The sequence below is a fragment of the Nocardia sp. CA-084685 genome (assembly GCF_050955785.1).
Classification (GTDB): domain Bacteria; phylum Actinomycetota; class Actinomycetes; order Mycobacteriales; family Mycobacteriaceae; genus Nocardia.
This window is the reverse complement of sequence record NZ_CP192094.1, coordinates 3,495,377-3,551,989: the sequence shown is the minus strand read 5'-3', so window position 1 is coordinate 3,551,989 and position 56,613 is coordinate 3,495,377. Positions and strand designations below refer to the sequence as shown.

The 56,613-nt window shown below is 65.7% G+C and carries 55 protein-coding genes (2 of these 55 only partly in view); 33 read left to right on the top strand and 22 right to left on the bottom strand.

The window, feature by feature from the left end; genetic code table 11:
• From ACQP2U_RS16235 to ACQP2U_RS16215, 5 genes are all read left to right on the top strand, one after another.
• Positions 1–199, top strand: the end of a protein-coding gene (locus tag ACQP2U_RS16235) for a zinc-binding dehydrogenase (protein ID WP_433715430.1). Its footprint begins 665 nt before the window's first position; the window shows 199 of its 864 coding nt (coding positions 666–864); its start codon lies beyond the left edge, outside the window; it ends in the stop codon at positions 197–199.
• A 189-nt stretch (positions 200–388) separates the two neighbouring features.
• Entirely contained in the window at positions 389–2,587 is a 2,199-nt protein-coding gene (locus ACQP2U_RS16230) for a pyruvate, phosphate dikinase (RefSeq protein ID WP_433715429.1), read from the top strand.
• Positions 2,588–2,591: 4 nt separating this feature from the next.
• Positions 2,592–3,356 carry a tyrosine-protein phosphatase gene (locus tag ACQP2U_RS16225; RefSeq protein ID WP_433715428.1) on the top strand — a complete coding sequence of 255 codons (765 nt, stop codon included), beginning with the start codon at positions 2,592–2,594 and terminating at the stop codon, positions 3,354–3,356.
• Between the two features lie 61 nt (positions 3,357–3,417).
• Positions 3,418–4,248 (top strand): hypothetical protein, encoded by an 831-nt coding sequence (locus tag ACQP2U_RS16220; protein ID WP_433715427.1) that lies wholly within the window; start codon positions 3,418–3,420, stop codon positions 4,246–4,248.
• Between the two features lie 255 nt (positions 4,249–4,503).
• On the top strand, positions 4,504–5,385 hold the full coding sequence (locus ACQP2U_RS16215; protein WP_433715426.1) for a glycosyl hydrolase family 32: 882 nt from the start codon (positions 4,504–4,506) through the stop codon (positions 5,383–5,385).
• On the opposite strand, the gene ACQP2U_RS16210 is transcribed toward ACQP2U_RS16215, so the two are convergent.
• Entirely contained in the window at positions 5,363–5,953 is a 591-nt protein-coding gene (locus ACQP2U_RS16210) for a TetR family transcriptional regulator (protein WP_433715425.1), read from the bottom strand. The genes ACQP2U_RS16215 and ACQP2U_RS16210 overlap by 23 nt on opposite strands.
• A 107-nt stretch (positions 5,954–6,060) precedes the next feature.
• On the opposite strand from ACQP2U_RS16210, the gene ACQP2U_RS16205 reads away from it, so the two are divergent.
• The 4 genes from ACQP2U_RS16205 to ACQP2U_RS16190 all read left to right on the top strand — a co-directional run bounded on the left by ACQP2U_RS16205 (position 6,061) and on the right by ACQP2U_RS16190 (position 11,046).
• On the top strand, positions 6,061–6,903 hold the full coding sequence (locus ACQP2U_RS16205) for an SDR family NAD(P)-dependent oxidoreductase (protein WP_433715424.1): 843 nt from the start codon (positions 6,061–6,063) through the stop codon (positions 6,901–6,903).
• A gap of 93 nt (positions 6,904–6,996) precedes the next feature.
• Positions 6,997–8,409: an L-fucose/L-arabinose isomerase family protein gene (locus tag ACQP2U_RS16200; protein WP_433715423.1), complete on the top strand. Its 1,413-nt coding sequence runs from the start codon at positions 6,997–6,999 to the stop codon at positions 8,407–8,409.
• Positions 8,406–9,890, top strand: coding sequence for an FGGY-family carbohydrate kinase (locus ACQP2U_RS16195; protein WP_433715422.1), 1,485 nt, complete (start codon positions 8,406–8,408; stop codon positions 9,888–9,890). The genes ACQP2U_RS16200 and ACQP2U_RS16195 overlap by 4 nt, the downstream gene beginning before the upstream one ends.
• 121 nt (positions 9,891–10,011) lie before the next feature.
• Complete coding sequence (locus ACQP2U_RS16190) at positions 10,012–11,046, top strand: glycoside hydrolase family 172 protein (protein WP_433715420.1); 1,035 nt, start codon at positions 10,012–10,014, stop codon at positions 11,044–11,046.
• Here ACQP2U_RS16190 and ACQP2U_RS16185 read toward each other — a convergent pair.
• Positions 11,032–11,526: a hypothetical protein gene (locus tag ACQP2U_RS16185; RefSeq protein ID WP_433715418.1), complete on the bottom strand. Its 495-nt coding sequence runs from the start codon at positions 11,524–11,526 to the stop codon at positions 11,032–11,034. The genes ACQP2U_RS16190 and ACQP2U_RS16185 overlap by 15 nt on opposite strands.
• An 85-nt stretch (positions 11,527–11,611) precedes the next feature.
• Between ACQP2U_RS16185 and ACQP2U_RS16180 the strand changes: the two genes are divergently transcribed.
• Together ACQP2U_RS16180 and xylB are read left to right on the top strand one after the other, a co-directional pair.
• Positions 11,612–12,610, top strand: a complete 999-nt coding sequence (locus tag ACQP2U_RS16180) for a zinc-dependent alcohol dehydrogenase family protein (protein ID WP_433715417.1) — start codon at positions 11,612–11,614, stop codon at positions 12,608–12,610.
• The gene (gene xylB, locus ACQP2U_RS16175; RefSeq protein ID WP_433715416.1) at positions 12,610–14,019 is read left to right on the top strand and encodes a xylulokinase; all 1,410 of its coding nucleotides are present in this window, start codon (positions 12,610–12,612) and stop codon (positions 14,017–14,019) included. The genes ACQP2U_RS16180 and xylB overlap by 1 nt, the downstream gene beginning before the upstream one ends.
• 270 nt (positions 14,020–14,289) lie before the next feature.
• Here xylB and ACQP2U_RS16170 read toward each other — a convergent pair whose 3' ends face one another.
• Positions 14,290–15,765 (bottom strand): FAD-dependent oxidoreductase, encoded by a 1,476-nt coding sequence (locus ACQP2U_RS16170; protein WP_433715415.1) that lies wholly within the window; start codon positions 15,763–15,765, stop codon positions 14,290–14,292.
• A gap of 170 nt (positions 15,766–15,935) precedes the next feature.
• On the opposite strand from ACQP2U_RS16170, the gene ACQP2U_RS16165 reads away from it, so the two are divergent.
• Positions 15,936–18,353 carry a PEP-utilizing enzyme gene (locus ACQP2U_RS16165; RefSeq protein ID WP_433715414.1) on the top strand — a complete coding sequence of 806 codons (2,418 nt, stop codon included), beginning with the start codon at positions 15,936–15,938 and terminating at the stop codon, positions 18,351–18,353.
• 58 nt (positions 18,354–18,411) lie between these two features.
• Positions 18,412–19,347 carry a tyrosine-protein phosphatase gene (locus ACQP2U_RS16160; RefSeq protein ID WP_433715413.1) on the top strand — a complete coding sequence of 312 codons (936 nt, stop codon included), beginning with the start codon at positions 18,412–18,414 and terminating at the stop codon, positions 19,345–19,347.
• 13 nt (positions 19,348–19,360) lie between these two features.
• Here ACQP2U_RS16160 and ACQP2U_RS16155 read toward each other — a convergent pair whose 3' ends face one another.
• Complete coding sequence (locus tag ACQP2U_RS16155; protein WP_433715412.1) at positions 19,361–20,002, bottom strand: maleylpyruvate isomerase family mycothiol-dependent enzyme; 642 nt, start codon at positions 20,000–20,002, stop codon at positions 19,361–19,363.
• A gap of 280 nt (positions 20,003–20,282) precedes the next feature.
• On the opposite strand from ACQP2U_RS16155, the gene ACQP2U_RS16150 reads away from it, so the two are divergent.
• From ACQP2U_RS16150 to ACQP2U_RS16135, 4 genes are all read left to right on the top strand, one after another.
• Positions 20,283–20,987 carry a response regulator transcription factor gene (locus tag ACQP2U_RS16150; RefSeq protein ID WP_433715411.1) on the top strand — a complete coding sequence of 235 codons (705 nt, stop codon included), beginning with the start codon at positions 20,283–20,285 and terminating at the stop codon, positions 20,985–20,987.
• A 126-nt stretch (positions 20,988–21,113) separates the two neighbouring features.
• Positions 21,114–22,334: a 3-hydroxy-9,10-secoandrosta-1,3,5(10)-triene-9,17-dione monooxygenase oxygenase subunit gene (gene hsaA / locus ACQP2U_RS16145; protein ID WP_433715409.1), complete on the top strand. Its 1,221-nt coding sequence runs from the start codon at positions 21,114–21,116 to the stop codon at positions 22,332–22,334.
• Positions 22,334–23,182, top strand: a complete 849-nt coding sequence (locus ACQP2U_RS16140) for an alpha/beta fold hydrolase (protein ID WP_433715408.1) — start codon at positions 22,334–22,336, stop codon at positions 23,180–23,182. Before hsaA ends, ACQP2U_RS16140 begins: the two co-directional genes overlap by 1 nt.
• Positions 23,183–23,276: 94 nt before the next feature.
• Positions 23,277–23,792, top strand: a complete 516-nt coding sequence (locus ACQP2U_RS16135; RefSeq protein WP_433715407.1) for a DinB family protein — start codon at positions 23,277–23,279, stop codon at positions 23,790–23,792.
• 4 nt (positions 23,793–23,796) lie between these two features.
• On the opposite strand, the gene ACQP2U_RS16130 is transcribed toward ACQP2U_RS16135, so the two are convergent.
• On the bottom strand, positions 23,797–26,070 hold the full coding sequence (locus tag ACQP2U_RS16130) for an ATP-binding protein (protein ID WP_433715405.1): 2,274 nt from the start codon (positions 26,068–26,070) through the stop codon (positions 23,797–23,799).
• 79 nt (positions 26,071–26,149) lie between these two features.
• Positions 26,150–27,817 (bottom strand): 2-isopropylmalate synthase, encoded by a 1,668-nt coding sequence (locus tag ACQP2U_RS16125; protein ID WP_433716484.1) that lies wholly within the window; start codon positions 27,815–27,817, stop codon positions 26,150–26,152.
• Between the two features lie 240 nt (positions 27,818–28,057).
• Here ACQP2U_RS16125 and ACQP2U_RS16120 point away from each other — a divergent pair, with 240 nt between their 5' ends.
• The 4 genes from ACQP2U_RS16120 (at position 28,058) to ACQP2U_RS16105 (ending at position 31,276) form a co-directional block, all read left to right on the top strand.
• Complete coding sequence (locus ACQP2U_RS16120) at positions 28,058–28,729, top strand: FadR/GntR family transcriptional regulator (protein ID WP_433715404.1); 672 nt, start codon at positions 28,058–28,060, stop codon at positions 28,727–28,729.
• A gap of 20 nt (positions 28,730–28,749) precedes the next feature.
• A complete protein-coding gene (locus tag ACQP2U_RS16115; protein WP_433715403.1) occupies positions 28,750–29,553 on the top strand; it encodes an ABC transporter ATP-binding protein in 804 nt (267 codons plus the stop codon).
• Between the two features lie 110 nt (positions 29,554–29,663).
• Positions 29,664–30,011: a YciI family protein gene (locus tag ACQP2U_RS16110; RefSeq protein WP_433715402.1), complete on the top strand. Its 348-nt coding sequence runs from the start codon at positions 29,664–29,666 to the stop codon at positions 30,009–30,011.
• An 8-nt stretch (positions 30,012–30,019) separates the two neighbouring features.
• Positions 30,020–31,276 carry an RNA polymerase sigma factor gene (locus ACQP2U_RS16105; RefSeq protein ID WP_433715401.1) on the top strand — a complete coding sequence of 419 codons (1,257 nt, stop codon included), beginning with the start codon at positions 30,020–30,022 and terminating at the stop codon, positions 31,274–31,276.
• A 162-nt stretch (positions 31,277–31,438) separates the two neighbouring features.
• Here ACQP2U_RS16105 and ACQP2U_RS16100 read toward each other — a convergent pair whose 3' ends face one another.
• Positions 31,439–31,927 (bottom strand): hypothetical protein, encoded by a 489-nt coding sequence (locus ACQP2U_RS16100; RefSeq protein WP_433715400.1) that lies wholly within the window; start codon positions 31,925–31,927, stop codon positions 31,439–31,441.
• Positions 31,924–32,292: a hypothetical protein gene (locus ACQP2U_RS16095; RefSeq protein ID WP_433715399.1), complete on the bottom strand. Its 369-nt coding sequence runs from the start codon at positions 32,290–32,292 to the stop codon at positions 31,924–31,926. Before ACQP2U_RS16095 ends, ACQP2U_RS16100 begins: the two co-directional genes overlap by 4 nt.
• 21 nt (positions 32,293–32,313) lie before the next feature.
• Here ACQP2U_RS16095 and ACQP2U_RS16090 point away from each other — a divergent pair, with 21 nt between their 5' ends.
• Positions 32,314–32,907 carry a TetR/AcrR family transcriptional regulator gene (locus tag ACQP2U_RS16090; RefSeq protein WP_433715398.1) on the top strand — a complete coding sequence of 198 codons (594 nt, stop codon included), beginning with the start codon at positions 32,314–32,316 and terminating at the stop codon, positions 32,905–32,907.
• 341 nt (positions 32,908–33,248) lie between these two features.
• Here ACQP2U_RS16090 and ACQP2U_RS16085 read toward each other — a convergent pair whose 3' ends face one another.
• Both ACQP2U_RS16085 and ACQP2U_RS16080 read right to left on the bottom strand, forming a co-directional pair.
• Positions 33,249–33,902, bottom strand: a complete 654-nt coding sequence (locus ACQP2U_RS16085; RefSeq protein WP_397034701.1) for an HAD family hydrolase — start codon at positions 33,900–33,902, stop codon at positions 33,249–33,251.
• Positions 33,903–34,051: 149 nt separating this feature from the next.
• Positions 34,052–34,447, bottom strand: a complete 396-nt coding sequence (locus ACQP2U_RS16080) for a helix-turn-helix domain-containing protein (protein ID WP_433715397.1) — start codon at positions 34,445–34,447, stop codon at positions 34,052–34,054.
• Between the two features lie 85 nt (positions 34,448–34,532).
• Between ACQP2U_RS16080 and ACQP2U_RS16075 the strand changes: the two genes are divergently transcribed.
• A complete protein-coding gene (locus tag ACQP2U_RS16075; protein WP_397034699.1) occupies positions 34,533–35,204 on the top strand; it encodes a PaaI family thioesterase in 672 nt (223 codons plus the stop codon).
• Positions 35,205–35,386: 182 nt separating this feature from the next.
• Here the strand turns inward: ACQP2U_RS16075 and ACQP2U_RS16070 are convergent, their stop codons facing one another.
• Genes ACQP2U_RS16070 through ACQP2U_RS16060 form a run of 3 tightly spaced genes read right to left on the bottom strand, consistent with a single transcriptional unit; the run spans position 35,387 to position 38,499 of the window.
• Entirely contained in the window at positions 35,387–36,550 is a 1,164-nt protein-coding gene (locus ACQP2U_RS16070; protein ID WP_433715395.1) for a sulfotransferase family protein, read from the bottom strand.
• A 9-nt stretch (positions 36,551–36,559) separates the two neighbouring features.
• Positions 36,560–37,336, bottom strand: coding sequence for an SDR family oxidoreductase (locus ACQP2U_RS16065; RefSeq protein WP_433715394.1), 777 nt, complete (start codon positions 37,334–37,336; stop codon positions 36,560–36,562).
• The gene (locus ACQP2U_RS16060; RefSeq protein ID WP_433715393.1) at positions 37,336–38,499 is read right to left on the bottom strand and encodes a hypothetical protein; all 1,164 of its coding nucleotides are present in this window, start codon (positions 38,497–38,499) and stop codon (positions 37,336–37,338) included. Before ACQP2U_RS16060 ends, ACQP2U_RS16065 begins: the two co-directional genes overlap by 1 nt.
• 89 nt (positions 38,500–38,588) lie before the next feature.
• Here ACQP2U_RS16060 and ACQP2U_RS16055 point away from each other — a divergent pair, with 89 nt between their 5' ends.
• From ACQP2U_RS16055 to cysC, 3 genes are read left to right on the top strand one after another with little or no spacing between them, the layout of a single operon-like run.
• On the top strand, positions 38,589–39,476 hold the full coding sequence (locus ACQP2U_RS16055) for a helix-turn-helix domain-containing protein (RefSeq protein WP_433715392.1): 888 nt from the start codon (positions 38,589–38,591) through the stop codon (positions 39,474–39,476).
• Between the two features lie 32 nt (positions 39,477–39,508).
• On the top strand, positions 39,509–40,441 hold the full coding sequence (gene cysD, locus ACQP2U_RS16050; protein ID WP_433715391.1) for a sulfate adenylyltransferase subunit CysD: 933 nt from the start codon (positions 39,509–39,511) through the stop codon (positions 40,439–40,441).
• Complete coding sequence (gene cysC, locus ACQP2U_RS16045; protein ID WP_433715390.1) at positions 40,441–42,279, top strand: adenylyl-sulfate kinase; 1,839 nt, start codon at positions 40,441–40,443, stop codon at positions 42,277–42,279. Before cysD ends, cysC begins: the two co-directional genes overlap by 1 nt.
• Here the strand turns inward: cysC and ACQP2U_RS16040 are convergent.
• Positions 42,276–43,205, bottom strand: coding sequence for a MerR family transcriptional regulator (locus ACQP2U_RS16040; protein ID WP_433715389.1), 930 nt, complete (start codon positions 43,203–43,205; stop codon positions 42,276–42,278). The two genes, cysC and ACQP2U_RS16040, sit on opposite strands and share 4 nt — an antisense overlap.
• Before the next feature lie 58 nt (positions 43,206–43,263).
• Complete coding sequence (locus tag ACQP2U_RS16035) at positions 43,264–44,421, bottom strand: epoxide hydrolase family protein (protein WP_433715388.1); 1,158 nt, start codon at positions 44,419–44,421, stop codon at positions 43,264–43,266.
• Between the two features lie 111 nt (positions 44,422–44,532).
• Between ACQP2U_RS16035 and ACQP2U_RS16030 the strand changes: the two genes are divergently transcribed.
• Positions 44,533–47,361, top strand: a complete 2,829-nt coding sequence (locus ACQP2U_RS16030; RefSeq protein ID WP_433715387.1) for an ATP-binding protein — start codon at positions 44,533–44,535, stop codon at positions 47,359–47,361.
• A 71-nt stretch (positions 47,362–47,432) separates the two neighbouring features.
• Here ACQP2U_RS16030 and ACQP2U_RS16025 read toward each other — a convergent pair whose 3' ends face one another.
• The 3 genes from ACQP2U_RS16025 to ACQP2U_RS16015 are packed head-to-tail and all read right to left on the bottom strand — an operon-like array spanning position 47,433 to position 48,423.
• Complete coding sequence (locus tag ACQP2U_RS16025; RefSeq protein ID WP_433715386.1) at positions 47,433–47,831, bottom strand: hypothetical protein; 399 nt, start codon at positions 47,829–47,831, stop codon at positions 47,433–47,435.
• A complete protein-coding gene (locus ACQP2U_RS16020) occupies positions 47,828–48,100 on the bottom strand; it encodes a hypothetical protein (protein WP_433715385.1) in 273 nt (90 codons plus the stop codon). The genes ACQP2U_RS16025 and ACQP2U_RS16020 overlap by 4 nt, the downstream gene beginning before the upstream one ends.
• Positions 48,097–48,423 (bottom strand): hypothetical protein, encoded by a 327-nt coding sequence (locus ACQP2U_RS16015; RefSeq protein WP_433715384.1) that lies wholly within the window; start codon positions 48,421–48,423, stop codon positions 48,097–48,099. Before ACQP2U_RS16015 ends, ACQP2U_RS16020 begins: the two co-directional genes overlap by 4 nt.
• A 197-nt stretch (positions 48,424–48,620) precedes the next feature.
• On the opposite strand from ACQP2U_RS16015, the gene ACQP2U_RS16010 reads away from it, so the two are divergent.
• A complete protein-coding gene (locus ACQP2U_RS16010) occupies positions 48,621–49,850 on the top strand; it encodes a helix-turn-helix domain-containing protein (protein WP_433715383.1) in 1,230 nt (409 codons plus the stop codon).
• A 208-nt stretch (positions 49,851–50,058) separates the two neighbouring features.
• Here ACQP2U_RS16010 and ACQP2U_RS16005 read toward each other — a convergent pair whose 3' ends face one another.
• Positions 50,059–50,658, bottom strand: a complete 600-nt coding sequence (locus tag ACQP2U_RS16005) for a GNAT family N-acetyltransferase (protein WP_433715382.1) — start codon at positions 50,656–50,658, stop codon at positions 50,059–50,061.
• Positions 50,659–50,756: 98 nt separating this feature from the next.
• Here ACQP2U_RS16005 and ACQP2U_RS16000 point away from each other — a divergent pair, with 98 nt between their 5' ends.
• The 4 genes from ACQP2U_RS16000 to ACQP2U_RS15985 all read left to right on the top strand — a co-directional run bounded on the left by ACQP2U_RS16000 (position 50,757) and on the right by ACQP2U_RS15985 (position 53,244).
• The gene (locus ACQP2U_RS16000) at positions 50,757–50,951 is read left to right on the top strand and encodes a hypothetical protein (protein WP_433715381.1); all 195 of its coding nucleotides are present in this window, start codon (positions 50,757–50,759) and stop codon (positions 50,949–50,951) included.
• Between the two features lie 22 nt (positions 50,952–50,973).
• On the top strand, positions 50,974–51,438 hold the full coding sequence (locus tag ACQP2U_RS15995) for an NUDIX hydrolase (protein WP_433715380.1): 465 nt from the start codon (positions 50,974–50,976) through the stop codon (positions 51,436–51,438).
• Between the two features lie 207 nt (positions 51,439–51,645).
• Positions 51,646–52,125, top strand: coding sequence for a hypothetical protein (locus ACQP2U_RS15990; protein WP_433715379.1), 480 nt, complete (start codon positions 51,646–51,648; stop codon positions 52,123–52,125).
• A gap of 126 nt (positions 52,126–52,251) precedes the next feature.
• Positions 52,252–53,244 carry a 1-aminocyclopropane-1-carboxylate deaminase/D-cysteine desulfhydrase gene (locus ACQP2U_RS15985; protein WP_433715378.1) on the top strand — a complete coding sequence of 331 codons (993 nt, stop codon included), beginning with the start codon at positions 52,252–52,254 and terminating at the stop codon, positions 53,242–53,244.
• Here ACQP2U_RS15985 and ACQP2U_RS15980 read toward each other — a convergent pair.
• Positions 53,229–53,837, bottom strand: coding sequence for a QsdR family transcriptional regulator (locus ACQP2U_RS15980; protein WP_433715377.1), 609 nt, complete (start codon positions 53,835–53,837; stop codon positions 53,229–53,231). The genes ACQP2U_RS15985 and ACQP2U_RS15980 overlap by 16 nt on opposite strands.
• Positions 53,838–53,947: 110 nt before the next feature.
• Between ACQP2U_RS15980 and ACQP2U_RS15975 the strand changes: the two genes are divergently transcribed.
• On the top strand, positions 53,948–55,744 hold the full coding sequence (locus ACQP2U_RS15975; RefSeq protein WP_433715376.1) for an acyl-CoA dehydrogenase: 1,797 nt from the start codon (positions 53,948–53,950) through the stop codon (positions 55,742–55,744).
• Between the two features lie 4 nt (positions 55,745–55,748).
• Here the strand turns inward: ACQP2U_RS15975 and ACQP2U_RS15970 are convergent, their stop codons facing one another.
• Positions 55,749–56,294, bottom strand: a complete 546-nt coding sequence (locus ACQP2U_RS15970) for a hypothetical protein (RefSeq protein WP_433715375.1) — start codon at positions 56,292–56,294, stop codon at positions 55,749–55,751.
• Positions 56,294–56,613 carry the 3' portion of a hypothetical protein gene (locus ACQP2U_RS15965; RefSeq protein WP_433715373.1) on the bottom strand. The gene runs 799 nt beyond the window's last position, so only the last 320 of its 1,119 coding nucleotides appear in the window; its start codon lies beyond the right edge, outside the window; the stop codon is at positions 56,294–56,296. The genes ACQP2U_RS15970 and ACQP2U_RS15965 overlap by 1 nt, the downstream gene beginning before the upstream one ends.

Genomic DNA, 56,613 nt, shown 5'->3' with positions numbered 1-56,613 from the left:
CGTCAAGCTCACGGCTTTCCACAGCGACAACTTCAAGGGCAGCGCGGGCACGAGCGTATTGCAGCGTGTCATCGACCAGGTCGAGGCGGGCGTCTATCGACCCAATATCGACCGTGTCTTCAGCCTGGACAACATCGTCGCGGCCCACCGCTACATGGAGAACAACCAAGCCAGCGGGAAGGTTGTCGTGGTGCCCTAGCATCCTGCTGACCGAGACGGCCAGTACACCGATCCTGGGGCGAGGCGGCAGGCTGAAATCGGGCTTCCCGCGGTGTGCGCACTGCGGGGTTGCGCCATTTGCCTGGGCGTTCGGGCTGTACCAGCGACCGGTGAGCCGTCCTTGTCATGCGCTGGTTGCGCGGTGGCTGTCGATGACCGAAGGAGTGTTATGACGATCGGAGTGGAGCCTGTGCGACGACCGGAGGCCGCCTTCGGAAGGGCCGGCGCAGATGGTTCGGTCGTGGTGGAACTCGATGGGGCGTGCGGACTTTCGCGGGAGCGAATCGGGGGGAAGGCGTGGAGCGTTGATCATATGCGGGGGTTGGGATTGCCGGTGCCACCCGCGTTCGTGCTGACGACCGAGGCCTGGGCGGAGTTCGGGGCCAACGGTGGGCTGCTGGATGCGCAGATCTGGGCGGGTGCGCAAGACGGTATCGCCGCGTTGGAGCGCGGGACGGGGCGGGGCTTCGGTGCCACGAACCATCCGTTGCTGGTGTCGGTGCGGTCCGGGGCGGCGGTGAGTATGCCGGGGATGATGGATACCGTTCTGAACCTGGGGATGAACGATTCGGTCGAGGCAGCGCTGACTGCCGAGACTCGAAATCCGGGATATGCCAGCGATACTCGGCGGCGGTTCCGCACCCAGTATCGGGAGATCGTGCTCGGTGACCCGAATGGCATCGTGCCGGAAGATCCGTGGGAGCAGTTGCGTGGCGCGATCACCGCGGTTTTCCGTTCGTGGGATTCCGCGCGGGCCAAGACCTATCGCCGCACCCGGGGTGTTTCCGATGCACTCGGCACGGCGGTCACCGTGCAGGCCATGGTTTTCGGGAATCTCGACGCGCTATCGGGGACCGGCGTGCTGTTCAGCCGGAATCCGAATACCGGTGCGCGTGCGGCCTTCGGCGAATGGTTGGTGGGTGGGCAGGGCGAGGATGTCGTCTCGGGGCGCACCACCCCGCGCCCACTCGACGAACTCGCGGTGGTGCTACCGGAGGTGCACGGCCAATTGCTCACCGCCGCTGAACTGCTCGAACGCGACGGTCGCGATATCCAGGACATCGAGTTCACCGTCGAATCCGGACGCTTATGGCTACTGCAGTCTCGCCCGGCGAAACGTTCGGCGCGTGCGGCGGTTCGCGCCGCCGTCGCCATGGTCGACGAGGGGCTCATCGATGCGGATGAGGCACTGCGCCGGGTCGAGGCCGACCAGGTGCGTGCCGTCCTACGGCCCGCATCGGGCGAAGACACCGGGCTGACCCCGCTGGCCCAGGGCGAATCCGCATGTCCCGGACTCGCCTCCGGCGTTGTGGTCACCGATTCCGACGAAGCCGAAACCCGTTCGGCCGCAGGCGAGCAGGTGATCTTGGCACGTCCGACCACCAGTCCGGACGATCTGCACGGGATGATCGCGGCGCAGGCCATCGTCACCGAACTCGGCGGAGCTACCTCGCATGCCGCGCTGGTCAGCCGGGAGCTGGGCCGGCCGTGCGTAGTCGGCTGCGGCGCCGGGGTTGTCGCGGCATTGGCCGGTCGCATCGTCACGGTCGATGGTGGGGCCGGTACCGTGTGGCCGGGCCGAGTGAGCGGTAAGGCGGTGGATGCCTCGGTAATCGAGGATGTCGAGCGACTCGCACAATGGGCACAGGTCGATTCGGCCGAGCTGCCCGCGTTCCTGTCGAAACGGAACGAAGAACGTTCAGCGGCAACCGGTTTCGACGCAGCGCGGGTTCCGCAAGATGGCAACGGCAACAAGGTCTCCGAACTCGCTGTCCTGCGCCTGATCGGCATCAAGGGTCGAGTCGAGCCGGATGCCATCGCCGCAAGCCTCACAATTTCAGTGACCGAAGCCGCGTCGCACACTGCAGATTTCGTGACGCGCGGGCTATGCGCCAGCACGCCTGTCGGCGTTCGCCTGACCCCGCAGGGCCGCGAACAACTCGCCCAACTTCTCGCACACGAGCGCGCCGATCTCGCCCCCAGCGACCTCGCCGCGGCCTACGATGAATTCTGCGAGTTCAATGCCGAGCTGAAGGCCGTCATCACGGCCTGGCAGATGAAGGACGCGAGCACGGTGAACGATCATTCCGACAACACCTATGACGCAGCGGTTTTGGCGCGCTTGACCACACTGCACCACGGCGTCGCACCCCTCGTCCGACGCATCGGCACCATCGCGCCGCGCCTGGCGCCCTACAGTGGTCGCCTGACCCGCGCCGTGGAGCGGATGAACGGCGGCGACCACAGCTGGGTGGCACGGCCGATCATGGACAGCTATCACACGGTGTGGTTCGAGTTGCACGAGGACCTCATCGGTCTGTGCGGCCTGAACCGCGCCGATGAGGCCGCCGCGGGCCGAGCCCACTAGCGCGATGTTCATCGATAGCGTCCAGCGGCGATGGGTGGAATTCGCCCAGATCGACAATGTCCGCGACCTCGGCGGACTTCCGGTGATCGGCGGCGGCACAACCAGATTCGGCGTCGTCTACCGCTCCAGCACACCCCAGCATCTCACCCGGGACGATCTGGCCCTGCTGACCGGCCCGGTCGGCTTGCGCACACTGATCGACCTGCGCAATCCGGACGAGGTACTACGCGAGGGCTATGGCCTGCTAACCGGCAGCGCGACGGTGCGGATGGTCAATCTTCCGGTGCGCAAGGCGACCGACGTCGTCGCGACCCCCGCGGATCTGGTCCCCGACGGCAGACAATACGACCTGGTCGCGCTCTATCGCGAACTCCTCTCCGGCAGTGGTGAATCCATTGTGTCGGCGGCCCGACTGATCGCCGATGCCGAGCGGCACTCGGTTGTCTTCCATTGCGCCGCAGGCAAAGACCGCACCGGCATCCTCGCGGCCGTGGTGCTGGACGCGGTAGGTGTCCCCGCGGAGGCCATCGCCGCCGATTACGCGCTCACCGGTGAACGCCTGGAACGCATCCGTGAACGCTTGGACGCGCTGCCCTCCTATCACGGGCTGCCACCAGTCCGCACCGGCATCCTCGCGGTCGATCCGGATGTCATCATCCGGTTCCTCGACGAATTGCACCGCGACCAAGGCGGATCGGCCGAATGGCTGCGCACCAATGGACTATCCGGCGCTGAGCTGGCCCAGCTCCGCGCGGTGCTCGTCGGCTAGTCCCCCGCAGTGGCGACTGTTCACCCGGAATTACCGCCGAAGGTCCAGTATGGTCACCAGCGTGCACGACGATGTCGACTACACCAAGCTGGCCAGCCCAGCCGAGAAGAAGAAATTCGCCAAGCAGAACAGCTTGATGTACGGCGGACTGATCGCCATCGGCGTCGTCATCCTCCAGGGCTTCCTCACGGCCTCGCCGCTGGGCACATCCGGCCGGATCTCCATGATCGCCTTCGCGATCTCGCTGCCACTGCTCGCGGTGCTGCTGATGCTCGACGAATGGCAGTCGGGCGAACAAGCGCCGAGCCCGAGCATGACCGATGAGGCGGCCAAGGCCATCGCCTTGCTCAGCTCGCTCGTCGGCGTCGTCGCGGCATTCTGGCATATCGACTGGAGCGCGGGTGTCGCGGTGATCGCGGCCGGAGTGGTCGCGCTCGGCGTCTACGGAACGCATTTCAGCAGTACGAGTTTCAGCCAGGCAGTACTGCGCCGTAACCAGCAGCGGGCGGCCGCGGCCCAGGCGACACCACCCGCGACGGAAACGTCGCCGACCGCACCCCAATCTCCGGCCTCGCAGCCGCCAACGCCCCAACGATTGGCATCTCAGCCGTCGACTCCCCAGTCCCCAGCAGCTCAGTCCACTGCTCCTCGCCCGACTGCGGACCAGCTCGAGTCGCCCCAGACCGCAACACCCGAGCCAACGGCACCTGCACCACCGAATCCCCAGTCAGCAGCTACGGAGCCAACGGCACCGGAGCCGACAGCCCCGGAGGGGGCGACAACCCCGTCCACAACGCACGAGGCGACGACACCCGCGACCACAGCGCACGAGCCGACAACGTCCGAGTCGATCACTCCCGAACCAACGACGGCCGAGCTGAAAAAGCCCTGAACAGCGGCGCCCCAGTCACCATCCACCGGACCAACGGCGCCCGAGTCGACGACGTCGGGTGGGACGACAACCCGTCCACAACGCCGAGGCGACGACATCCGCGTCCACGTCTCCCGAGCCAACTCGGAGCAGCCGACGACACCATCATCCGGATCCTCCGAAAAGACCCAGAAGCGGCCGCCAACCCCGCACCCGCGACATCTCAATGTCTCAGACCTGACCTCAACGAGGTCAGCGCACGTCATCATGAGCCTTATGGCGACGCGCGAGGTAGTGAGAGCAGGCGCGTTCACGAGGATCTACGACCCGGGCGACGGGGAAACGCACCCCTGGTACATCAACGACCACACCATCGTCCGCGATGAATTCAGCCGCTGGCATCTGTTCGGCATCACCCATCCGGAACCGGCAGACCCGTTCCACGAAACGGAATTCGCCCACGCCACCGCACACCGACTCCAGGGACCGTGGACCAAGCGAGCTCCAGCCCTGACCGTCGATCCGGATTACGGCGAAACCCATCTCTGGGCACCGCATGTCATCGGCGTCGATGGCCGCTACTACATGTTCTACGCGGGCGGCGGCCCCGATCGCACCGCCGCCACTATCAACCTCGCCACCTCGACCGATCTGTTCCGCTGGACCCGCGGTCGAGCCGGACCGTTGTTCCGTGACGGCTACGACGCGAGAGATCCGATGGTCCTACGCATCGGCGAAAAATGGGTCATGTACTACTGCGCCACCAGCACACCGAGCGGCGGACACCATGTCGTCGTCTATCGAACCAGCGGCGATCTCCGGCACTGGGGCGACCGCCACATCGCATATACCGACCCCACCATCGGCACCGGAGCGGGCAATACCGAATCACCCTTCGTGGCGCAGCACGGCGGCTGGTGGTATCTGTTCGTCGGTCCGCGCCCGTACTACGTCGGCACCGACGTATTCCGCAGCGACAACCCCTTTCGGTTCCGCATCGGCGACAAGATCGGCCATATCGCCGCCCACGCCGCCGAACTCGTGTGGGACGACGACCGCTGGTGGATCACCAGCGCGGGCTGGGCCCAGGGCGGCGTACACCTCGCACCACTCACCTTCCCCACCCAGCGTTCCGTCACCGCGGACGTTCCCCGCTGAGCGCTCGCACCATACCGGCCACCAGCACCCTGGTCTGCTCGAATGACGCTTCGGATACCGCCGGTGCGTTGACCACCGTGCGCATGACCCCCAGCCCGAGCAGCAGCGCACCGATCAGTTCCGCACGCAAGTCACCGTCCGCACCGCCCAGGCGCGTGGCCATCTCGCGCAGATAACCATCGCAGAGTTGCGCGCGCAACTGGTCGCGCACGACGTCATGACCGGCCGATCGCAGCCCCGCGACCAGGGGATGTTCACCGCCGAATTCGGGCCACTCATCGAACACGACATCGCGCAGAAGGGCATCCGCGATCGAGACAACGGGTCGATGCCGGTCGGCCGCAACGCCTTTCGGAATCTCGATATGCATCGCCTCGGCATAGAGCTTTTCCTTGGAACCGAAATACCGGAACACCAGCGCCGGATCGACGCCCACATCACCGGCGATATCGCGGACTCCGGTGCGGTCGAATCCGGTCGTGGCGAACCGCATCCGGGCGGCATCCAAGAGTGCGGATCGGGTGGCGGCACGGTCGCGCCGACGGCCCGGCGTTGCGGTTTCGGTCATCTAGTCAGCATAAGTCACCAAATGTTGACTTGCGTCTCGCAACCCTCTTAGCCTCGATGTCATCGGCCGATGATTCATCCGAAAACGATTCCAGGAGAAGCGATTCGATGCGCACCTATGTGATAACCGGCGGTACCGACGGCATGGGCAAGGGTCTCGGCCTGCACTTCCTCGGCCGCGGCGACCGTGTGCTCGCGGTGGCCAGCGGCGCGGTGAAGGGCGCCCGATTCCTGCGCGAGGCCGCCGACCTCGGCGCCGCCGACCGGGCCAGCTTCATCCAGGCCGACCTGAGCACGCTCGCGGGAATGCACAAGGTCATCGCGGAAGTCGCGGCGGTCACCGATACCGTCGATGGTGTGGTCTTCGGCGCGCAGAACTTCCGGTCCGAACGTCAGGAGACCGCCGATGGCTTCGAATACACCTTCGCCCTGGCCTACCTGAGCCGCTATGTCATCGGACACGGACTCTTCGACGCACTCGAACGTGCCGAAGCCCCGGTCATCATGAATATCGCGGGTCCGGGCGGACTGCCGGGCACCATCGAATGGGACGATCTACAGCTACGAACCGGATTTCGCGGCATGCGCGCGGCCATGCAGTCCTCGCGCTGCATCGACCTGCTCGGCGTGGCATTCGCGCAACGTCATCCGGGAGCCCGCACACGATATGTGCTGTACAACCCGCTCGTGGTGCGTACCGCCATGGCCGACCCACTACCGACCCCGCACCGCATCCTCACCAAGACGTGGCTCCTGCTCGCCGGTCAACCGGTGCGCAAGGCCATCGTCCCCATCGCCGAACTGATCGACCATCCACCGACCGAACCGGTCGCCGCTTTCCGGCGCCGCACGCGACTCGCCTTGGCGGGCAAGGACTTCGATCCCGAGCGTGCCCGGCGGCTCGACGCGATCACCGCCGAGTTGGTCGACAGCCGGGTCACCGGCGGGTAACGACATCGAACCCGCTCGCCCGAAGCCCACCACCGGCGGCCCCCTTCGGATAGATAATCCTGGAGGGGGCCAGCGCGTTGGGAGGCGGTCGGGATGGCGCGGATCGGGGTCATGAGCGTGTCCGATGGGCGTGATTATGTGCACGCCGGGATCGCCGAGTTCATCGGGTCGGCCGAGGATCGGCTGGTCACCGCATTGCGGGCGGCCGGGCACGAGGTTATCCGCGGCTCGGCCCAGATCAGTACCAACGCACTGGCCGGATCGGTGGCACGTGAAGTGGCGGCCGCCGGTGTCGATCTCACGGTGCTGCATTATGCGGTCTGGGCGTTCCCGCACTTCACCATGCTGGCCGCGGGTGCGACGCCGGGGCCGCTGCTGTTGCTGTCCAATATCGATCCGGTGCAACCCGGCATGGTAGGCATGCTGGCCGCGGGCGGTGCGCTGGACCAGATCGGCCGCGCGCACACTCGATTGTGGGGCGATCCGGCCGATACCGAGTTGATCGAGGCGATCGGTACCCGGGCGAGCGCGGCGGCCGCGGTATCGAGCTTGCGCGGCAGCACTTTCGGGCGCTTCGGCGGACGGCCGATGGGGATGAATACGGCCGTCGCCAATACCGATCAGTGGCAGCGCCTGTTCGGCATCGACGTCGAGGAGATCGACCAGTGGGAGATCGTCCGCCGCGCTGAACAGGCCGACGCCGGTGAGGCTAAGGGTGCGCGAGAGTGGTTGGAGCGCAATACCGCCGGTGTGCACTACGACGGTGTGAAGCTCACTCCAGAATTGCTGGAACGCCAGATTCGCTCATATCTTGCCGTGCGTGAGCTGATCGAGGAATGGCGGCTGGACTTCTCGGGTATCAAGGGCCAGCCCGAGCTCACCCAGTATTTCGCCACCATGGATATCACCGAGGCGTTCCTCAATGACCCCTACGATTGGAACGGCCCCAAACGACCCCATGTGTGTGCGACCGAAGCCGATATGGACGGCGCACTCACCATGCGGCTGCTGCACCAGATCGCCGATACCCCGGTGCTTTTCGCCGATGTCCGGCACTATCACGCGGACCGCGATATCTGGGATCTGTGCAATTCGGGCCAGCACGCCACCTGGTTCGCGGCCCGCAGCGACGAGCCGACTGAGAATCTCGCCAACGTACATCTCTATCCGGAGGTGTTCTTCTTCCCGGCGGGTGGTGCGTCGGTGCATCATCTCGCCGCACCCGGCCGTATGACCCTGGCCCGTCTCACCCGCAAGGGCGGTGACTACCGAATGCAGTTGATGCTTGGCGATTTCGAGACCTATGACCAGGCGACCAACGAGGCGCTGATGAAACAGTCCACTTGGGAATGGCCGCATGCCTTTGCCCGGTTGGACGCACATGCCGACGATTTCCTGTCCCGCTTCGGCGCCAACCATATTCACGCCGTCCCGGGTGACCATCGGGCCACCGTCCGGGCCGCCTGCGATCTGCTCGATATCACTCTCGACGAGTTCACCCGATGACGAGCGCATTTCTCGGTGTCGATATCGGGACCTCCAGCTCCAAGGGAGTGCTGGTCCGGTCGGACGGTACTGTTATCGCTAGATCCGAACGGACGCATGGTGTTTCGTCTCCGCGACCGGGCTGGTTCGAACACGATGCCGAACAGATCTGGTGGGCGGAGTTCCGCGCGATCATCGGCGAACTCCTCGCTGCGGCCGACGGCACGACTCTCGACGCACTCGCGGTATCCGGCATCGGCCCGTGTCTGCTGCCCGCCGATGCCGCCGGAAAACCGCTGCGTCCGGCCATCCTCTACGGCGTCGACACCAGGGCTACCACCGAAATCGCCGAATTGAACCACGAATTCGGTGCCGCAGCGGTACTCCAGCGCGGCGGTTCACCGTTGACCAGCCAAGCCGTCGGCCCGAAGTTGCGCTGGCTGGCCCGGCACGAGCCGCAGATCGCGGCGGGTACCCAGATGCTGTTGATGGCGAGTTCATTTCTCGTGCACCGACTCACCGGGCGCTATGTGCTCGATCATCAATCGGCCAGCCAGTGCGTCCCGATGTACGACCTGCGACACTCCGATTGGGCGTACGACTGGGCCGCAGCGGTTGCTCCGGGTCTGCCGCTGCCCGAATTGGCCTGGCCCACCGAAGTTGTCGGCAAAGTGAGTGCGACGGCCGCCTCGGCGACCGGGCTCCCCGCGGGACTACCGGTCACCACCGGAACCATCGACGCCTGGGCCGAGGCCGCCAGCGTCGGCGTCCGAGCACCCGGCGACGCAATGATCATGTACGGCACAACCATGTTCCTCGTCAACGTGCTGACCGAGCCACGGCCGCATCCCGGCCTCTGGCTCACCTGCGGTGCCTGGCCCGGCACCTATACATCGGCAGCGGGCATGGCAACCTCCGGCGCGGTCACCGATTGGCTGCGCAACATCGTCGGCGGCGACTTCGCCGACCTGGTGGCCGAGGCCGCCGAAGTCCCGGCGGGCAGTCGCGGCCTGCTCGCGCTCCCGTACTTCGCGGGCGAGCGCACGCCACTGTTCGATCCGGATGCCAGGGGCATTATCGCGGGTCTGACCCTCGGACACGGGCGTGCCGAGCTGTACCGCGCGGTGCTGGAGGGCATCGCCTACGGGGTGCGGCACAACCTCGAAGCGATGGCGGGCGGACAGACCCCACGGCTGGTCGCGGTCGGCGGTGGGACGAAGGGCGGGCTGTGGACCCAGATCGTCAGCGATGTGACCGGACTTCCGCAGCAGCTACCGGCCGACACCATCGGCGCCTGCCTCGGTGACGCGCTGCTCGCGGCGGAGACCGTGGGTGTCGATACCGCAGGCTGGAACCCGGTCATCGGAGTGGTGCAGCCCGATGCGGATCGCAGCGCGATCTACGCGTCGTATTACCGCCGCTACCGCGAGTTGTACGAATCCACCCTGGATATTGCGCATTTTCTCGCAGCGGAGCAACACCGATCCGCTCATCTGCAGTAGAGCCGCCGCCTATGCCATGCAGGGCAGTTATCACGAGGACCTCGATGCCGACAATCACCATCTCCTACCTGAAGCGCGCGGGACATGCCGCCGTCACCGACCGATACGGCTGGCCGGGCCTGTGAACGTCCCCGGTTCGGCATCAGAACTCTGGCGGCTCGACGCCGCACGGACCCGCTCGATCAGCGCGGAGAATCCGACCGGCTCCCCCGGTGCCGGAGCTCGCGCCATCGAGGGCACCGGCGCACATGCGGCGCGACTGCTGGGCGCGGGGTGGAAAATCTCCCCGTCAATTCACCTCGATGCGGGCGAAACCGCCACGCTGGCAGACATTTCCGGCTCCGGTGTGCTGACCCACTGCTGGCTCACCACCGACCGCACGGCGCTGCGACAGCTCACGCTCCGCATGCACTGGGATAACGAACCCGAGGCGTCGATCGACCTGCCACTCGGCGATTTCTTCTGCAACGGCTGGGACGAGTTGGCATTGGTGCAATCCGAGATGGTGGTCGTCGCTCCCGCCGGTGGACTGAACAGCTTCTGGCCCATGCCTTTTCGTGCGCACGCCAGGATCACACTGCACAACGGCAGTGACCGCGCGGTGCCGGTCTACTACCAATTCACCTATACCGAGCAGGATGTCCCCGACTCCGCCGGGTATCTGCACGCGCTACGCCGCCACAGCACGCCACTCGGTGCGCCCGCCGTCCACACAATTCTCGACGCGGTACCGGGTCCAGGCCGATACGTCGGCACCTACCTGGCGATTCGCCCCGGCGCACCGGGCTGGTGGGGCGAGGGCGAGCTGAAGTTCTACCTCGACGGCGACACCACCCATCCAACGCTGTGCGGCACCGGCACCGAGGATTACTTCGGTGGCGCATGGAATTTCGATCTCGACGGCGCTTACCGCACGTATTCCACGCCCTATCTCGGCCTGCATCAGGTCGTGCCGCCCGATGAGATCTACCAGCCGCATCAGCGATTCGGGATGTATCGCTGGCATATTCGCGATCCGATCTGCTTCCAGCAGGAGTTGCGCGTGACGATTCAGGCCCTCGGCTGGCATCACGACGGCACCACCTATCTACCGCTGACCGAAGCCGATATCGCGACGACGGCGCTGTGGTACCAGAGCCACCTAATCGCGGCCTAACTCGTCATCCGGGAATTCCATGGCGAGTAGCTCATCCGCGCGGTGCAACGCATCGTCCATCGCCGACTCGATGCCGTCTATGACCGACAGTCCGTCCAGCAGACCGGACAACTCGCGACGGGCGGCTTCCAATTCCGCGACCGCCGGATCGATCCGATACCACCCGACACTCTCATGCCACCAAGCGTTTTCGTCGATCCACGCCCACATGACATCGCGCACCAGCAGGGCATCGGGGGTGTATATCTGGAAGCACTCATCCGATCCGGCGGCGCGGTGCTCGAGTTCGTACACGCCGTCGGGAAGCAGGCGAGCCTGGATGTAAGCGTGCTCGCCGCGTTCGACCACGATCGCCGGATATTCCGGGTCGGGTGGTTCGCGCAGCAGATCGTCCAGCAGCGGATCGGTCAGGGCGGGCAGTGTGGTTCCGTCGCCCGTGCGGACGTGCACATCGGCGTGCCGTTCCGGGTCGTCGCTCACCGCGCCAGTCTGCCGCATCCGGAAATCCGCCATGCGGCGGGGCGAAATGCAGCGGGGCGGCGGGGTTCGGGTGCAAGGTAGTGCTATGCGCGCGGTCGTGATCGAGACGCCTGGGAAATTCGCCGTCCAGTACGTGCTGGATCCGACGCCGGGGCCCGGTGAGGTCGTGGTGCGGGTGGATGCGGTCGGGATATGCGGCACCGATGTGCATATTGCCGACGGCGAGTTCCCGCCGACGCCCTATCCGATCGTGCCCGGTCACGAGTTCGCCGGTTCGGTGGTGGCACTGGGCATCGGGGTCGATGGTGTGCGGGTCGACGATACCGTCGCGGTGGACCCCTCGTTGTTCTGCGGCGCGTGTCATTACTGCGCGATCGGACGCGGGAATCTGTGCGAACGGTGGGGCGCGATCGGCGATACCGTCGACGGCGCGATGGCCGAATACGTCGCGGTGCCCGCCGCGAATTGCTATCGGCTGCCCGAGACGCTGTCGACTACGCATGGTGCGCTTGTCGAGCCGTTGTCGTGCGCAGTCCATGCGTTCGATGTACTGCCACGTGCGCTCGGCGCGCACTATCTGCTGTACGGCGCGGGCACCATGGGTCTGCTGATGTTGCAGCTGGCGCGAGTCGCCGGGGCCGCGTCGGTGTCGGTGGTCGATATCAATACCGCCCGACTCGCCGTGGCCGTCGAGCTCGGCGCGGATGCGGCCGCGACCACTGCCGAGGAGTTCGATCGCCCGCAGGGGTGGGAGGCGGTCATCGACTGTACGGGCGCGATCGCCGCCATCGAGGACGGACTCGGTCGGGTACGCCGGGGCGGGGTGTTCCAGCAGTTCGGGGTGGCGCCGGGTGCGGCGACCGCGTCGATCTCACCGTTCCGTATCTACAACGACGAGATCACCATCGTGGGTTCGATGGCGGTGCTGCACAGCTTCGGCCGCGCGGTGGAACTGATGGGCAAGGGCGTGATCGATGCGGAAACGATGATCACCCATAGTTTCGGACTGGACGAATTCACTGACGCACTGCAGACCTTCCGCGCTGGCACCGGCCGCAAGATCCAGCTCAGGCCGGAAGCCTGATGGCCACCGTCGCGGGAGTGGACAGCTCCACTCAGTCGTGCAAGGTCGTGCTGTGCGATGCCGATACGGGCGAAATTCTGGATGAAGCGCGCGCCCCGCATCCGGCGGGCACCGCGGTGCCCGCGGAATCCTGGTGGCGGGCACTGTGTGCGGCGGGTGACGGGTTGTTGGATCGGGCCGATGCGGTGGCGATCGCGGGCCAACAGCACGGGTTGGTCGCACTCGACGCCGATGGTCGGCCGGTCCGGGATGCGTTGCTGTGGAACGATATCCGATCGGCAGCAGCGGCCGAAGAGTTGATCGCCGAACTCGGCGGCCCGCAAGTATGGGCCGATGCGGTCGGCAGTGTGCCCCTGGCCGCGTTCACCGTCGCGAAGCTGCGGTGGCTGGCCGATCACGAACCCGAGCATGCCGACCGCACACACCAGGTGCTGCTTCCGCACGACTATCTGACCTGGCGGTTACGAGGTGGTCCATCCGATCCCGCGGTCGAACCGACCACTGATCGCGGCGACGCCTCGGGTACTGGCTATTGGTCGCCAACGACCGGTCTGTATCGCGGAGACATACTCGCCCATGCCTTCCGGGGTCGGACACCCGAACTCCCCCGCGTCGCAGGACCCGCCGAAGTGGTCGGACGCACACCCGCGGGCGCGATTGTCGCGGCTGGTACCGGCGATAATGCTGGTGCCGCAATGGGTTTGGGCATTACGAACGGTGATGTCGTCATCTCGCTCGGCACCAGCGGCACTGCCTACACGCGCGCCGCCGTCCCCAGTGCCGATGCCACCGGGGCCATTGCCGGATTCGCCGACGCGACCGGTGCGTTCCTGCCACTGGCCTGCACACTCAATGCCGCCCGCGTACTGGACGCCACCGCCGAACTGCTCGGCGTCGACAGCGCGGGCATGGAAACCCTTGCGCGCCAGGCCCCGCCGGGATCCGAAGGCGTCGTCATGCTTCCCTACCTCTCCGGCGAACGCACCCCGAACCTGCCACATGCCACCGGCAGTCTGCATGGTCTGCGACCGGAAACCTTGCGCCCCAGCCATATTGCGCGCGCCGCCGTCGAGGGCATGCTCTGCAATATGGCCGACGCACTCGACCACCTACGCACCGCTGGAATCCCGATCCAGCGTGTCCTGCTGATCGGCGGTGCGGCCCGCTCCGCCCTGGTCGCCGAGGTCGCCGCCCAGATCTTCGGGCTCACGGTCGCGGTCCCGGAGCCGAACGAATACGTCGCGCTCGGCGCCGCCCGGCAGGCGGCTTGGGCCCTCAGCGGCACCGCACAGCCACCGAGTTGGCCCACGCGCACCGTCGCCGAGGTCCGCGCTCCGAATGACAGTGCGATCGGCAAGCGGATCCGGGCGGCGTACGAGAGCGCCCGACAGGCCCTCTACGCTCGATGAATAGGGTGTCGAGTGGCGATGCTCGGCCTCGGCATCATGGCCGGAATCCTCGTGGCGACCTACACGGCAGTCGAGGTCGCATGACCATTTTCGAACGCCCATACATGGGATTGCCCCGAGTACCGGTACTTCCAACCACATCCACGCGCGCACCTCAGTCCCACTCCCCCACCCACATTCGCGCCCCAGTCTGGACCTCTGATCACGTGGAAACCATGGCGGCAAACGCCGAGAAGCCCCCGCCACGATTGCCACCTGATCTTGATTGCGCTAGTGCGCCGCGTTGGTGCCGGCTTTGCGGCCGAAGAAGGTGGCGTCGCCTAGGGAGGTGCCGCTGATGTAGCCCTCGCCGTGGAGGCCGGAGGTGGCGCGGCCCGCGGCGAAGAGGCCGGCGATGGGGAGGCCGTCGAGGTCGAGGACTTGGCCGTCCAGGGTGGTGTGGAGGCCGCCGAGGGTGAAGACGGAAGCGCCGGTGCCGCGGCGGTCGCCGGATTCCGCGGGCGGACGAACGCCCGCTTTCACGTCGATGGCGGCCAGCGGGGGTGTCAGTGGGCGCAGCCAGCGCGGCGCCTTGTGGAAGTCGGGATCGATTCCGCGCGAGGCGAATTCGTTATAGCGCGTGATGGTGGCGGCGAGCGCGCCGGGTGGCAGGGCGAGTAGTTCGTCGAGTTCGTCGATGGATTCCGCGACGTGGGTCGGGCGCACACCCCAGCGTTCGCGTTCTGGCACCTCCTCGTAGCCCTGTTCGTCGAGCACCACCCACACATTCATATCCTGACCGAACAGCGCGGCTTGGCCGATGCGGCCGGGATAGGTGTCCTCGTTGACGAACCGTTGGCCGCGATGGTTGACGATCATGCCGCGCGCGGCGAAACCCGGAATCAGGGAAGCGCCGACCTGACCGGCCGACATATGCCGTACCGCGGCCCCGACGGCCTGTGCGATGCGGATACCGCTGCCGTCGTCGGTGCCCGCGCTCACCTTGGTGTGGCCCAGTAGTCGCGGCGCGTTGGCGGCGAGCATCTCGTCGTTGTCGACGAAACCACCGGTGGTGAGTACGCATCCGCGTCGTGCCCGAATGGTGAGCTCCGTGCCGTACCGTCGGGCCACCGCACCGACCACCGCACCACCCTCGCCCAAGATCAGATTCGTCGCATAGGTGTCGTATTGTGCTGTGACACCCGCGGATTCGGCCGCCGCCACCAGACAGTCCAGCAGCAACCTACCGCCGAAGTCGTTGGCGGTGGGCCGATGCCCGCGCGGGGCCGCAAGCGCGATTTCGGTGAACGGCCAACTGTTTTCGCCGAGCCACATGAGCCCGTCATCGGTCGGCGGCACCCAGGCGGGAGCATCCCAGAGACTGGGTTTGAACGGCACACCGCGCTCGACGAGCCAGTGGAAATGCGCCACGCTGTGCTCGCTGTAGTGCACGATCTTCGCCACATCCGCGCCCGGCCCGAGCGCCGCCACCAGAAATGCCGCCATCTGCTCGGGGCTGTCGTCGAACCCGCACGCCCGCTGAATCGGTGTACCGCCGCCGAGGTAGATCTCCCCACCCGACAACGCCGACGCACCACCAGGACCACCCGCCCGATCCAGCACCAAAACCTCGGCACCCGCCGTGGCGGCCTCGAATGCGGCACAAGCCCCCGCACTGCCGTACCCGACAACCAGCACGTCGGTCTCGATGTCATAGGACTTCACCTCGGCGGCCGCACGCGGCGCGACCGATTTGCGGACCGTCATGGCATCGAGGTTGCCGCGGGTCCACCGGATTAAGGGAGCGATCATCTCGGTGGTCGAGCCGAGTGCTCCCGTTCAGTGGGACTGGGGCCGATCGCCGCGTCCCGCAGTCGCGATGGTGTGTGAACGGCGTCACGTTTGCCTATCCCGGCGCCACTGAGGAGAGGAAATCGATGCGGGTCCTTGTCACCGGAATCACCGAGCCGAGCGGTCGCGCGGTGGCGCGCATGCTGTTGGCCGCCGGGCACGACGTGGCCGGACTGGACCAGCGGTGGCATCGCTATATCGATCCGCGGGTGCGGTTCACGACCGACCGCACCGCCGCTGTCGAGGGCTGCGCGAGCATCATTCATCTGGCCGCACACGGACTTGCCGAAATCGCCGCCGAGGCGCGCGAAATCGGTGCGCGCGTGGTGGTTCCGGTCGGTCCCCGCTCGGCGCGACTTTCCGATGCCGAGGCCGTGGCGGTGCTGCGAGTCTCGGGGGCAGACAGCGTGCTGGTGCGCACCGCGCCGATTGCCGGTCGCCGGATCGGACACGAAACCCGCCGTGCACTGGATCCGATTCTCGGCTCGAAGTCCGGCGATGGATTCCAACTTCTGCACAGCGACGACCTGGACCGCTTCCTGGTGTCGGCTGCCACCGCACTACCGTCCGGTCATAGCGACGATGGGCTCGAGATCGTCGAACTCGCGGCCCCCGGCGTGGTCACCACCGCCCAGGTGCGCCGCATGATGCGCGAAGCGGGCGTCCACTATTCGGCCTGGGTGCCCGGCTGGTCCGGCCGCCGGCCGCTCCTGGATCCCACTGTCGCACAGCAGAAGTGGGGCTTCCACTGTGGTTGGACCGCACGCGAGGTGGTAGCCGATCTGGTGCGTGGCATGATCGGCCGCAAGCCCGCCAGCGGCGGCTTCCGCAGCCGTCGGGGCGCAATCCCGCTGCCGTCACACGTGATTCCATCGCGTGCCGCGACCTCGGACAACCACCCGCTCACCGATATCGCCCCCGAGGGTCTCGAGGGGGAATTCGATGATCGAGTCGATCAGCGCTACCCGGTCCACACCGCGACCAACACCTCCGAAGCGCTCCCCGGCCCGATGACACCCCTGACCATCGATCTGCAGGCCGGTGCCATCCGCCTCAGTAACGAAGCCATGGGCGAGATGATCGCACTCGACGGAATCGCCTTGGAACATTGGACGAGTCGGGTCACCACCGTGCTCGGCCACCATATCTACATCAATGCCTCGATCGGCGTGCTCGCCGCCGAGAATATGCCGGGCTGGGATGAGGAGAGCATCCGACGCGATGCCTACGGCAATATCCCGGCCGACATCGCCCTGCAGCCGCACGGCAAGCCGCCGATGCCGAGCGGATTGGCCAGCACGCTGGCAACGGCGCGTGCGACGTCGCGAGTCATCGCAACCGCCCGCCGTTTCGGCAAGACGGCCGAACTGATCAACGCCGCATCGCATGCGGAAGCATTGAACGCGAAGGAAATTCGCGCACTCTCCGATGAGCAGTTGCACGTTCGTGCCCTACTGTGGCGCGACCGCCTGCACCAGGCGTGGCAGGCCGCGGCGATCGGTGTGATGATGACCGGCGCCGCCACCGCCATCCACGCACGCGGCAAGGACGCGGGCGAGGTCGCGATCGACCTGACTCGGTTGGAGTCGGCGAAACCCATGCTCGCGGTGGAACGGCTGGCCGAATTCTGCCGCGCCGATGCCGATCTCGCCGACCTTGCACGTGCCGGTGATACCGATGCGGCCCGGGCAATACCCCCCGCCTTCGCCGCCGCGCTCGATGATGAGCTGGCGAAGGTGGGGCACCGAGGTCCCGGTGAATGCGAGCTGATCAACCCGACATTCGGTGATCGCCCAGCCCTCTTGGTGAGCGCCGCCGCCCGCGCCGCGCAAATGCCGGCGCCCAAGCGCGAATCCGTGGACCCGTCGGCGAGTCGCACCGCCCGAATGGCCGCGGGAGCCACCGTGGCCAGGGAACGCGCGCGAGACGGCGTCGTCCGGATCACGAACTGCCTGCGGCTTGCCGTGCGCGAGCGGGCCGATCGGCTCGTACGCGCCGGTCGACTGCGCGAACTCGACGACGCCTGCTACCTCACGCTGGACGAAATCTTCTGTCTCCCAGCGGATGCGGCCGACAAGGTGGGCCGTAGGCGCGCGGAACGCACTCGATTGCAAACCATCAGAATGCCCGATGTCATTGCCGGACAATGGGAACCGGTCCCCGGTGCGCCGGCCCTCACCGCCGACGAGAGTCTGACCGGTATCGGCGTCTGCGCCGGTGTGGTCGAGGGCCGGGTGAAGCTGGTGCTGTCGCTCGATGACGATATCGAGCCCGGCGACATCCTGGTCGCCGCGGTGACCGACACCGGCCACACCGCCATGTTCGCCTACGCCGCCGCCGTGATCACCGATATCGGCGGGTCCGCATCCCATGCCGCGATCGTCGCCCGCGAATTCGGCATTCCCTGCGTGGTCGACACCAAGACCGCGACGACCAGCCTCGCCGACGGTCAGCGCGTGCGCGTGGACGGCGCGGCCGGGACGGTCACGTTGCTGGCCGACTGAGCACGGCTCCAACTTGGGCCGCCGACCATATGCGGCCCTTGATGAAAGGAACACCCTCGTGAAGACTTCGCGCGCTTTCCGCGGCACGATCGCGGCCGCGGCCGTGGTGCTGGTCGGCGTTTTCCCGGCGCTGGCCGGACCGGCATCGGCACGTCCGGCGCTTTCCGGGCCGACACCGGTGCTGCGGTCTCCGGGCCAGGCCGATCGGCCGCTGGGTCTGGCGCATGCGCCGAATGCCCGTGATATCGGCGGCTATCCGGCCAAGGGCGGTAGTTCGGTCGCGACCGGTGTCGTGTACCGCTCCGACGCGCTGGCCAAACTCGATGCGAGCGAACAGCAGAAGCTGGTGTCGCTCAACATCACTCAGGTCATCGACTTCCGCAGCCCCATCGAAACCGGACGCGATCCCGATCGACTCCCGGCATCGATTCGCCGCACCGAACAGCCGGTCTACGATCCGGCCAATGACTTCTACCTCATGGTGGCGCGCCTGATCCAGGCCGGACCGGCCGCGCAACAGGAGGCGCTCGGCGACGGCAAGGCCGCCGAGATCATGCGCGACTACTACGCCTGGTTCGTTTCGAATCCCACCGCGCGCGCCCAGTTCGCCAAGGCCGTCACCGACATCGCGACCGCGCACGGTGCGGTGCTGTACCACTGCACGGCCGGTAAGGACCGCACCGGTTGGATGACCGCGATCCTGATGAGTGCGCTGGATGTGCCGAAGGGCCAGATCTACAACGACTTCCTGGACTCCAACGACAACTTGGCGGCCGGGAACAAGGCGCTGTTGGACGGACTCGTCGCCCAGGGCTTGGTGACCGATCGTGCGCTGTGGGAGCCGATCCTCGGTGTACAGCGCGAATTCCTGGACGCTGCCTTCGACCAGGTCCATACTTCCTACGGCTCGTTCGACCGCTTCCTCAGCGATGGTCTCGGGATCGACGGCGCGACACTCGACGCGCTGAAAGCGAAGTTGCTGACCAAGCACTGAGCTCGTGCCGGTGTCACCGCGAAGGTGGCACCGGCTCGGTGAATCTCTCGGCCGCCTCGCCCCGCAGACTCCCCGCGGGCAGCGTCCGGCCGCACAACACCAGCAGCAGATGCTGAGCCGAGCCCGCGAGTACCGATCCCGAACCGTAAACGAAGTCGAGATCGTCGGCCCGCAGCTCGATCCCGTCCAGATCGACGCCGAAGAAGTTGACGCTCCGCGGCGAGAGCGCGCCGAGCACGATTCGCATGCGCTCGGCCGGGACGACACGGTCGAGCCCGAGCGCGACGGTGATATCCAAACCGTGGATGACATCGTGACTCAGCGCACCCGCGTACCCGCCGCCCGGCGGCTTCCACGGATGATTCACATTGTCGCGCACCGCGGCAACCAGTTCCTCAGCGGTCAGCGCTGCCGCATCCGCCCGCGCACCCTTATCCGCCATCTTGTTGAAATTTCCACGCGCCTTGAGCATTTCGATCGCAAATCGCGGCGTGGACATCCGAAACGGCATGGTGATATGCGCGACCACCTCCCGCACCCGCCATCCGGCACACAACGTCGGCTCATCCCACTGCTCGTCCTCCAGCCCGGCCAGCAGTTCCGCCAACTCACCCCGCTCCGCCTCGATCGCCGCCCGCACTTCGGTCTCGGTCATCGCATCTCCTCCAACCCATAGCCAGCCCCTCACCTCCTACGACGAACCCCACCTCCGAAACTCATCGGTCGCCGAGAGAATCGATCAAGATCAGGCGGCACTGATGGTGGGGCCTTCTCGCGTTTTGCCGCCACGGTCTTCCACCGTGATCACTTGCCCAACCGGGGGGCGGAGCCCGGTTTCCCAAGGGTGGCAAGGGAATAACTTTGCGCGGTGGGGCGTCGGCGGCAACCATGCTTGTTCGCTGCTGTTGGGCGGATCGTGCGGGAAGGTGAGACGGATGCGGCTGGTCATGATCGATGATGATGCCGATGGCGGCGACGCCCTGGCGCAGGGACTCGAATTGCACGGGCATCAGGTGGAGCGTAAGCATCGGGGGGCGGATCTGCTCCTGGCGCATCATGGCTATCACGCCGTTATCCTCGATATGGGTCTGCCGGATATGGACGGGTTGCAAGTTTTGCGCAAATTGCGCGAGGTGAGCTCGGTGCCGGTGGTAATTCTCGGCGAACATGCCGATGAGCGTTCGATTGTGCTCGGGCTACACAGCGGCGCCGACGATTATTTGGTCAAACCCGCGCGCATCGGTGAGTTGGCCGCGCGGCTGGAGGCGGTCACGCGCCGGGTCGGCGTTGCCAGTATCGCCCGGGGTAAGACCGTGACCAGTGAGGACGTTCGCGTGGATCTCGCGGCCCGGCGGGTCGAGGTGGCCGGGGAACTGGTTCCACTCACCCGGCTGGAGTTCGAGTTGCTGCGCGTGTTGGTCGAGCGGCCCGGAATCGCCGTCAGCCGAGAGCAACTGATGGACTGCGTCTGGGGCGACTCGATGCTGGCGGTATCGCGGAAACTGTATGTGCATATGGCCTCTTTGCGCGCGAAGTTGGACCGCCCCGGGCTGATCACGAATATTCGCGGTTATGGCTATCGCTGGGGTCCGGATCCTTACGAAAACACCGCCGAATCGAATTTGCTGCACGCGGTATAGACGCCCCCTCCGAGCGTTCCGATCACCGGGACTTGTTCCCGACGCGCGGTCACGGCCGCCATAGCGTCACAACTATGGCGTCGTCCGGCACACCGGTCGCGGAATCAGAACATAGGAGGAGACCCCATGGGGCCAGCATCGCCCAGCGATTCGATGAGGGGTAGTGGCCGGGTGAGTGGTGGGCCCAATAAGGTGCTCGATCGGGTTCGGGATCTGCTCCCGGCGATCCGGGAGCGAGCCGCGGACACCGATCTGCAGCGTCGGGTTCCGGTGGCGAGCATCGGGGAACTGACCGAGGCGGGGGTGTTCCGCATGCTGCAGCCGTCGCGTTTCGGCGGCGACGAAGCCTCCCCGGTGGCGTTCTACGAAGTCATTCGAACAATCGCCTCGGCGTGCCCGTCCACCGGCTGGGTTTCCTCGGTGCTCGGCGTGCACCCCTGGCAGTTGGCACTTTTCCCATTGCTGGCGCAGGAAGAGGTATGGGGCGAGGATTCCGACACGCTCATTTCCTCGTCGTACGCGCCGACGGGTCGACTCACGCCGGTCGAAGGCGGTTACGAGGTCAGCGGACGGTGGAGTTTCTCCTCCGGCTGCGACCATGCCCAGTGGGCATTCCTGGGCGCACTGGCTCCGGACGAGCACGGCAACCCCAAGGACTATCTGACAATCCTGGTGCCGCGCAACGACTATCGCATCGACGACGTCTGGCATGTGGTCGGCCTGTCCGGCACCGGCAGCAACGATATCGTCATCGAGAAAGCTTTCGTTCCCCATCACCGCGCCTATAGCGCCACCGAGCAGTCGCAGTTGCGCGGCCCGGGCCAGGAGGCCAATCCTGCTGCGCTGTATCGGATTCCGTTCGCGGGCGTCTTCTCCAACACCATTACCGCACCCATCATCGGAGCCGCACAGGGCGCGTACGAGGCGCATATCGAGCGGATGCGCGAGCGAGTCCGGCTGTCCTACGGCGGCCAGAAGGTGGCCGAGGACGCGTTCGCGCACGTACGGGTCGCCCGCGCGGGCTCCGAAATCGACGCGGCCATCCTGCAAATGGAACACAACATCGGCGAGCAACTGCGTTATGCCGAAGCGGGCGAAGAGATTCCGTACGAAATCCGGCTGCGCACCCGCCGCGACCAAGTGCGCGGAACCGAGCGCGCGATCCAGGCGATCGAGCTGCTGTTCGACAACTCCGGTGGCCACTCGATCCGCAAACCCAATCCGATCGAACGGCACTGGCGCGACGCACACGCGGGCAGTGTGCACGTCATCAACGATGTCGAGCGTGCCCTGGCCATGTTCGGCCGCGGTGAATTCGGCCTTCCGGTCGAAGATCGGATGGTCTGATGGACGCGGCGGATACCAGTCGCCATATCACCGTCGACGGCCTGAAACTTCGCTACCACGAGGCGGGTTCGGGTCCGCCGCTCGTACTACTGCACGGCTCCGGCCCCGGTGTATCGGGCTGGGCCAACTTCGGCGCGAACCTGCCGGTGCTCGCCGAACACTTCCGCTGCCTGATCCTGGACCAGCCGGGCTTCGGCGCGAGCGAACGCCCGGAGGTATACCAGCGCAACTATCTGCGCATCGCCGCCGACGCGGTGCTCGGATTGCTGGATCAACTCGAACTACCGACGGTGCATCTGCTCGGCAACTCGATGGGTGGTGCGGTGGCGACGCTCGTGGCGCTGGAACACGGCCAGCGCATCGCTCGACTGGTGCTCATGGCTCCGGGTGGTGTGGGCGTCAACGTACTCGGACCCGAACCGTCCGAAGGGATTCGACGGCTGCTCGACTTCACCGGCGAGCCGACCCGCGACCGCGTACTCACCTGGCTGCGGACGATGGTCTTCGACGAGGCGATACTCACCGACGAACTCATCGAGAACCGTTGGGCCGCGGCGGCGGATCCGGCCGCCATCGCGGCGATCCGCGATGCCTACGCGACCTTCGCGAATCCCGCCTTCGCGGAACCGATTCCGCTGTGGGCGCGCCTGCGCACACTGCGCAATGAGGTGTTGCTGCTGTGGGGCCGCGATGATCGGGTCACCCCGGTCGAGGGTGCGCTGCTGCCGTCACGTCAGCTGCCGAATGCCGATCTGCGGCTGTTCGGGCGCTGCGGACACTGGGTGCAGATCGAGCGCAAGGATGCCTTCGAGCGCGCGGTCATCGACTTCCTCAACTCCGGTATCTAGCGCCGATGCCGAGGCGACATAGGCATCACTATGTCCGGACGATGTCGCATCAATTCGTGAGATCCGGCTGCGGCTTCGGAGTTACAGTCGGCCGGTGACGTGGACCGCACCCGAGATCACCAGAACCAAGCCGCCACTGGTCGCCGATGAGCGGACCATGCTGCAGACCTGGCTGGACCTGCACCGCCGCACCTTACTGTGGAAATGCGCGGGGCTCGAGGCCGAACAGCTGAAGCGGCGCTGCGTCGCACCCTCGACGCTGTCGCTGCTCGGGCTGGTCCGCCACCTCGCCGAATGCGAACGCGGCTGGTTCCGCATCGCCACCTGCGGCGAACCGCTGGATTATCTGTACTGCAGCGAAGACAATCCGGACGGCGATTTCGACGATATCGCCAATGCCGACGCCGCCGCGGATCTGGCGACGCTGCACGCGGAGATCAAGTCGGCCGACGCCGCCGTCGCGGACCTACCCCTGGACCACGTTTTCACTCATCGCGGTACCGAATTCAGCTTGCGCTGGGTCTATGTGCACATGATCGAGGAATACGCGCGACACAACGGTCACGCCGACTTCCTGCGCGAACGCATCGACGGCACGACCGGCGACTGAGGCGTCAGATCTGATTCCGGCTGACCCACGCGGCGATCTGCGTCCGCGAGGTGAAACCCAATTTGGTGAGAATGTGGTCGACGTGACTCTCGACGGTGCGAATCGAAATCACCAACTCACTCGCGATGCTCTTATTGGTGTAACCCGCCCCGATCAACCGCGCGACTTCTCGTTCGCGGCGAGTAAGCTCGTCTGCCGCAATAGTTTTCACCGGCGCGGCAGCCGGCGCGGTGCCGAGCGCGAAAGCTACTGCCGACTCCAACCCCAAGGCCGCACCCGCATCGAATGCCGCCTGGAACTCCTTCTCGCCCATCGCATCACGCACCTGTAGACGCACCTTGTCCCCCACGAATTCGGTCATCTCGTGCGCGAGCCGCTGGGTACTGCCGCGCCGCACCGTCGATGCCGCGCCCATCAGGCGTGCCGCACGGTTCAGATCGCCATCGGCCGTCGCCACCCACGCCAGTCCGTCGAAACCGGACGCCGTCCACACGCACCGGTCGAACAGGCTGAACAGCTCGACCGCCTTGCGCAGTTCCGCGATCGCCTCGTCCTGTTCGTCTTTACGCCAGCGATCGGTCCCCACCGCCCAATGCCCCAGCCCGCCCAACAGGTGCGAGCCGTAGTCTCGGGTCTTGGCGAGAAAGCGATCCGCGATCGTGCCCGCGCGTTCGTCGTCCAACACCAGCGCACACACATAGGCGAAGGCCAGACTCTCCATCTCGACGCCGTGGTGGGCGCAGGCACGCGCGCGGTCGGATGCGGCCTCGGCGATATCGAGTGCCTGTCTCGGTTCGTCGTTGGCGAATGCCAGTAGTGCGGCGAGCAGGGCATGTTCGACGAGAACGTCTTCGGCATCGAGTTCGATGGCGATTCCCAGACATTCGTCCGCGAATCGCGTCGCGGTCCGGGGATCCGAGAGCATGGCGGCGATCACCGAGGCCGCCGCGAGTGCGCGCGCCCGATCCTTTGTATGGTCGTGATCCTTCTCCAGCGCTTCCAGGAGCCAGCGATAGCCCTCCAGTAGGAAGCGGTAGTGCTCCCAGAACGGGCGCAGTTCCGTCGCGATCTCCAGTGCGCGATGGGCACTTTCTGGATCGGCGAGCGAGAACTGCAGTGCCGCACGCAGATTCGGATGTTCGCGGGTGACATCACGGAACCAGGTGATATCCTCGCTGCCCCAGTACGCGGTGCGTCCCCGCGCGGCGATTCCGTGATAGTAGTCGCGATGACGCAGCCGCACCGCCCGCTCACCACCGTGGGCGACCAATCGCGCCAAGGCGAACTGACGCAACGGTTCGAGCATGGTGTAGCGCCCGGTACCGTCGCTGTTCTGCCGATGGCCGAGTACCGACTTGTCCACCAAACCGGTCAACGCGTCCAACAGCGCGTCCGGGACCGTGCAGACCGCCTCCGCGGCGTCCAGGTCGAATCCACCCGCGAAGACCGACAGCTGTTCCCACAGACGCTGTTCGTCGGGCGTGCAGAGGTCGTAACTCCACCGGATCGCGGCCTCCAGGGTCTGCTGCCGCTCCGGCGCGGTACGCAATCCGGCGGTGAGCAGCCGCATCGCATCGTCCAGGCGCGCGAGCACCTGATCCGGCGTGAACATCCGCAACCGCAATGCCGCCAGTTCGAGTGCCAGCGGTATGCCGTCCAGGCGACGACAGATCGCCGCGAGCACCCGCCGATTGGCGTCGGTCACCTGGAAATCGGGATTCGCCGCGACCGCCCGGTCGATCAGCAGCCGCAGTGCGTCACTGTCGACGTGCGCCGGGCGTGCCTCGTCCTCGTCCACCTCCGGAACCGCGAGCGGCAATACCGGCATGACCTGTTCCCCGGCGACCCCGAGCGACTCACGACTGGTCGCGAGGACCCGTACGTCGGTGGTCGCCGGAATCAACCGGTCCACGAGTTCGGCACACGCGCCGATCAAGTGCTCGCAGTTGTCCAGGATCAGCAGCAGGCTCTTGTCGGCCAGGAATTCGGTCAGGCCGATAACGGGGGAAGTGGTGTCGTCGCGCAGGCCGAGCGCCTGCGCGACGCTCAACGCCACCAAGTCCCCATCGTGCACATGCGCCACCTCGACCAGCCACACACCGTCGGGAAAGGCGCGACGCACCGTCTCCCCCACCCGTCGGCTGAGCCGGGTCTTGCCGACGCCGCCCGGTCCGGTCAGGGTGAGCAGCCGAGTGCTGGACAGCAGCTTGCGGGCCGTGGCGACCTCGGCGTCACGACCGACGAAGCTCGTCACCTCAGCGGGGAGGTTCCCTGTCACGTGCCGCACCACGCTGCATACCTTTTCATGCGCGGCCGCCGTCCCGGGCATTTTGACCGAGATGTCCTAGTGGTACCCGTTAGGAGACTATCGCGTTCGCGGCTCGGATGACGGCGGCCAGCGACGCGGTGAGAACCGAATCGCTGCGTCCGCAGACCCATCCGGTCCGCGCACCGATGCGGTATTCGAGGTAGGTGATCGCGGTCCCGTCGTTGCCCGCTCCGATCGACTGCTGGGTCAAGCCGAGCACCTCAACCGGATGCCCCACCCGCGCCAGTGCCACGGTGAGTGCCTCGATGGGACCGATATCGCGATGTTCGCTGCGCTCGGCGACACCGCCGACGCTCAGTGTGATCTCGGTGGACGCGTCGGTCGTGCGCCATCGCGTCAACTCGACCGAGCCCGCCGGGGTGTACAGATAGGTCGCCTCGAACAGCTCGAACAGTTCGGCGGCGGTGATCTCCAGACCGGTGTCATCGGTGCGCGTCTGCACATGCCGCGCGAAATCGATCTGCAGTCGACGCGGCAGTTCCAGACCGTATTCGGACTCCAGCAGATAGGCGATGCCGCCCTTGCCGGACTGGGAGTTCACCCGGACCACCGCGTCGTAGTCGCGCCCGATATCGGTCGGATCGATCGGCAGATACGGGACATGCCAATCGAGTTCACGCTCGTCGATACCGGTCGCGGCCGCCCGTTCACGATGTTCGGCTATCCCCTTCTTGATCGCGTCCTGATGGGTGCCGGAGAACGCGGTGTGTACGAGATCGCCCACATAGGGATGCCTTTCGTGGATCGGCATGCGTGTGCAGTACTCGACGGTCCTGCGGATCTCGTCGATATCGGAGAAGTCGATCATCGGATCGATGCCCTGCGCATGCAGATTCAACGCCAGTGTGGCGATATCGACATTGCCGGTGCGTTCACCATTGCCGAAGACACAGCCCTCCACACGTTGAGCTCCCGCGAGTACCGCCAGCTCCGCGCACGCGATACCGGTCCCCCGGTCATTGTGCGGATGCACGGACAAGATGACACTATCGCGCCGGGCCAGATTCTTGTGCATGTACTCGATCTGGTCGGCGTAGACGTTCGGTGTCGCAACCTCCACCGTGGCAGGCAGATTCAGGATCACCGGCCGCTGCGGGGTGGCTTCCCACATGGTCGTCATGCGGTCGCAGATGTCGAGTACGAAGTCCGGTTCGGTCAGGTTGAATACCTCGGGCGAGAATTCGAATCGGACATTCGGCAGATCACCGGCGAATTCGAGCACTTGGCGGCCGCCGGACACGATCAGCTCGCGCAGTTCATCGGTGTCCTTGCCCAGCACCACGTTTCGCCACACGGGCGCTGTCGCGGTGTACATGTGGATGACGACCTCGTTGCGGATTCCGCGCACCGACTCCACCGTGCGCTCGATGAGATCGCGTCGGGCCGGCGTGAATACCACGATCGTGACATCCTCCGGCGCGATATCGGTGCGCGCGATCAGGCGGACGAAATCGAAATCGGGCTGCGACGCGGACGGGTAGCCGACCTCGATCTCCTTGTAGCCCATGGCGACCAGCAGCTCGAAGAACCGCTGCTTGCGTGCTGGATCCATGGGTTCGGCCAGCGCCTGGTTGCCGTCGCGCAGATCGACCGGCACCCACAGCGGCGCGTGGCTGAGCCGGGCATTCGGCCAATCGCGTTCGGCGAGTGGCACTTGCACTCGATCGTAGACACTTCGGTAGCGGTGCGAGGGCATCTGCGAATGCCGCTGCCTATTCCAGGCCGAGACGGCACCGGCGGGCGTAGCGATGGTGGGGAACGTGGTCATGATTACTGCTTCCTGGCCTCTCGTGGCCGTCCCAGAACGGTGACCGGCCACGACGAAGCCCCACGGCGGGTGGCCGGTCGTTAGGCCCCGCCGTGGCGGCTAAGCAGAAGCATGGTGCGCATGATTGCTAGACTATACACAACTCCTCAGACAAGTAGAGAGGTTCGGATGGTCTCGCAGGTTCGGCGGCATCCGCTCGCGGCACAGGCGGCGGAACTGCTGCTCACCCGGATCCGGAACGGGGAATGGCCACTGGGACATCGCCTTCCGGGTGAGACGACGCTCGCCGCCCAGCTCGGCGTCGGCCGTTCGACGCTGCGCGAGGCGATCCGCGAATTGGCGGGTAAGGGCGTGCTCGACAGTCGTCAGGGCGCGGGTGTTTTCGTGACCGCGCTGGATGTCACCGAGGACTGGGATGTGGTGCTTCGCCGCGCCACCATCGCCGCGGTCATCGAGGCCCGCATCGCGATCGAGGCCGAGGCCGCCGCCCTGGCCGCCCAACGCCGCACCCCGGCCGACCTGCGCGCCATCCGCCGGGCCCTGGCCACGCGCGAGGCGCACGGCGAACCGATCGCCGACCACGTCGATGCCGATATGGCATTCCATCGCGCCGTCATCGTCGCGGCCCACAACGATGTGCTCACCCAACTCTTCGACAGCTTCCTCCCCCGGCTCCGGGTGGCGATGATCGATATGCTCAAGATCCGCCCGGTCCCCTCGGAGCCCGCCGACCACGACGCGCATATTCGGCTCACGGATGCGATCGCACATCGAAATCCCAGTGCCGCAGCGGAATTCAGCCGAAAGCACCTGACCGCTTTGAAAGACGCGTTCACCTGATGATTGAACGGAGATCTCCCGTGCCCGCAACCCCGGTACTGCGACTGACCGATGTCACCTTCCGCCGCGAAGGCAAACAGATCATCGACGACATCTCGCTCACCGTCCATGCGGGCGAGCACTGGGCACTGCTCGGACCCAATGGCGCGGGTAAGAGCACCCTGCTCGGTTTCTGCGCCGCGGTCACCTTCCCCAGCTCGGGCACCGTCGATATCCTCGGTCAGCGGATGGGCCGAGTCGATCTGGCCCCATTGCGCCACTCGATCGGCCACGTGAATCCGCGCCATCCGCTGCGATATCCGCTGACCGTCCGCGAGGTCGTGCTCACCGGTATCACTGCCACCATCGATACCCCGTTGCGCTGGACGCCGACACCGGAGGAGCTGCGCCGCGCCGACGCCATGATCGAAACCGTCGGCCTCAAAGGTAAGGCGGACGAGATCTGGCCGACGCTGTCCCAGGGCGAACGCGGCCGAACCCTGATCGCACGCGCACTCATCGCCGAGCCACGGCTACTGCTGTTCGACGAGCCGTCTACCGGACTCGATGTGGCGGCTCGTGAACAACTCCTGGAGACCATCGACGCGCTCGGCGAAACCCATCCCGAGGTCGCCTCGATCCTGGTCACCCATCACCTGGAAGAGTTGCCGAGCACCACGACGCACGCACTGCTGATCGCCGACGGCCGGACCGTTGCCGCTGGTCCCGCCGCCGAGACGGTCACGACCGAGAACGTGAGCGCGGCCTTCGACCATCCGGTCGCGGTCCGCTACGACGACGGCCGCTGGACCGCGCGGGCCGCCGTGCGCGCCTGGCCCGCGTGACGAATGTGGCTTTCGGAAGAATTTTCGCCGAGAATGTCGATTCGAGGCGACGCCGTTCGATGCGTTGAGTGAGGGTCGGACAAGCCGACCACTGAACCAAGGATGGCCAGATGCGACACATGATGCTGATCCGAGTCGATCCGACGGATGCGCCGGTTCCCGACGAGGCGCTGATCGAGCAGGTCAACAAGGTGATCGAGGAGATGACCAAGGCCGGGGTGCTGTTGGATACCGCCGGTTTGCATTCGATCACCGAGGCCACCAAGATCAACCAGAGCGGTGGCAAGCAGACTGTGCTCGATGGACCGTTCACCGAATCGAAGGAAGTCGTCGGCGGGTACTGCCTGCTGCAGACGAAGACGAAGCAGGAGGCGGTGGAATGGACCTCGCGCTTTCTGAGCGTGCACGGACCGGAGTGGAATATCGAGGTGGAGCTTCGCCAGCTCGCCGAGGGCTGATCCGATAGATGAGCCGGTCGCCCGAGCAGATCCGAGATGCGGTCGAGACCGTGTGGCGGATGGAATGGCCGCGCCTGGTCGCGGGGTTGACCCGGATCGTCGGCGATATCGATGCCGCCGAGGAACTGGCCCAGGACGCGCTGGTCGCGGCCCTGGAGCAGTGGCCGCGCGACGGTGTGCCACCGAATCCGGGCGGCTGGCTCATGCTCACCGCGAAACATCAGGCAATCGATCGGGTGCGGCGCAATCAGAACCTCGCACGGAAGTTGACGCTGGTCGGCCATGAACTTCGGACCGCTCCCGAACCGGAGGCGGCACAGGATATCGAAGACGATCTGCTGCGCATGATCTTCACGGCTTGCCATCCAGTGTTGTCACAACCGGCCCGGGTGGCATTGACGCTGCGGCTACTCGGCGGATTGACCGCCGAGGAGATCGCCCGCGCCTTCGTCGTACCGGAATCGACTGTCGCTCAACGCATTGTGCGAGCCAAACGCACCATCACCGCTAGGCGCGTGCCGTATGCGGTACCGCACGGTGAGGAGCTGACCAGGCGTTTGGATTCGGTGCTGGAGGTCGTCTACCTGATCTTCAACGAAGGCTATTCGGCGACCGCGGGCGATGATTGGATCCGCGTCGAATTGTGTGAGGACGCCTTGCGATTGGCGCGGATGCTGGCGAATCTGCTGCCCGATGAACCGGAAACACACGGCCTCGCCGCACTGCTGGAATTGCAGGCATCGCGCTCGGCCGCACGAATGAGCCCGACGAAAACCGTTGTCCTGCTGGCGGATCAGGAGCGTTCCCGGTGGGACCAGCTGCTGATCCGACGTGGTTTCGCAGCGCTCGGCCGCGCGCATGCGGCCAGCCGCAATCGCGGGTTGCGGCCTGGTCGCTACGCGTTGCAAGCCGCGATCGCCACCTTGCATGCCATGGCACCCAGCGCCGAGGACACCGACTGGCGGCGCATCACAGGCCTGTACGCGGTTCTCGCCGAACGCTTTCCGTCCCCGATCGTCGAATTGAATCGGGCCGTCGCGGTCAGCATGGTGCACGGGCCCGCCGCGGGTCTCGAACTCGTCGACGCGCTCGTCGCTACCGGCGCATTGGACAACTACCACCTGCTCCCCGCCGTCCGCGGCGACCTGCTCGACCGGCTCGGTCGACCGGACGAAGCGCGTGCCGAATTCGCCCGTGCGGCGGAGCTGACCGGGAACAATGCCGAACAGGCGCTGCTACTGGACCGCATGGCCGGATGTGAGTAACCGCGTAGTGCCATTGCCACCGATCGAGGCGGCAATGGCACACTTCCCGCTACGCGGACAGCTGCTGCATGATCGCGGCCGGATCGCTGAGCGAGCCCTGCGGGTCGCAGGCCACATCGTGCACCGCACCCTCGGCGAGCCTCCCGCTCCGCGCCGGCTCGGCTATCGCGATACCTCGGCCTCGGCCAGTTCTCTCAGCGTCCGCAACTGTTTGCGCATCATGACCACATCGCCAAGGGCCAGCACGCGGGCCACAATCCACGGTGCACCGCAATGCATTCGGACGATCAGGCGGGTGCCGTGCGCTTCGGGTCGCACCGCGTAGGTGACGCAGACCTTGCCGGAGACCAGGGTGATATGGCGGCACAGGACGAAGGAGACGAGGGTGAACGAGGACATGAACCGCTGTCCCACCTCGAGTTCGGTCAGCGCCGGATCGCGGTGGCGCGGGCTGCGTCTGCCGAAGTTGTCGAGCAGGTCGTAACTGTAGGGTGCGACCCGCAATTGGCACAGCCAGCCGTACACCACGCTGGGTGGCGCATCGATGCTGATCGCCCGATCCGCCTGCACCCCACCGGGTTGTACTTCGTCACACGGCAGGGGGAGCTCGCATTCGGCCTCGGTGGCACCCCAGACCAACCCCGGGATCATGCCGCGGCCGCGATTCGGCGGAGCATATCGCGCACAACTATCTTGTGGGCGCCGGTGCCGATGACCAACGCGCGGTACATCTTTCCGTGCAGACCCGGAAATTCGGCCCAGCTGCGCGCCCGCACCAATGTCCGGCTGGGCCCCTGCTCGTCCAACTCGAAGACCAGCGCATAGCGCGAAAACCAGTGCCGCCCACGCAGTGCCAGCCGAGCGGGCTCCTCGGCGGCGTCGAGCACGAAGCCGGTCGGCGTCTTCGACGGATCGTTCGGGTCCTTGCAGACAACTTTCAGCAAGGCTTTCCACGCCCGATCGCGATTCGCGTCCACCGATCTGGCATGCTCATCTATGTAGGGCAATCGCTCCATATAGAAGGAACGTACTAGTACATGGCACCTCCCCGCAAGCACGACACCGACGTGATCCTCGACGCAGCGCGCACCCTCGTCCTCACCGACGGGCCCCGTGCCGCTAGCGTCGCGGCCATCGCCGCGGCCAGTGGGGCGCCCGTAGGCACGCTCTATCACCGCTTCGGCAACCGCAACGGTGTGCTGACCGCGGCCTGGCTGCGCGCGCTCGAACGATTCCAGGACCGCGTCAAGGCCGCTGCCGCCGAACCCGATCCGGTCGAGGCCGGTGTCGCGATGGCGGTGGCGAGCATTCACTTCGGTCGCGAATTACCCGACGACGCGAGGCTGTTGCTGAACCTGCGCCCCAGCGATCTGCTCGACGGCGGACCGGATGCGCAGTTCCGTGCCCGGCTCGACGAAATGAACGCACCGCTCATCGACCACCTGCGCCGCATCGCCGCTGCCCGCTTCGGCCGCGACGGCGACCGCGAAATCGATGCTGTCAGCCGCGCCGTCGTTGACCTGCCCTACGCCGCGCTGCGCCGCCACGCCCAGGCCCCCGCCCTCCCCGACTGGCTCGAAGCCGACCTCACCGCCGCCGCCCGCGCCTTGCTCGAGTCTTACCAGCCCTGACCCCTGTCCCGGGATCCGCGCGTCCTACGGCCTCCACATGGAAGCGGGTTCAGAGCGCACACCGCGACGCCGCGTCTACCGGCGGGTGTCGATGAACTCGATAACCATGCGGTTCTGCGGGCGCCGACGGCGACCACACGGTCGCGTATGCCGACAGCCCGTGACGATGTCGCGGCACAGCGGCGGATTCTGAATTCGGCCCGGCGCTGGTGCTGCCGCTGCAGGCTGTGGCGATGGTTTTCGGCTCCGAATCGCACCGGAATCGCACCCGATCGCCGACACGGGGACGCATGCGCCCGCACTGGAAGACTTCGCCGGTGTAGATGATCGGCGAGTCGGTCTCACCCTCCGGCGACGATTTCGGGGGTGAGTTTGTCGAGGGTGTCGATCACCTCAGCGGCCAGGGCAAGGGCGTCGGGCGCAGGCGGATATTCCGGGCGCGGCACGGCGACAACACGCATCCCCGCGGCGTGTGCCGCGCGCAGTCCATTGCTCGAATCCTCGACGGCGGCACATTCGGTGGACTTGTGCCGCATGAAGGCGGCGGTCGCCACGTACACATCCGGTGCGGGCTTACCTCGGTCGACCTCCTCGGTCGAGAAGGTGACGCCGAAGAATTCGATCAGTCCGGTGCGGCCGAGCACCGTGTCTATCAAGCTGCGCGGCGACGAACTGGCCACCGCGAGCGGCCAGTGTTCGCTGATGCGCTGCACCGCCTCGACCGCCCCCGGCAGCAGCGGCACCGACTGCTCGTAGTGCTGCGCCATCCGCTCGATCACATCATTGGCCACGGTATCGGGCGGCGCACCGACACCGAGTTCACCGCTGAGATAGTCCGACCACTCCCCCGTACTCATCCCCATCAACCGCTGCTGCGTATCGGGTAGCCAGCGCCCGCCCTTCTCGGCCACATACGCGCGGCGCACCTGCTCCCACACTGGCTCGGAGTCGATCAGAACGCCGTCCATATCGAAAACAACAGCAGCAATGTGCATACGGGACAAAGCCTTTCGCCGGCGACACCGTTCGGTGACGACCCGATGGCCGACCCATCGACCCGCCCCGCGGTGGGGGGTTTTCGGAAGACCTGATGAAGAACGTGTACCCACACTAGGCCAGCACATCCCCCACCCGCACCCCACCGTCATATCGCGAGCCCGAACCCGCCCACATCGACCGGCAGATCGCGGCCCTCGAGGAATTCCCTTGCGCCGATCAGCCCTTGGTCCAATAGCCACTGCAACGGCGTACCGCCGAGTTCGGCATGGAACCGACGCGCCAGTGTTCGCTCGCTCAGGTTCGCGCGCTTGGCCAGATCGGCGACGATCAGTAGTTCGGCGAGGTGGTCCAGTGCCCACTGCAGCGTCGCGGCGAGTCCAGAATCACCGGCGTAGGCGGGCAGCGGCGACTCCAGATACCGCGCCTGTCCACCCGCGCGATGCGGCGGCACCACCATATTGCGCGCGGGGGCGTGAGCCGAGTTCCGAATCGGTTGGCTGTACATGGTGACGGTCGGTGCGCTGGCCACTGTCGCGGGCACGGCCTACCGGCCGCCGGGCACCGCGTCAGGCATAGCGCGGCCCCACCGAACGAGCATTCGACCGGCAACCGATAACGTGTTCTATATGAACGAAGAGCAGGTCGGCAACTCGCTGCCGAGCGAGGAGCACCACGAGGGCGGGTTCCGGCCGATGTCGGAGCTGATCAACGCGCAGCTGGACGACCTCGATATTTCGCGCGGCGGCCCGCACTACGGCGCATTCATCGAACAGGTGCGCAGCCTGATGGATCGCGCCCGACTGGCCTGTCCGACCGATGAGATCGCGCTGGAGACGATCGGCGTCCTCAAACAGCTCAACGACAAGCTGGACGCCGCGATGGTCGACGAATGGTCCGCACCGACCTGGACCCGGGCCGACCTGCCATCCCGGGGCAATATCACCCTCCCACCGTTCACCGTCGACAAGGCCAGCCGGGACGGGGTCGATGCCCGCATCACCTTCCGCACCTTCCACCTGGGCGGCAATAAGGCCGCCCACGGCGGACAGGTCGCGGTCGCTTTCGACGATCTACTCGGCATGGCCGCGGCAATGCACGCGGGCGAGGTGACCCGCACCGCCTCGCTCACCGTCGACTACCGCTCCATCACCCCGCTCGATACCGAACTGCGGGTGCACGCCTGGACCGAACGGCAGGAAGGCCGCAAGGTCTATGTCCGGGCCACCCTGCACGACGGCGAACGCCTCTGCGCCGAGGCGAAGGGGCTGTTCATCGTGCTCAAACCGGGTCAGCAGTGAGAACCGACTCAGGTGAGTACACCTGATCTCGAGTGCCCCCTAGCACCTCATCCAGGCAGATCGACTTACTGCTCGACGAGCGTAGTGATACGGCGGTCGAATGCGGCATAGGCGACCACATTCGACCGCGTTCGACGGAACCCTCCGAACCAGGCGATACGGCAGAAGCTATCCGGAGGGCACTAGCTCGTCGGGAAGTGCTTGTTGCGGTATTCGGCGAAGCGAGCGTCGACCTGATCGGCAGTGAGGCCGAAGTCCTCGAGCGTGTAGCGATGCACGGGACGGGCCGACCCCGTGGTGCTCTCCGCATGCAATGCTGTCATCGCGGCTTCGGCCGCTGAGCTCAGCTCGATATCGAAGTGCCGGTAGATCGATCCAACGGTGCCGATCGGGTCCGCGACGAAATCGTCGTAGTACACATCGCAGAACTGAGCGGCATTGTGCCGCTTGCGATCCGCGAGGAACTTATCCGCACCTCTGGCCCACAGATCCAACTGCCCCGCACCGACGACCTGGCCGCGGAACTTCTCCGACCACCCTGCCGTGGCCTGCTCGTTCAGACTGCACACCGACGCGATGATCGTGCGCGGATCCCGGTGCATCTGGATCACCAGCGCATCCGGATACACCTCGAAGATCGCATCCAGCGCGAACAGATGACTCGGGTTCTTCAAAACCCAGCGCCGGTCGGCATCGGGCAGCCCGATCAACTGCAGGTTGCGCCGATGCCTGCGGTAGGCATCGGTCCAGTCCTGTTCGCGCAACCATTCGGAATATCCGGGCACATAGCCGAGGCATTCGTAGGATACCGACATCAACGACTGCCGCAGCAGCTGCCAGCACTCCTCCACCTGGTCCGCCGAAATATGGTGCACGCCCATGAATTCCGGATGTTCCACATGGTGCTGTTCGAAGGCCGCCTCGATCCGCTGGTACACCGGATTGTCCGCCCAGGTCTCGCGCGGCGGTCGCGGCTGCGGCATTTCGGTGAGCCACATTTCCAGGCCCTGATGCGCCGGATCCGCGTTGAGCAGCCGATGCACCGCCGTCGTACCCGAACGCGGCAGCCCGGTCACGAAGATCGGGCGCTCGATCGCGACCTCGGCATGTTCCGGAAAGCGTTGCCACGCGGCCTCACTCAGCAGCCGGGCGATCAGCGCACCGCGCAGGAAGGCCCGATTGACCTTATTGCCGAAGGGCGTCAGCTCGGCTTCCTTGGTATAGGACTCGAGCAGCACCGCCAGCCCCTCACGGTAGCCGTCGTCGCCGAAATCGCTCAATCCGACAACCTTGGTCGCCGAGGCGTGTAGATCGTCGATGGTGCCGACGTCGTCTCTGCCGATCACAGTCATCTCCTAGTGGTGGTATTCGCCGCCGTTGACATCCAGACAGGCGCCGGTGATCGCCCGTGCCAGATGCGAGGCGAAAAAGACCACGGCATCGGCGATCTCATCGGGTTCGGGCAGCTTGCGTAGATCGATGGTCTCGGCGGTCTCGGCGTACACCTGTTCGGGGGTGATCCCGCGCTGCTTGGCCTGATAATTGAAGAACCACTTCAAGTTGTCGGCCCAAATGTAGCCGGGGGCAACGGTATTCACCCGAATGCCCTTCGGCCCGAGTTCGGTGGCCAGGCTCTGGGCCAGCGCGAGCAGACTCGCCTTGGCCATCTTGTACGGCCCGAAGGTGCGGCGCGAATGCCGCAGCACCGCCGAATTGATCATGATCACCGAACCTTTCGACTCGGTGAGCGCGGGCACGAACAGACGCGTCAAACGCAGTGCGGCAAGTACATTCGTCTCGAAACCGGCGCGCACGTCATCGAGGTCGACATCGGCCAGATCGGTGATCGGCGGAATCGCGAAGGCATTGTTCACCAGGGTGTCGACACGGCCGAACGCGCTCTGCGCCGTCTCGACCAGATTCGTGACGGCGGCTTCATCATTGATATCGGTGGGCACCACCACCGCGCGCCTGCCGAGTTCGGTGATCTCCTTGGCCACCTCGGTCAGCCGTGATTCGGTACGCGAGGCCAGCACCACATCGGCTCCGGCTCGCGCACTCTGCACGGCGATGGCTCGGCCGAGTCCCGGTCCGACACCGGAGACGACAACTACCTTGTCCTGCAACAACATCAGCCGAGCATCCTTTCCGCCACGGCAACCTGACGCGCCGCGATCCGCGCCTGCCAATCCTCGGGTGTGATCCGAGCTTCCTGGTAGTACGGCAGCCGCTCGGGCAATTCGGCGAGCGATACCACCTCCACCGTCGGCCCGTCCTCGGGCTTCAGATCCCGCGACAGCTGTTGCCAGCGGAACTGCAGGTACCCCCGCGCATGCCCGGTGCGCTCGATCCAGTTGGCCAATCCGGGGTTCCGCTCGCTGATGACCAACCGGATCATCCCGTCCGGATCCACGCGCGCCTGGTCGGTGGTGAGGCTGGTCTGGTGGTTGATGTAGTCCAGCGACAGGTACCACATGCTGCCGAGTTGGAAACCCTGGTAAGGCGCATCCGACTTCGGCACGGTGAGGATCATCGCTTGATCGTCGTCGAGTTCGTAGTGGCCGACGGAGGAGAACTGGGTGGTGAGCCCGCCCGGGGTGGAGCGCGGTTCGGTCATCGTGTTGACCGGCAGGTTGAGATAGAACCACTTCGGGAACGCCAGGAAGGTATTGAGCCGCGAGACCAGCATTTTCCCCGCGATGTCATAGCGCTTGCTCATCAGATCCCTGGTCAGCGGCGGCGGTGCGGCGCCGATCGTGTCCACACGCTGAATGCGAATCGTTCCCGCCTTCTCGGTGGCCCAGTCGCTGTACACCTCGCGAACCACGATCATGGCGGAATCGGGCGCGAGATGGACATAGCCAGGGCGCGCCTCGCCGGGGCCGAGACGGAGCTCGTAGGAGCCGTCGGCCGCGATATCGAGGGCGCGGGCGTCGAAGGCGGTCTCACTATCGGGGACGTCCACCGGCGAGTAGTTGCCGTTGAGCACCTGGAAGCTGAGGTCGCGGGTGGTGCCGCGGGTTCCGGTCACCACATACTCGGCGTCGGGGCGCAGATACGAATGGAAGTAGAGGGTGTCCGGGTTGTCCAGACCCATCTTCGTATACGGCCCGGTGGACATGACGAAGAACGGAAAGTCCCGCTCGAAGGCCCACGCCATCTGGATAGAGGCGCGAATACTGCCCGCGAGGTAGTCGTAACCCTCGACGAGGTCCTGTTCGGTCCGAATATGCGGTGCGCCGGTGATTATTTCCTCGGCGGCGGCGATGGCTTCCGCGAACGGCTGTGTCAGCAAGAGGCTTCTCCGAAGTAGCTGTTCCAAATATGTACCACTCTGGTACATTTCGATATGAGCAAGATTAGAACCTGTTCTAGGAGTTGTCCATGGTTGCCCGCAGATCCGCACCGACCGCACGAGTGGTTCAAGTGCTGGATTTCTTCGTCGAGCGACGCGGCAAACGCTTCGGACTCTCCGAACTGGCCCGCGAACTCGACCTCGCCAAACCGACCTGCCTCGGCATACTCACCGAACTGACCGCGGGCGGCTATCTCATGCGCGATCCGAGCACCCGCACCTACGGCCTCGGGCCTGCGCTTATCGCCGCGGGCCGGGTCGCGCAGGACAGCTTCGCCATCGCCTCCATCGCGCGCGGCGAACTGGAGAAACTCACCGCGCTCTACCGCACCACCTGTACCGCATCGGCGGTGGTCGGTGAACAGATCATGGTGCTGGAGAGCACTGGTCCGGGCCTGGTCAAGGTGGGTGCGGCATACCATTTCGCACCGCCTGTCGGTCTGATGTACGTGCTCTGGGATACCGACGCGGCCTTCGATGCCTGGTTGCGCAAGCCGCCGACGGTGCCGCTGCAGCAGGACGAGGCCCGGCTGCGCCGGATCGTCGCGGAGTGCCGCGAGCGCGGCTACCTGGTCGAAAGCCTGACCGCGGCGGGTCGGCGACTGTACGCTTTGCTGGCCGGGGTCGCGGCCAGCGATCTGCCCAATGAGGTGCGCGAACTCGTCGGCGAACTGGTGACCAGCCTCGGGGAGCGAGTCTATCTGGGCACCGATCTGCGCCCACGCAAGGAACATCCGGTCAGCTTGCTCGCGGCACCCACCTACGGCGGCGACGGCAGGCAGAACATGGTGCTGACGATGTATGTCGGAACTTCCATCACCGGCGCCGAGATCGATCGTCGCGGAACGGCGCTCGTGGCCGCCGCGGATCGGGTGACCGCCGAATCCGGGGGTCACAAGCCGGATTCCAACCATTGACCAATGACCGAAACGTGTTCTAGTTTTGGGGCGTGAGCCAGTACGCGAAGTCGACGGCGAGCACCTACGAGTTGCCACATCTGGACGCGCTCGAGGCCGAGTCGGCACATATATTCCGGGAAGTCGCCGCGACCTTCGAACGGCCGGTGCTGCTGTTCTCCGGCGGCAAGGATTCGGTGGTCATGCTGCACCTCGCGGCCAAGGCCTTCTGGCCGGCGCCGCTGCCGTTCCCGGTCCTGCATATCGATACCGGACACAATTTCGACGAGGTCATCGAATACCGCGACCGCACCGTCGAGCGGCTCGGTCTGCGACTCGTGGTCGCGAGTGTGCAGGACGATATAGACGCGGGCCGGGTGAAGGAGGAGACCGGACCGCGCGCCTCCCGGAACCGTTTGCAGACAGCCACGTTGCTGCGCTCGATCCGCGAGGGCGGATATGACGCGGTATTCGGCGGCGCGCGCCGGGATGAGGAGAAGGCGCGCGCCAAGGAGCGCGTATTCAGCTTCCGCGACGAATACGGGCAGTGGGATCCGCGCAATCAGCGACCGGAACTGTGGAATCTCTATAACGGTCGCCACAACAAGGGCGAACACATCCGGGTGTTCCCGCTGTCCAATTGGACCGAGCTCGATATCTGGCATTACATCGCCGCCGAGGATATCGAGTTGCCGCCGCTCTACTACGCGCATCGCCGAAAGGTGGTGCAGCGCGACGGAATGTTGTTGGCGCATACGCGATTTCTCACGCTGCTCGACGGCGAGCAGCCGTATGACAGTACGGTGCGGTTCCGGACGGTCGGCGATGCGACCTGCACCGGTTGTGTGGAATCGACCGCCGCGACCCCGGCCGATGTGGTCGCCGAAGTCGCCGCCACCAGGGTCACCGAGCGCGGCGCCACCCGCGCCGACGACCGTATTTCCGAGGCAGGCATGGAAGACCGCAAACGCGAAGGGTATTTCTGATGACCACCACCACCCTGTTGCGCCTGGCCACCGCGGGCAGCGTCGACGATGGCAAATCGACGCTGATCGGCCGTCTGCTGTTCGACTCCAAGACGATCTTCACCGATCAGCTCGCCGCGGTGGAGCGGACCAGTAAGGCGCGCGGTGACGACTATCCGGATCTGGCGCTGCTCACCGATGGCCTGCGCGCCGAACGCGAACAGGGCATCACTATCGATGTGGCGCACCGCTACTTCGCCACGCCCCGACGCAAATTCATTATCGCCGACACGCCTGGCCACATTCAGTACACGCGCAATATGGTCACCGGCGCCTCCACCGCGGATCTCGCGCTGATCCTGGTGGACGCACGCAAGGGCATCGTGGAACAGACACGGCGGCACGCCTTCCTGGCCAGTCTGCTCGGCATCCCGCACCTGGTGGTGTGCGTGAACAAGATGGATCTGGCCGGCTGGTCGCAGGACCGGTTCGAGGAAATCCGCGAGGAATTCGCCAGCTTCGCGACGAAACTCGAGGTCGCCGATCTGAGCTTCATCCCGATGTCGGCACTGCACGGGGACAATATCGTGCACCGCGGTGCGAGCATGCCCTGGTATGAAGGCTCGCCGCTACTCCACCACCTCGAGGAGGTGCATATCGCCTCCGACCGTAATCTCATCGACGCGCGGTTCCCGGTGCAGTATGTAACCCGCAGGCACGCAGAGGATTTCCGGGGATATGCGGGCACTGTGTCGGGTGGTGTCTTCAAGCCGGGTGATGAAGTCGCGGTGCTGCCTTCCGGATTCACCACAACGGTCGAGGCGATCTGGGGTCCAGGCGGAACACCGATCACCGAAGCCTTTCCGCCGCAGGCTGTTACCATCCAACTCACCGATCACCTCGATGTCTCCCGTGGCGATCTGATCTGCCGACCCGCGAACCGGCCCCATGTCGGACGCGATCTGGACGCGATGGTGTGCTGGTTCGCCGAGGATTCCGAACTCACCCCCGGCGCCACCTACACCATCCGGCACACCACCCGCACCGCGACCGCCGAAGTGCGCAGCCTGGACTACCGCCTCGACGTCAATACCCTGCATCGCGATGAGAGCGCGAATTCGTTGTCGCTCAACGAAATCGGACGCATCCAGCTGCGCACCCGCCAGCCGCTGCTGTTCGATCCGTACCGCCGCAACCGCATCACCGGCAGCTTCATCCTCGTCGACGACACCACCAACAACACTGTCGGCGCTGGCATGATCACCGGACCGACCCTGCCCTCTGCTCGTGTCGTCTGGCATGCCACCGCTGTTGGTCGCGACGAACGCCCGACAGCAGGGCTGACGGTCTGGTTGACCGGCCTGTCCGGCTCCGGAAAGTCCTCCGTCGCAGTGGAACTGGAGCGTCACCTGGTCGCGGCGGGCCGTCCGGCCTTCCTGCTCGACGGTGACAACCTGCGCCACGGCCTCAATGCCGATCTCGGCTTCGGCGCGGCTGATCGCGTGGAGAATATCCGCCGCGTCGGCGAAGTGGCTCGACTGTTCGCCGAAGCCGGTGTAGTCGCGGTGGTTTCCTTGATCAGCCCCTACTCCGCCGACCGCAATAAGGTCCGTGCCGCGCACGAGGCGGCGGGCATCCCCTTCGTCGAAATCTTCGTGGATACGCCACTGGAGATCTGCGAAGCCCGCGACCCCAAGGGCATGTACGCCAAGGCCCGTGCCGGTGAAATCCGCGGTTTCACCGGCATCGACGATCCCTACGAGGCACCTACCCGAGCCGAACTGGTATTGCGGCCCGAGGATGGCGATCCAGCGGCCATGGCAGCGGCCATCCTCGCCAAGCTGGCGGATCTCGATTAATCGGCCCGTAATGCGGCACCGAGCCAGTCGAACACCGGACCGAGGGTCGGCGGGACCGGCCAGCCGTTGATGATCGAAAGGAGTTGCCAATAGCGTTCGGCACGTGGGTCTCCCGCGACCTCGAGACGGGTCAGCAGCCAGTTCCGTAACTCGGCGTCATCGGGACGGCCGAATGTCGTCGCGTATGCGGCGGTCAGCTCGTCGACGATCGGTTGGGCGGCATCCGACGATGGTGCCGTTCCGGCTGCGAGCGCTTGGCCGACTCGTTCGCGCACGAGTTCGGTCAACTCGTGATGCAGACCGGTGGTATCGCCTTCGGCGCGCCGTGCGGCCTGGTATTCGGCCATGCGGCGCACCGATGCGCGGAATTCCGGATCCCGGGTGAGTTCGGCCAGTTCCACCCAGGCCCGCACCTGGGCGGGTTCCGGGTCGTCGGGTAGTTCCGGCATTGCCGAGCGGATGAGGTCGACGAATTCCGGGTTCGCATCGGTGCCGCCGAAGGTGTCTTCGACGAATTCGGCGATGAGGCGGCGTTTTTCGGCGTCGGAGAGTTCGACGAGCTTGTGCATGAGTTCCATCTCCTCGTGGGTCGAGCCCCGGTCGGCTATCGCTCGTAACACCGTGCGCCGCACCCGCAGTGCGCTGATCTGGAATTCCAGCGCATCGGCATGTGCGGCCGCGACCTCGGGCACCGTTAGTTTGCGGTCGAGTACCTGTCGGATGGCGGGCAGATCGATACCGAGTTCGCGCAGGGTGCGCACCAATTGCAGGCGGGCGAGCGCATCGTCGTCGTAGAGCCGGTAACCGGCGGGGCTGTGGGTGGTCGGCGGCACGACTCCGGTGTCGGCGTAGAACCGGATGGTCTTGACCGAGAGGCCAGTCTGTTCGGCCATGGTGCCGATCGAATAGAGCGTGTCGCCGTCCATACCCCTACCCTCCCGTCTCCCCTTGGTGGAGACACAAATCCCGGCGTGATGCTACGGGTCAGCTGATGGTGCGGAAGAACTCGCGGACGTCGCCGATGAGCAGGTCCGGGACCTCGAGCGCCGGAAAATGGCCGCCGGAGTAGAACTCCGACCAGTGGGTGATGTTGTGCGCCTTCTCCGCGAAGCGGCGGATCGCGTAGTCGCCGTCCTTGAAGACCGCGACACCGGTGGGCACGGTGCCCTGCGCCGCGGGCGCGAACATCGCGGCATCGTGAAAGCGCTCGTAGTAGAAGTTGGCCACGCTGCGGGCGGTATCGGTGAACCAGTAGATGCTCACATTCGCCAGCATGCGATCCCGGTCGATGCCCTGTTCCGGCAGTTCGTGCGACTGGTCGATCCACTCCTTGTACTTCTCGACGATCCAGCCGAGCTGCCCGGCCGGGGAATCGGCCAACAATTGCGCGATGGTGTTCGGGCGCGAACCTTTGAGGTTCATATAGGCCGCACCGTCCTTCTGGAAGTTCTGCATGCGGGCCAGCCGCTGCTGTTCGGCCTCGGTGAGCGCGGCCATATCGGCCGGATCGCCGGTCGGGAAGGTGACCAGCGCATTGACGTGCGCGCCGAGCACATGCTCGCTGTCGAGCCGGGCCAGCCGCGGGGCCAGGAACGCCCCGTGGTCGCCACCGTGCACCCCGTACCGGTCGTAGCCGAGGCGAGCCATCAGCTCCGCCAGGGCCGCCGCGACCCGGCCGTCATGCCAGCCCGCCTCGGTGATCGGACCGGAGAAGCCATGGCCCGGCAGCGACGGAATGACCAAGTGGAAGGCGGGCACGTCGGCGTGACCGTGCGCCTTGGGATCGGTCAGCGGGCCGATCAGATCCAGGAAATCGATCACCGAGCTGGGCCAGCCGTGCAGCAACAGCAGCGGGGTGGCATCGGCTTCGGCGGACCGCACGTGCAGGAAATGCACATCCTGCCCGTCAATGGTGGTGCTGAACTGCGGATATTCGTTGAGCTCCGCCTCGACCGCGCGCCAGTCGAACTTCTCGGCCCAGTAACCGGCGAGCTCGCGCAGATAGGCGGTAGGCACGCCGCGCTCCCAGCCGGTGCCGGGCAGGTCGTCGATCCAGCGGGTGTGGGTCAGCCGCTCGCGCAGATCGTCGATATCGGCCTGGGGGATGTCGATGCGGAAGGGGCGGATGTCGTTGTTCGTCATGCGATCGACTCTGCTAGTAACAGGGGTGCCGACGAATCACGAGAATTCGTTATCTTCGAATCCCGGCTCTTTACGTTGGCACCGCGACCGTGATCCGGGCATGATCGCGTGGTGTTGAGCGTTCCCGACCGTGGTGCCTTCGTCGGGCGAGCAGCAGAGGTCTCCGCGCTCCAGAGTGCGTACCAGGACGAGTTGGTGCATGCCGTGCTGATCGCCGGTGAGCCCGGTCTCGGCAAGTCGCGGCTGGTCAGCGAATTCACCTCGCGGCTCGACTCCGATGTGCTGGTACTGACCGGCCGGTGTCCGGAGATCGGCGCGAGCGGGGTGCCGTTCGCGCCGTTCGTCACGATCATGCGCGCTCTGGTGCGGCGGATCGGCGTCGACGAGCTGACCGCGCTACTTCCCGTCGCGCGCCCCGCGCTTTCGCGCTGGCTGCCCGAGCTGGCGATGCGGACCGGTGCTGCTGAGCCCGAATCGGATCGGATCCGGCTGTTCGGCGAGATTCTCACGGTATTCGAGCAACTGGCGACCTCGCGGCCGGTGGTGCTCGTCCTCGAGGATCTGCACTGGGCCGATGATTCGAGCCGCGAACTGCTGGCATTCCTCATCGCGAATCTCACCCAGCGTGATCTGCTGTTGATCGGCACCTACCGGCCTACCGATTCGGAGCCGCTGCGTCGACTCGTCACCGGACTGCGCCGTGATCCCGGTGTGCGCGTACTGAATCCGGAGCCGCTGACCAAACACGAGGTCGGGCGTCAACTCGCCGCGGTGCTCAACCGTGAACCCGAACCCGGGGTCATCACCCGAGTCTTCCAGCGCAGCAAGGGGATTCCGCTTTTCGTCGAGGCGCTGGGGCGAGCGCTGCAGGAGGATCCCGACCGCGTACCGACGGACCTGTCCGACCTGCTGCTCGGCTATCAGGCCGGACTGCCCGAGGATGCCAAGGCGCTCCTGCGACTCGCCGCCACCGCGGGCTCGCCGGTGCGGGCCGGGTTACTGGAATCCGCGACAGACCTGTCCGAAGACGCGCTGCATCTAGCACTCCGCCAGCTCACCGACCACCGGTTGCTGCTCGCCACTGATACCGGCTACGAGTTCCGGCACAGTCTGATTCGCGATGCCGTCTATGACGATATGCTGCCGGTCGAGCGAAAGCGTTTGCACACCAGGCTTTCTCAGGTGCTGCTCGCCGAGGATTCCCTGCGAGCCGGTGACCGGCGGATGGGCGAGTTGGCCTATCACGCGTATACCGCAGGCGATCTGCCACACGCACTCGTGGCGTCCTGGGGTGCTGCCACGGAGTCCGAAGGGGCACACGGCGAACGCGTACGGCAGCTAGCCCGTGTGCTGGAATTGTGGGATCGAGTGCCCGACGCGGCGACGCTGATCGGGGCCGATCGGCTCACCGTGCTGGAACGCATTGTCGAGGCATGCTTTCACGGTGACATCGTCGAGCGCGGTATCGCGACGGCCGACGAGGCGCTGGCACTGCTCGATGCCTCGCAAGCACCGGAACGGGCCGCACGCCTGTACTACTACCGCGCGGGTCTGGTGAATCAGAGCAGCGGCGGGTCCGTCGATGATCTCACCCGGGCTTTGGAATTACTGCCCGCACAGCCGCCGAGCGTGCTGCGGGGCGAGGTGCTCGCATCACTCGCCGCATCCCGTGCCTTCGACGGTGACGCCGACGGGGCCGCACGCGATGCCCGCGCCGCCGTGGAGCTTGCCGAGCAGACCGGCACGCCAACGCTCATCGCGCGAGGCTACGCCTATCAAGGTTTGGCGGCAGTCGCCGGAAACGATTCCGCCGTCAAGTATTTCGAACAAGCGCATGCCGCCGCGAACGATCCGCAGACATTGTTGACCGTGGTGCTGTGGGAGTCGGCGGTACTGGTCGCGGCTGGTGAATACCAGGCGGCCATCGAGGCGATCCAACAGGGATTGCGGGCCGCCCACGAAACCTTCCGTTTCGCCGATGCCGGGCCCATCCTCTTGGTCAAGTGGGCACAGGCATTGGCCGCGCTCGGACGTTGGCCGGAGGCACTCGGCCTCATCGACGAGTCGCTCACCGGGCAGATGCCGCCGCTGAGCAAGGCCGCACTGCTGCTGTGTCACGCGAGAATCGTGCTGGCCCAGGGCTCTTCGGCAGCGGCAGCGAGCAGTGCCGATGCCGCCGCGGAACTGTTGAGCGACGGACCGTGGGCACGCCAGTACCAGCTCCAATTGCATACGGTGCGAGCCGATATCGCGATCGCGGACGGACAATTCCCACGTGCCGGTGAGATCGTCGCCGAGACACTGGCGTCCGATGACCTCGCCACTCACCACCACGAAGCATGGCCATTGCTCGCGGCCGCGGCCCGGCTCATGAACGCGCCAACGGAACTCGCGTCCACCGCCGACCGGTTGCCGGTGACCACGGCGACCGATACGGCTTACCGTGCCGTCGTCATCGCCAGCAGAAACAGCGATCCGGCTGCCTGGCACCAGGCGGTGTCCGCATGGCGCGCCATCGATCAACGCTACGACCTAGCCCGCAGCCTGCTCAGCGCCGCCGAAGCCGAACTGGCGGTCGGCAATCGCGCCGCCGCCCGAGAACCCCTGCGCGAAGCCGCCGAACTCGCGGCGGATTTGGGGGCGACACGATTGGCCAATGCGGCCCAGCAGGTGGCCGAGCGTGCCAGGGTGACGATCCAGGTAGCCCGGCCGGAACCGGCGACCGAACCGCCGCACACCTTCGGTCTGACACCACGCGAACTCGACGTATTACGTCTGGTCGCACAGGGATTGAGCAATCGCCAGATCGCAGCCGAGCTGTTCATCAGCGGCAATACCGCGGGCGTGCACGTATCGCGCATCCTCACCAAACTCGGTGCCGCGACACGAACCGAAGCTGCCGCCGTTGCCCGCGAACACGGTCTCATCGCGGCTGACTGAAGCAGCACGGGAGAGATCAGAACCGTCCCCGGCCACGCACGACCGGGGACGGGAGTTGTGACGAGCACGCGTCACAACAACCATCCCGGTCGGTTATCCACCCATACGACAGGCCGGGGGATAGTGCCGTCGCCGATGCACGCCCACAACGTGGAAGTGGGCATCCCGTGGTAGCGGGCTCTGATGGCGGCGGTGTCTGCGAATTGCACAACTGGCGGCCGCAGGAACGGGTCGCCGCCGGGAAACCATGCGTCGATGCAGGCCATCGACCAACCGGGATGGTCGCCGACTTGAATGTCGGGTGAGGGCACCCAGGTGTGGGTGCCGTGCCGCCAAGCGGACAGCCTCGACGCGGGTACGTCAGTGATCAACGCGAACTGGACCAGACCGAAGTAGCGACGGATCCCAGCATCGCGTGAGTCCGGCCGGTATGCGGCGGCCGTCGGCATCCGGTTGGCGGGAATCCTCACTGATCGGCCCACTCCCGGACAGCGTCTGCGATGCGCTCGAGTAGTTCGACCGGCAGATCCACCGGAGCTGGCGGCCCAACGAACGGGATCCGCTGCGGCAGTTGGGTATCGACGACAGAGGTGGCGTCGACGTCCACGAACGCCGCTTCTAAAGCGGGAGTGGTTTCCAATCCGGAGGCAGGCATCTCGATGGCGTCGAATTCCTCGACCCATCCATCGTCCCCGACGAAACCGAAAGTGCCGTCACTGAATTCGATCAGGCCGCTCATCGGACGGCCTCCCGGGTTGGCTGGAGCTTCCCCGCTTCAGCGCGGATCCAGTAGGCAGTGTTCTTGGCATCGCAGATCTCGCGGCTGCACTCGAGGTGTTCTTGCATGACGTAACCGGCTTCTTCGACGGTGTATCCGCTGGGTGGTGCGGGGTGAATACGCGCGGTTTCACCGGTGACGCGCTCGAGGATGTCAGTTGCCGGGATCGCCTCATCCGGAATGGCACCGGAGCCGAGCAGGTAGGGCAGGCCGTAGAAGACTAGCCACAGGAAGAACATCACTGCGGCGGCGACAACCATGGCTGTGACGAGGTCAGTGGGCATTGAACGATACCCCCGGTACGTTGTTCGATGTTGGAGTGCACTCGGCGCCGAGGGCCTCGCAGGCGTGCGGCTCACCCCGGCGCTGGGTGCGAAAATGACCGTAAGCGGCTGGTTCGAAGTGGCCGGGTACGCTTCGTACCCCACACCTTCCGGCTACGCTTGAACCATCGAACCAAGTTGCGGGAGAGAGGTTCGGCATGATGCACACCTCCGACGAAAGTGCGCCTGTAGGCGTGCGCATAAGGCGGCAGCGCGAGCGCGCCGGTATGTCACGACCGGTTCTGGCGGGTCTGGTCGGCAAGTCGACCGAGTGGCTGAAGGCTGTTGAGAACGGCCGCCTCCAGACGCCTCGGCTGCCGATGCTGTTGCGGATTGCGCGGGCGCTCGAGCTCGACGACTTGGCCGAGTTGACCGGCAACGGGCACGCGGTTCCCGTTTCGGTTTTTGCTGGTGAACGGCACGCGGCACTAACCGACGTGCAGTCGGCGCTAACCGATTTCCGGCTCAAACCGCCTGACCGCGCGGCCAGCACCGAGTATCTGTCCGAGCGTTTGCGGCAGGCGTGGCAGGTGCGTCACGCAAGCCCGGATCACCGGACACAGCTCGGTGCGCTGCTGCCGGGATTGATCAGGGACGCACAGAGCGCCGCTCGGACAAAGGTTGCCGACCGACGCGCGGCCCGCCGTGTCTTGGCTGGCGTCTACCAACTCGCCGACTTCTATGTCGCGTATCAGCCTGCGCCCGAACTGGTTTGGCTCGTCGCAGACCGGGCTCTGAACGAGGGGTACGAGGCAGACGACCCTTACACCATCGCCTGTAGCGCGTGGGCGATGGTGCAGGCATTGCGGGACTCCGGACGCTGGGAAGAGGCGATAACGCTGGCAAGCAGCGCTATCGCTCGCCTCGAGCCCTACGTCGAGAAGGACGAGACGGCGGACGACTGGCGGGGAATCGTCGGAGCATTGGCGGCTGAAATCGCTTATGTGCACGCACGGCGGGGCCGCCACGGACAGGCGTGGGCGCACTGGGAACGCGCCGACAAAGTCGCGCGCCAACTCGGTCCGGGATATCGGCACGTGCAGACATCGTTCTCGATGCCGGTGATGGCAGCGCACGCAACAACGCTCGGTGTTGAGCTGCGCCGCCCCGGTGAAGCGCTGCGTGCGGCCGAAGGTTTCGACGCCGACCGGATCGCCTCATTGCCACGCCGGAGCCGCCACTTCATCGAGGTCGCCCGTGCGCACTACCAGCGCGACGAGCCGATCGCCGCATATGCGTTGCTTGCCAAGTCATTCCGGACGGCCCCAGAAACGACCCGCTACAACGGGTATGCCCGAGAGATGCTGCACGAGCTACTGAAACGTCCACCGTCGGGAATGCGCGACGATGTCCGCCAGCTATGCGAAAGCGTCGGCGTCGCTCTGTAGACCCGTAGAAGTCCGTGAATCCATGTGCAAGCGTTGAAGCCCCGGTCGCTGCGGACCGGTTCGCGGCGACCGGGGCTCGTACGTTGGAGGAATCGTCGGACACCCAGGCAGCGCGGTCGGTGCGGACCTGGCCAGGAAGAACCAAAGCGGCCGTCTGTTCGAAGGCTGCGCAATGCCCGATTCGACTTGGCTCCCTGGCAGGATTCGATCAAGGTTCGGGAGTTGGACCAGGAACTCGCAACTCACGGTTTCCTCTGATCGGTAGCCTCAGCGTATAGAACTCGAGCAATTCGATCGGCGCGTCGGGCGGGAAGTATCGATAGCCAACGGGTTCTGTCTCCGGTCGCCCGATCAGTGCGTGAACACCGGTCGCCCCGGGCAGCACCGAATACGCAACTCGCTGCTCAGGTCGATCAGCGAGAAGGCGCTGGATCACCTTCCGCCCAACGCCTTTCCGCTGCCAATCCGGATCGACTGCCAGACCACTTATCAGGAACGTCCGACCGCCCGACTCCACCGTGAACTCGGGCGGCAGCGCCTCTACCTTGTCCCACCAGCCGTCGGCCGACTCGAGCGGATACCCATAAGCTGCGCCGACCACGACATCATCCATCTCTGCGGTGACCAGGACGAAGCCTGGCCTGGTGAGCAGCGATGCGAGCACATCGCGGTGCCGCGCTGAATCCGCCGTCGACCATCGGTGCGACGGAAGGGCAAATGCTCGGTCGAACAGCGCACACACCGAGCCCGCCAACATCATCGCGCGCGGGGCATCGCAGCGATTCACTTCCGGCAGGTCCACCAACATGCGCTCCATCGCTTCGCCCGACCCCTACTTTCCGTCACGCTTGCTGTGCATGTCCAGACATCTCGGCATGGGCGACCTCTCCCAGGCCTGCGCGCCGCTTGGACCAATTACTCACCGAAGGAGTTCTCCAACGCTACACCGATGAGGCCATCGCAAAGACGATCAACCTCCCGGCCGGTTCCACAGCCGACGATGTCAAGGCCGCCTATCTCGCTGGCTACCAGGCAGACTTGAGCGGGATCACGGTATACGTGGACGGCAGCCGCACCACCCAACCGAAGAAGCTACGGTAAGAAAGGAATTGGACACAGCCGCATGAGCGACACCACTCACTTTCAGTACTGTCAGAAGCTCGTGGTCATCGACCCCGTTACCGACAGCGTACTGCTGGCTCGGCGCAAGGGAGAAGCCGACTACGACAGCGTCTACTCCCTCATCGGCGGGAAGATGGAGACCACCGACGGCTCCATCCTGGATGCGATCCGTCGCGAAAAGGAAGAGGAGATCGGCAAGGCGGCCATCATCGCGATCGCCGAAGCCCTCTCGTACAACGTCCTTTTCAAGAAGAAGGACGGCAACAGCATGATCCTGCCGCACTTCTACGCCGAGTACCAGGGCGGAGAGATCGAGTTGAACGACGAATACTCCGATTACTTGTGGCTGCCCAAGCATCAACTGGAGTCATTCAGCCCGATGATCGAGACGATCCCCGAAGCGGTCCGCTGGGCAACCGAGATCGGCGAGCTGATCAAGAAGTGTGAGGGCCTGACGAGGCTGTAGCTCGGCCTTCGCCGCAGGGGGAACCCTGGGCAGGGCAGGCCCTTGCGTTTGGCCGTTTTCGGCCCCCAGTCGGCCCGCCGGCAGCCTTCCGCTATCGATCGGTGTTATGACTACAACGCGAAAACCGCAGCCACAAACGGTGTCGCGGCCGAACTGCGCGAGCGCATGCGGCCCCTCGTCGCAGCAACCCCTTAAGGAGCTATCTGCATGGTGCGCATCGGGGTCACCGGGCACATGAACATCACCGACGCCACCGTGCCGCTCGTGTACGAAGCGATCCGCAAGATCCTCGGTGACGACACGGTCTCCGACCTGGTTGGCGTCAGTTGCATTGCGCGCGGTGCCGACTCGGTGTTCGCGCAGGCAGTGCTCGATGCCGGCGGATCGCTTGAAGTGGTCCTGCCATCGCGGAACTACCGCGAGCGCAAGGTCAAACCGGACCATGCCGAACTCTTCGACAAGCTGCTCAGCAGCGCGTCGAAGGTTCACGTAATGGACTTCGACGACGCAGGCCGGGAGGCATACGAAGCCGCAAACGAAGCCATGCTGTCATCGTGTACGCGCCTAGTCGCGGTATGGGATGGGGACGTTTCTCAGCCGGGCGGCACCGGAACGGTGGTCGAGCTTGCCCGCGAGCGTGGTGTGCCGGTCGAGATCGTCTGGCCGGACGGCGCTACACGGAAGTGAAGGCGACCTGGTGGGTTACGTCGGCCGGATACCTCGGTCGGTCATCATTCGGGCGGCGGATCAGCAGCCGGCCCTCCTCGACCAACTGCTCACCGAAGCAAGCTGAACCCCGATAATGGTCGGACTATGACCGAATCCCTACTCCACCAGCGCTTCCCCGAACTGGCCAGCACACTGCCGTTCGCCCGGCTCGGTATCGCGCCGACGCCGGTCCGCCCGCTGGACCTCGGCACCAACAGCACTGTCTGGTGCAAGGACGAAAGCGGGTACGGGTCCGGCGGCTGGGGTGGCAATAAGATCCGCAAGCTGGAGTGGCTATTGCCCGAGGGCCGACGGCGCGGTGCCCGCACCATCCTCACCTTCGGCGGTACCGGGACCAACTGGGGTCTGGCGACGGCGCTCTACGGCCGGGAGTTCGGCATCGACACCGCGCTGGCGCTGGTCGACCAACCGGTGGACGACCACGTCCGCGCACAACTGCGACGACTGGAAAACTCCGGCGCCACCCTGCATTTCACGCACAGCAAGCTGCGCACCGTGCTGGCCGCACCGTGGCTGCTGCTGCGGCATATGCACGGGCGCACCCCACCGTATCTGCTGCCCGTCGGCGGATCATCGCCGATCGGCGCGCTCGGCTATGTCGAGGTCGCATTGGAACTGGCGGCGCAGATCGCCGCTGGCGAACTACCGCAACCGACACATCTCGTGGCTGCCGTCGGATCCGGTGGCACGGCAGCGGGTTTGGCCCTCGGTCTACGGCTTGCCGGGCTACGTACGCGAGTCGTCGGTGTCGTCGTCAACGACTCGCTTCCCCTCGACGCGCGACACATTATCGATCTGGCGAACCGCGCCGCGACGGTGCTGCGCGCACGCGGCGCGGAATTCACCGCGCCCGAGCTGCGCCCGGACGACGTGACGATGGTGCGTGACTGGCTCGGTCCCGGCTACGGCCATGAAACCCCGGCCGCCATTGCCGCGAAGAAGCGCGCCGCGACCAACGGGCTGGAATTGGAAACCGTCTACACCGCAAAGGCTTTGGCCGGACTCCTGGCGATGGATACCCGCGGCGACTTCGGCAACGGACCCGTTGTGTTCCTAGATACCTACGGGCCGCGCTGATCTGGATCCAGCCCCAGAATGACCGCCAGCACCGCGCGCAACCGCTCCACATCGCCGCGAAGGCCGGTCACCGCATCCTGATACAGGAAGGCCTCGATGAGCCGGACCAGCGCGTAGGCGAAGGTGTGGGGGTCGACCCGGTTCTGGTAGCCTTCCGCGATCGCGCTGTCGAGAATTTCGGCGACCACCCCGACCACCTTCGGCTGTACCGGCCCATCGCTGGTGGTGATGATGCGGCCCGCGGTGGCCTGTTCGGTCGCGATGAAATAGCGGTATGCCTCGCTGCGCGTCAGCCATTGTGCCGCCTGGTCCAGCAGGGCAAGCACCCGCCGCGCGCCGGTGCCGTCCACGCGGGTCTGCGCCGCCACGACCATCCGCTCGAATTCCGACACCATGACCGCACCGAGCAGACCGTCGCGCGAACCGAACCAGCGGTAGATGGTCGCGCGCGATAAACCGAGTCCCGCCGCGATCGCCTGCACATCGACCCGCTCACAGGACAGGAACTGGGCGCTGGCCGCGGCGAGCACCTGATCCTGGGAGGCGGCTGCCGGACGACCGACGGGACGGGCGGCACCGGTGGTTGTGGTCATCCCAGCCCTGGGATCGATTCGCGACACATGCGTAGTAATGTACCAAACCGACCCGAGCGAGTACCGCGCCCGTCTGGGCCAGTGCTCCGCCACTGCGAGAGGATGTGCCCGTGCGCTCGAACCTGATCTCCCGTAGGGACCTGGACTTCCTGCTCTACGAATGGCTGCGGGTCGAGGAACTCACGGCGCTGCCCCGGTTCACCGAACACTCCCGGGAGACCTTCGACGGCTTTCTCGACCTCTGCGAGGATCTGGCCACCCGACACTTCGCCACCCACAACAAGCGCAACGACAGCAATGAGCCGACCTTCGACGGCGAGAAGGTCACCATCATCCCGGAGGTGAAGGCCGCGATCGAAGCCTTCACCAAGGCCAATCTCATCGGCGCCGCGATGGATGAGCAGATCGGCGGACTGCAGCTGCCCGCAACCGTGGAGGCCGCCGGATTCTGCTGGTTCCAGGCCGCCAATGTCGGCACCACCGGCTATCTGTTCCTGACCGTCGGCAATGCCAACCTGCTCGCCGCGCACGGCACCCCGGAGCAGATCGACCGCTTCGTCAAGCCCATGGTCGAGGGCAGGTTCACCGGGACGATGTGTCTGTCCGAACCGCAGGCGGGCTCGTCGCTGGCCGATATCGTCACCCGCGCCGAACCCCAGGCCGATGGCACCTACCGGCTGTTCGGCTCGAAAATGTGGATTTCGGGCGGCGATCACGAGCTGACCGACAATATCGTGCACCTCGTCCTGGCCAAGATTCCAGGCGGACCGGCCGGAACCAAGGGCATCTCGCTGTTCATCGTGCCGAAATACCTGGTGGCCGATGATGGTTCGCTGGGCCCGCGCAACGACGTAGTGCTGGCCGGTTTGAACCACAAAATGGGATATCGGGGCACCACCAATACGGTGCTGAATTTCGGTGAGGGCAAGCACAGTCCGGACGGCGCCCCCGGCGCGGTGGGTTACCTCGTCGGCGAACCGCATCGCGGCCTGTCCTACATGTTCCACATGATGAACGAGGCACGCCTCGGCGTCGGTCTCGGCGCGACGGCGTTGGGCTACACCGGATATCTGAAGTCGCTCGATTATGCCCGGGAACGCCGACAGGGCCGCGCGGTCACCGCCAAAGATCCGTCCGCGCCGCAGACGCCGATCATCGAACATGCCGATGTGCGGCGAATGCTGTTGGCGCAGAAGGCTTATGTCGAAGGCGCGCTCGCTCTGCTGCTCTACTGCAACCGCCTCGTCGATCTGGAACGCACCGCAACAGATCCGGCCGCCGAACGCGAACACACCCTGCTGCTGGAAATTCTCACCGGCGTGGCGAAGAGCTGGCCGTCGCAATGGTGTCTGGAGGCCAATAACCTCGCCATCCAGGTGCACGGCGGCTACGGCTACACCCGCGAATACGACGTCGAACAGCACTACCGGGATAATCGCCTCAACCCCATCCACGAAGGCACGCACGGCATCCAGGGCCTGGATCTGTTGGGCCGCAAGGTAATCCAGCATGACGGCGCGAGCCTGCGGCTGCTCGCCGCGCAGATCGAGCGGACCGTACTCGCGGCCAGCGAGGCGGGTGGCGAGTGGACCGAGTTCGGCGGACAGCTCGATGCGGTCTGGCAACGGCTGCTCACCGTCACCGGCTGGATGTTCGCCTCCGGCGATATCGCCGCAGCCATGGCCAATTCCAGCATCTACCTGGAGGCATTCGGCCACGTCGTGGTCGCCTGGATCTGGCTGGAGCAGGCACTGGCCGCCCACGGCAAAGAAGGCGACTTCTACGACGGCAAGCGCGCCGCGGCCCGCTACTTCTTCCGCTACGAATTGCCCAAGACGACACCGCAATTGGATCTGCTGGAGCTGATGGACCGCACCACGCTGGACATGCGCGACGCCTGGTTCTGACCCGTCAGACGACCAGTGGTCGCCGCCCCGGGCGGGTGCGGCGCCAGGCCACCACGAGGAAGACCAGCAGGCCGATCAGCGGCAAGGTGCCGATCGTCCAACTCAGCGGCAGTGGCGGTCCTGGCTGGTCGAGAACGGTGACATCGCCGAGGGTCCCTTCGCCGTGTCCGAGTGGCCCGTCGATCGCGAAGGTGAAGGTGTAGGTGCCGGGGGCGTCGAAGGCCCTGACGTCCAGCCCCCACGAGTCGCGTTTGCGGGGATGACGGACCAGGGGCGCGGCGCGGCGACCGGGCCTGATCGCGGGTCCAGTCAAGCGCAGCGTCCCGGATTTGTCGGCGATGCCGCCGTCGGGCATGAAGGTGAAGTCCAGCGATTTCATCGCACGGATCGGCCAGGTGGAGAAGCCGACGGTCACGCCGTACGGCCCCACCTGGACACGCTCGGTGTGCACAATCTCGACCGGCGCATAGGCGGAGGCGGGGGCGACGGCGATCAGCGACAGGGTGAGCACGGCCAGCACGGTGACGGCGAGCCTGCGCAGTACGGTCATCACACTTCCTTCGTCGCGGGCAGCATGGTGGTGAAGCGCCCGCCGAGGAATCCCGCGAGCAGGCCGAGCGGAATGCCGAGCAGCGTAATCGTCACGATGTCGCCGAGGGCGATATGCGAGGTGGCGCGGACCAGATTCAACTGCAGCGGGAATGTCATGCCGATGATGACACCGGTCACGGCACCGGCCACCAAGACGATCTTGCGCGCATCGAGACCACGGGTACGGGCCAGCCAGAACAACCCTTCGACCGCGACCGCCGCGATGATCAGGAACATCGGCATCATGGCGGGCAGACCCGGTGGCCGCCCGGTCAGAC

Coding starts and splice junctions, on each gene's coding strand:
- ACQP2U_RS16195 (WP_433715422.1), top strand. CDS start 8,406: ATGACGAGCGCATTTCTCGGTGTCGATATCGGGACCTCCAGCTCCAAG.
- ACQP2U_RS16200 (WP_433715423.1), top strand. CDS start 6,997: ATGGCGCGGATCGGGGTCATGAGCGTGTCCGATGGGCGTGATTATGTG.
- ACQP2U_RS16180 (WP_433715417.1), top strand. CDS start 11,612: ATGCGCGCGGTCGTGATCGAGACGCCTGGGAAATTCGCCGTCCAGTAC.
- ACQP2U_RS16205 (WP_433715424.1), top strand. CDS start 6,061: ATGCGCACCTATGTGATAACCGGCGGTACCGACGGCATGGGCAAGGGT.
- ACQP2U_RS16105 (WP_433715401.1), top strand. CDS start 30,020: ATGAGCCGGTCGCCCGAGCAGATCCGAGATGCGGTCGAGACCGTGTGG.
- ACQP2U_RS16040 (WP_433715389.1), bottom strand. CDS start 43,205: ATGGACGGCGACACGCTCTATTCGATCGGCACCATGGCCGAACAGACT.
- ACQP2U_RS16015 (WP_433715384.1), bottom strand. CDS start 48,423: ATGCCCACTGACCTCGTCACAGCCATGGTTGTCGCCGCCGCAGTGATG.
- cysC (WP_433715390.1), top strand. CDS start 40,441: ATGACCACCACCACCCTGTTGCGCCTGGCCACCGCGGGCAGCGTCGAC.
- ACQP2U_RS16055 (WP_433715392.1), top strand. CDS start 38,589: ATGGTTGCCCGCAGATCCGCACCGACCGCACGAGTGGTTCAAGTGCTG.
- ACQP2U_RS16095 (WP_433715399.1), bottom strand. CDS start 32,292: ATGGAGCGATTGCCCTACATAGATGAGCATGCCAGATCGGTGGACGCG.
- ACQP2U_RS16125 (WP_433716484.1), bottom strand. CDS start 27,817: ATGCCCTCGCACCGCTACCGAAGTGTCTACGATCGAGTGCAAGTGCCA.
- ACQP2U_RS16010 (WP_433715383.1), top strand. CDS start 48,621: ATGATGCACACCTCCGACGAAAGTGCGCCTGTAGGCGTGCGCATAAGG.
- ACQP2U_RS16110 (WP_433715402.1), top strand. CDS start 29,664: ATGCGACACATGATGCTGATCCGAGTCGATCCGACGGATGCGCCGGTT.
- ACQP2U_RS16085 (WP_397034701.1), bottom strand. CDS start 33,902: ATGCACATTGCTGCTGTTGTTTTCGATATGGACGGCGTTCTGATCGAC.
- hsaA (WP_433715409.1), top strand. CDS start 21,114: ATGGGGCCAGCATCGCCCAGCGATTCGATGAGGGGTAGTGGCCGGGTG.
- ACQP2U_RS16075 (WP_397034699.1), top strand. CDS start 34,533: ATGAACGAAGAGCAGGTCGGCAACTCGCTGCCGAGCGAGGAGCACCAC.
- ACQP2U_RS15985 (WP_433715378.1), top strand. CDS start 52,252: ATGACCGAATCCCTACTCCACCAGCGCTTCCCCGAACTGGCCAGCACA.
- ACQP2U_RS15990 (WP_433715379.1), top strand. CDS start 51,646: ATGGTGCGCATCGGGGTCACCGGGCACATGAACATCACCGACGCCACC.
- xylB (WP_433715416.1), top strand. CDS start 12,610: ATGGCCACCGTCGCGGGAGTGGACAGCTCCACTCAGTCGTGCAAGGTC.
- ACQP2U_RS16140 (WP_433715408.1), top strand. CDS start 22,334: ATGGACGCGGCGGATACCAGTCGCCATATCACCGTCGACGGCCTGAAA.
- ACQP2U_RS16090 (WP_433715398.1), top strand. CDS start 32,314: ATGGCACCTCCCCGCAAGCACGACACCGACGTGATCCTCGACGCAGCG.
- ACQP2U_RS15995 (WP_433715380.1), top strand. CDS start 50,974: ATGAGCGACACCACTCACTTTCAGTACTGTCAGAAGCTCGTGGTCATC.
- ACQP2U_RS16230 (WP_433715429.1), top strand. CDS start 389: ATGACGATCGGAGTGGAGCCTGTGCGACGACCGGAGGCCGCCTTCGGA.
- ACQP2U_RS16100 (WP_433715400.1), bottom strand. CDS start 31,927: ATGATCCCGGGGTTGGTCTGGGGTGCCACCGAGGCCGAATGCGAGCTC.
- ACQP2U_RS16035 (WP_433715388.1), bottom strand. CDS start 44,421: ATGACGAACAACGACATCCGCCCCTTCCGCATCGACATCCCCCAGGCC.
- ACQP2U_RS16215 (WP_433715426.1), top strand. CDS start 4,504: ATGGCGACGCGCGAGGTAGTGAGAGCAGGCGCGTTCACGAGGATCTAC.
- ACQP2U_RS16155 (WP_433715412.1), bottom strand. CDS start 20,002: ATGACCGAGACCGAAGTGCGGGCGGCGATCGAGGCGGAGCGGGGTGAG.
- ACQP2U_RS16005 (WP_433715382.1), bottom strand. CDS start 50,658: ATGTTGGTGGACCTGCCGGAAGTGAATCGCTGCGATGCCCCGCGCGCG.
- ACQP2U_RS15980 (WP_433715377.1), bottom strand. CDS start 53,837: ATGACCACAACCACCGGTGCCGCCCGTCCCGTCGGTCGTCCGGCAGCC.
- ACQP2U_RS16210 (WP_433715425.1), bottom strand. CDS start 5,953: ATGACCGAAACCGCAACGCCGGGCCGTCGGCGCGACCGTGCCGCCACC.
- ACQP2U_RS16120 (WP_433715404.1), top strand. CDS start 28,058: ATGGTCTCGCAGGTTCGGCGGCATCCGCTCGCGGCACAGGCGGCGGAA.
- ACQP2U_RS16150 (WP_433715411.1), top strand. CDS start 20,283: ATGCGGCTGGTCATGATCGATGATGATGCCGATGGCGGCGACGCCCTG.
- ACQP2U_RS16165 (WP_433715414.1), top strand. CDS start 15,936: ATGCGGGTCCTTGTCACCGGAATCACCGAGCCGAGCGGTCGCGCGGTG.
- ACQP2U_RS16170 (WP_433715415.1), bottom strand. CDS start 15,765: ATGACGGTCCGCAAATCGGTCGCGCCGCGTGCGGCCGCCGAGGTGAAG.
- ACQP2U_RS15970 (WP_433715375.1), bottom strand. CDS start 56,294: ATGACCGTACTGCGCAGGCTCGCCGTCACCGTGCTGGCCGTGCTCACC.
- ACQP2U_RS16020 (WP_433715385.1), bottom strand. CDS start 48,100: ATGAGCGGCCTGATCGAATTCAGTGACGGCACTTTCGGTTTCGTCGGG.
- ACQP2U_RS16065 (WP_433715394.1), bottom strand. CDS start 37,336: ATGTTGTTGCAGGACAAGGTAGTTGTCGTCTCCGGTGTCGGACCGGGA.
- ACQP2U_RS16225 (WP_433715428.1), top strand. CDS start 2,592: ATGTTCATCGATAGCGTCCAGCGGCGATGGGTGGAATTCGCCCAGATC.